This window comes from Pedobacter sp. AK013 (assembly GCF_014205835.1).
Lineage (GTDB): Bacteria > Bacteroidota > Bacteroidia > Sphingobacteriales > Sphingobacteriaceae > Pedobacter.
Window position 1 is genome coordinate 1 of record NZ_JACHCQ010000015.1, and the last position, 57,671, is coordinate 57,671.

The 57,671-nt window shown below is 37.2% G+C and carries 50 protein-coding genes (1 of these 50 running past the window's edge); 28 read left to right on the forward strand and 22 right to left on the reverse strand.

What is annotated here, in order from left to right; all coding sequences use genetic code 11:
- Positions 1-214: 214 nt before the first annotated feature.
- The gene (locus HDC90_RS11675; RefSeq protein ID WP_184466528.1) at positions 215-1,267 is read right to left on the reverse strand and encodes an HmuY family protein; all 1,053 of its coding nucleotides are present in this window, start codon (positions 1,265-1,267) and stop codon (positions 215-217) included.
- A 24-nt stretch (positions 1,268-1,291) separates the two neighbouring features.
- Complete coding sequence (locus tag HDC90_RS11680; protein ID WP_184466530.1) at positions 1,292-3,355, reverse strand: TonB-dependent siderophore receptor; 2,064 nt, start codon at positions 3,353-3,355, stop codon at positions 1,292-1,294.
- A gap of 102 nt (positions 3,356-3,457) precedes the next feature.
- Here HDC90_RS11680 and HDC90_RS11685 point away from each other — a divergent pair, with 102 nt between their 5' ends.
- Positions 3,458-4,396: a helix-turn-helix transcriptional regulator gene (locus HDC90_RS11685; RefSeq protein ID WP_184466532.1), complete on the forward strand. Its 939-nt coding sequence runs from the start codon at positions 3,458-3,460 to the stop codon at positions 4,394-4,396.
- 21 nt (positions 4,397-4,417) lie between these two features.
- Here the strand turns inward: HDC90_RS11685 and HDC90_RS11690 are convergent, their stop codons facing one another.
- The gene (locus HDC90_RS11690) at positions 4,418-5,434 is read right to left on the reverse strand and encodes a LacI family DNA-binding transcriptional regulator (protein WP_184466534.1); all 1,017 of its coding nucleotides are present in this window, start codon (positions 5,432-5,434) and stop codon (positions 4,418-4,420) included.
- A 561-nt stretch (positions 5,435-5,995) separates the two neighbouring features.
- Between HDC90_RS11690 and HDC90_RS11695 the strand changes: the two genes are divergently transcribed.
- From HDC90_RS11695 to HDC90_RS11730, 8 genes are all read left to right on the forward strand, one after another.
- Entirely contained in the window at positions 5,996-7,090 is a 1,095-nt protein-coding gene (locus tag HDC90_RS11695) for an MBL fold metallo-hydrolase (RefSeq protein WP_184466536.1), read from the forward strand.
- A 51-nt stretch (positions 7,091-7,141) separates the two neighbouring features.
- Positions 7,142-7,504, forward strand: coding sequence for a hypothetical protein (locus tag HDC90_RS11700; RefSeq protein WP_184466538.1), 363 nt, complete (start codon positions 7,142-7,144; stop codon positions 7,502-7,504).
- A gap of 56 nt (positions 7,505-7,560) precedes the next feature.
- The gene (locus HDC90_RS11705; protein WP_184466540.1) at positions 7,561-8,343 is read left to right on the forward strand and encodes a hypothetical protein; all 783 of its coding nucleotides are present in this window, start codon (positions 7,561-7,563) and stop codon (positions 8,341-8,343) included.
- Positions 8,343-9,272 (forward strand): tRNA (adenosine(37)-N6)-dimethylallyltransferase MiaA, encoded by a 930-nt coding sequence (miaA, locus tag HDC90_RS11710; RefSeq protein WP_184466541.1) that lies wholly within the window; start codon positions 8,343-8,345, stop codon positions 9,270-9,272. Before HDC90_RS11705 ends, miaA begins: the two co-directional genes overlap by 1 nt.
- Before the next feature lie 118 nt (positions 9,273-9,390).
- On the forward strand, positions 9,391-9,891 hold the full coding sequence (locus HDC90_RS11715; protein ID WP_184466543.1) for a hypothetical protein: 501 nt from the start codon (positions 9,391-9,393) through the stop codon (positions 9,889-9,891).
- A gap of 153 nt (positions 9,892-10,044) precedes the next feature.
- The gene (locus HDC90_RS11720; protein WP_184466545.1) at positions 10,045-10,596 is read left to right on the forward strand and encodes a hypothetical protein; all 552 of its coding nucleotides are present in this window, start codon (positions 10,045-10,047) and stop codon (positions 10,594-10,596) included.
- A gap of 95 nt (positions 10,597-10,691) precedes the next feature.
- Positions 10,692-11,222: a DUF3347 domain-containing protein gene (locus HDC90_RS11725; protein WP_184466547.1), complete on the forward strand. Its 531-nt coding sequence runs from the start codon at positions 10,692-10,694 to the stop codon at positions 11,220-11,222.
- A gap of 133 nt (positions 11,223-11,355) precedes the next feature.
- Entirely contained in the window at positions 11,356-12,645 is a 1,290-nt protein-coding gene (locus HDC90_RS11730) for a citrate synthase (RefSeq protein WP_184466548.1), read from the forward strand.
- Between the two features lie 133 nt (positions 12,646-12,778).
- On the opposite strand, the gene HDC90_RS11735 is transcribed toward HDC90_RS11730, so the two are convergent.
- The 5 genes from HDC90_RS11735 to HDC90_RS11755 form a co-directional block, all read right to left on the reverse strand.
- Positions 12,779-13,909 (reverse strand): DUF3667 domain-containing protein, encoded by a 1,131-nt coding sequence (locus HDC90_RS11735; protein ID WP_184466551.1) that lies wholly within the window; start codon positions 13,907-13,909, stop codon positions 12,779-12,781.
- A 17-nt stretch (positions 13,910-13,926) separates the two neighbouring features.
- Positions 13,927-15,306 carry a nucleoside permease gene (locus HDC90_RS11740; protein ID WP_184466552.1) on the reverse strand — a complete coding sequence of 460 codons (1,380 nt, stop codon included), beginning with the start codon at positions 15,304-15,306 and terminating at the stop codon, positions 13,927-13,929.
- 186 nt (positions 15,307-15,492) lie between these two features.
- Positions 15,493-16,107: a bifunctional nuclease family protein gene (locus tag HDC90_RS11745; RefSeq protein ID WP_029275168.1), complete on the reverse strand. Its 615-nt coding sequence runs from the start codon at positions 16,105-16,107 to the stop codon at positions 15,493-15,495.
- A gap of 75 nt (positions 16,108-16,182) precedes the next feature.
- Positions 16,183-17,151 (reverse strand): electron transfer flavoprotein subunit alpha/FixB family protein, encoded by a 969-nt coding sequence (locus HDC90_RS11750; protein WP_184466554.1) that lies wholly within the window; start codon positions 17,149-17,151, stop codon positions 16,183-16,185.
- A 96-nt stretch (positions 17,152-17,247) separates the two neighbouring features.
- Positions 17,248-17,985: an electron transfer flavoprotein subunit beta/FixA family protein gene (locus tag HDC90_RS11755; protein ID WP_184466556.1), complete on the reverse strand. Its 738-nt coding sequence runs from the start codon at positions 17,983-17,985 to the stop codon at positions 17,248-17,250.
- A gap of 131 nt (positions 17,986-18,116) precedes the next feature.
- Between HDC90_RS11755 and HDC90_RS11760 the strand changes: the two genes are divergently transcribed.
- From HDC90_RS11760 to HDC90_RS11770, 3 genes are all read left to right on the forward strand, one after another.
- Positions 18,117-18,452 (forward strand): tetratricopeptide repeat protein, encoded by a 336-nt coding sequence (locus tag HDC90_RS11760; RefSeq protein ID WP_184466558.1) that lies wholly within the window; start codon positions 18,117-18,119, stop codon positions 18,450-18,452.
- A gap of 36 nt (positions 18,453-18,488) precedes the next feature.
- Positions 18,489-19,706, forward strand: coding sequence for a chromate efflux transporter (gene chrA, locus HDC90_RS11765; protein ID WP_184466560.1), 1,218 nt, complete (start codon positions 18,489-18,491; stop codon positions 19,704-19,706).
- Between the two features lie 90 nt (positions 19,707-19,796).
- Positions 19,797-20,414 (forward strand): porin family protein, encoded by a 618-nt coding sequence (locus HDC90_RS11770; protein WP_184466562.1) that lies wholly within the window; start codon positions 19,797-19,799, stop codon positions 20,412-20,414.
- A 212-nt stretch (positions 20,415-20,626) separates the two neighbouring features.
- On the opposite strand, the gene dnaB is transcribed toward HDC90_RS11770, so the two are convergent.
- Positions 20,627-22,189 (reverse strand): replicative DNA helicase, encoded by a 1,563-nt coding sequence (dnaB, locus tag HDC90_RS11775; RefSeq protein WP_167294365.1) that lies wholly within the window; start codon positions 22,187-22,189, stop codon positions 20,627-20,629.
- Between the two features lie 200 nt (positions 22,190-22,389).
- Here dnaB and rlmB point away from each other — a divergent pair, with 200 nt between their 5' ends.
- Positions 22,390-23,157 carry a 23S rRNA (guanosine(2251)-2'-O)-methyltransferase RlmB gene (gene rlmB, locus HDC90_RS11780; protein ID WP_184466564.1) on the forward strand — a complete coding sequence of 256 codons (768 nt, stop codon included), beginning with the start codon at positions 22,390-22,392 and terminating at the stop codon, positions 23,155-23,157.
- A 155-nt stretch (positions 23,158-23,312) separates the two neighbouring features.
- Here the strand turns inward: rlmB and HDC90_RS11785 are convergent, their stop codons facing one another.
- Positions 23,313-24,404 carry a mannose-1-phosphate guanylyltransferase gene (locus tag HDC90_RS11785; protein WP_184466566.1) on the reverse strand — a complete coding sequence of 364 codons (1,092 nt, stop codon included), beginning with the start codon at positions 24,402-24,404 and terminating at the stop codon, positions 23,313-23,315.
- A 15-nt stretch (positions 24,405-24,419) separates the two neighbouring features.
- Positions 24,420-25,388, reverse strand: a complete 969-nt coding sequence (locus tag HDC90_RS11790) for an SIS domain-containing protein (protein WP_184466568.1) — start codon at positions 25,386-25,388, stop codon at positions 24,420-24,422.
- A gap of 91 nt (positions 25,389-25,479) precedes the next feature.
- On the opposite strand from HDC90_RS11790, the gene recQ reads away from it, so the two are divergent.
- The 5 genes from recQ (at position 25,480) to HDC90_RS11815 (ending at position 32,508) form a co-directional block, all read left to right on the forward strand.
- Positions 25,480-27,669, forward strand: a complete 2,190-nt coding sequence (gene recQ / locus HDC90_RS11795; protein ID WP_184466738.1) for a DNA helicase RecQ — start codon at positions 25,480-25,482, stop codon at positions 27,667-27,669.
- Positions 27,670-27,750: 81 nt separating this feature from the next.
- Positions 27,751-28,563 (forward strand): 3-deoxy-8-phosphooctulonate synthase, encoded by an 813-nt coding sequence (gene kdsA / locus HDC90_RS11800; protein ID WP_184466571.1) that lies wholly within the window; start codon positions 27,751-27,753, stop codon positions 28,561-28,563.
- A 215-nt stretch (positions 28,564-28,778) separates the two neighbouring features.
- A complete protein-coding gene (locus HDC90_RS11805) occupies positions 28,779-29,402 on the forward strand; it encodes a (2Fe-2S)-binding protein (protein ID WP_184466572.1) in 624 nt (207 codons plus the stop codon).
- Complete coding sequence (locus HDC90_RS11810) at positions 29,399-30,382, forward strand: xanthine dehydrogenase family protein subunit M (protein WP_184466574.1); 984 nt, start codon at positions 29,399-29,401, stop codon at positions 30,380-30,382. Before HDC90_RS11805 ends, HDC90_RS11810 begins: the two co-directional genes overlap by 4 nt.
- A 2-nt stretch (positions 30,383-30,384) precedes the next feature.
- Positions 30,385-32,508 (forward strand): xanthine dehydrogenase family protein molybdopterin-binding subunit, encoded by a 2,124-nt coding sequence (locus HDC90_RS11815; protein ID WP_184466576.1) that lies wholly within the window; start codon positions 30,385-30,387, stop codon positions 32,506-32,508.
- A gap of 231 nt (positions 32,509-32,739) precedes the next feature.
- Here the strand turns inward: HDC90_RS11815 and HDC90_RS11820 are convergent, their stop codons facing one another.
- The 4 genes from HDC90_RS11820 to HDC90_RS11835 all read right to left on the reverse strand — a co-directional run bounded on the left by HDC90_RS11820 (position 32,740) and on the right by HDC90_RS11835 (position 36,150).
- On the reverse strand, positions 32,740-34,353 hold the full coding sequence (locus tag HDC90_RS11820) for a S8 family peptidase (protein WP_184466578.1): 1,614 nt from the start codon (positions 34,351-34,353) through the stop codon (positions 32,740-32,742).
- A gap of 112 nt (positions 34,354-34,465) precedes the next feature.
- A complete protein-coding gene (locus HDC90_RS11825) occupies positions 34,466-35,062 on the reverse strand; it encodes a DUF4142 domain-containing protein (RefSeq protein WP_184466580.1) in 597 nt (198 codons plus the stop codon).
- A 56-nt stretch (positions 35,063-35,118) separates the two neighbouring features.
- The gene (locus HDC90_RS11830; RefSeq protein WP_184466582.1) at positions 35,119-35,565 is read right to left on the reverse strand and encodes a GNAT family N-acetyltransferase; all 447 of its coding nucleotides are present in this window, start codon (positions 35,563-35,565) and stop codon (positions 35,119-35,121) included.
- Between the two features lie 93 nt (positions 35,566-35,658).
- Entirely contained in the window at positions 35,659-36,150 is a 492-nt protein-coding gene (locus tag HDC90_RS11835) for a YajQ family cyclic di-GMP-binding protein (RefSeq protein ID WP_147228813.1), read from the reverse strand.
- Between the two features lie 76 nt (positions 36,151-36,226).
- Between HDC90_RS11835 and HDC90_RS11840 the strand changes: the two genes are divergently transcribed.
- From HDC90_RS11840 to HDC90_RS11850, 3 genes are all read left to right on the forward strand, one after another.
- Positions 36,227-36,856 carry a hypothetical protein gene (locus HDC90_RS11840; protein ID WP_184466584.1) on the forward strand — a complete coding sequence of 210 codons (630 nt, stop codon included), beginning with the start codon at positions 36,227-36,229 and terminating at the stop codon, positions 36,854-36,856.
- Positions 36,857-36,956: 100 nt separating this feature from the next.
- Entirely contained in the window at positions 36,957-39,017 is a 2,061-nt protein-coding gene (gene ppk1 / locus HDC90_RS11845; protein ID WP_184466586.1) for a polyphosphate kinase 1, read from the forward strand.
- Positions 39,017-39,898 carry an exopolyphosphatase gene (locus HDC90_RS11850; RefSeq protein ID WP_184466588.1) on the forward strand — a complete coding sequence of 294 codons (882 nt, stop codon included), beginning with the start codon at positions 39,017-39,019 and terminating at the stop codon, positions 39,896-39,898. Before ppk1 ends, HDC90_RS11850 begins: the two co-directional genes overlap by 1 nt.
- A 126-nt stretch (positions 39,899-40,024) precedes the next feature.
- On the opposite strand, the gene HDC90_RS11855 is transcribed toward HDC90_RS11850, so the two are convergent.
- The 5 genes from HDC90_RS11855 to HDC90_RS11875 all read right to left on the reverse strand — a co-directional run bounded on the left by HDC90_RS11855 (position 40,025) and on the right by HDC90_RS11875 (position 45,037).
- Positions 40,025-40,375: a DUF5655 domain-containing protein gene (locus tag HDC90_RS11855; RefSeq protein WP_184466590.1), complete on the reverse strand. Its 351-nt coding sequence runs from the start codon at positions 40,373-40,375 to the stop codon at positions 40,025-40,027.
- 7 nt (positions 40,376-40,382) lie between these two features.
- Positions 40,383-41,108, reverse strand: a complete 726-nt coding sequence (gene pgl / locus HDC90_RS11860) for a 6-phosphogluconolactonase (RefSeq protein ID WP_184466592.1) — start codon at positions 41,106-41,108, stop codon at positions 40,383-40,385.
- Positions 41,109-41,231: 123 nt separating this feature from the next.
- Positions 41,232-42,746 (reverse strand): glucose-6-phosphate dehydrogenase, encoded by a 1,515-nt coding sequence (gene zwf / locus HDC90_RS11865; protein WP_184466594.1) that lies wholly within the window; start codon positions 42,744-42,746, stop codon positions 41,232-41,234.
- 29 nt (positions 42,747-42,775) lie between these two features.
- Complete coding sequence (gndA, locus tag HDC90_RS11870; protein ID WP_184466596.1) at positions 42,776-44,191, reverse strand: NADP-dependent phosphogluconate dehydrogenase; 1,416 nt, start codon at positions 44,189-44,191, stop codon at positions 42,776-42,778.
- Between the two features lie 87 nt (positions 44,192-44,278).
- A complete protein-coding gene (locus HDC90_RS11875) occupies positions 44,279-45,037 on the reverse strand; it encodes an ROK family protein (RefSeq protein WP_184466598.1) in 759 nt (252 codons plus the stop codon).
- Positions 45,038-45,200: 163 nt separating this feature from the next.
- Here HDC90_RS11875 and HDC90_RS11880 point away from each other — a divergent pair, with 163 nt between their 5' ends.
- The 7 genes from HDC90_RS11880 (at position 45,201) to HDC90_RS11910 (ending at position 56,735) form a co-directional block, all read left to right on the forward strand.
- Positions 45,201-46,421 carry a sterol desaturase family protein gene (locus HDC90_RS11880; protein WP_184466600.1) on the forward strand — a complete coding sequence of 407 codons (1,221 nt, stop codon included), beginning with the start codon at positions 45,201-45,203 and terminating at the stop codon, positions 46,419-46,421.
- A 506-nt stretch (positions 46,422-46,927) separates the two neighbouring features.
- Positions 46,928-50,245, forward strand: a complete 3,318-nt coding sequence (locus HDC90_RS11885; RefSeq protein ID WP_255497619.1) for a SusC/RagA family TonB-linked outer membrane protein — start codon at positions 46,928-46,930, stop codon at positions 50,243-50,245.
- Positions 50,246-50,256: 11 nt separating this feature from the next.
- Positions 50,257-51,831, forward strand: coding sequence for a SusD/RagB family nutrient-binding outer membrane lipoprotein (locus tag HDC90_RS11890; protein ID WP_184466602.1), 1,575 nt, complete (start codon positions 50,257-50,259; stop codon positions 51,829-51,831).
- Between the two features lie 25 nt (positions 51,832-51,856).
- Positions 51,857-53,446, forward strand: coding sequence for a DUF5689 domain-containing protein (locus tag HDC90_RS11895; protein WP_184466604.1), 1,590 nt, complete (start codon positions 51,857-51,859; stop codon positions 53,444-53,446).
- A 71-nt stretch (positions 53,447-53,517) separates the two neighbouring features.
- Positions 53,518-54,927, forward strand: coding sequence for a calcineurin-like phosphoesterase family protein (locus HDC90_RS11900; RefSeq protein ID WP_184466606.1), 1,410 nt, complete (start codon positions 53,518-53,520; stop codon positions 54,925-54,927).
- A 185-nt stretch (positions 54,928-55,112) separates the two neighbouring features.
- On the forward strand, positions 55,113-56,012 hold the full coding sequence (locus HDC90_RS11905) for a glycerophosphodiester phosphodiesterase family protein (RefSeq protein WP_184466608.1): 900 nt from the start codon (positions 55,113-55,115) through the stop codon (positions 56,010-56,012).
- Positions 56,013-56,039: 27 nt separating this feature from the next.
- Positions 56,040-56,735, forward strand: a complete 696-nt coding sequence (locus HDC90_RS11910; protein ID WP_184466610.1) for a GDSL-type esterase/lipase family protein — start codon at positions 56,040-56,042, stop codon at positions 56,733-56,735.
- Positions 56,736-56,890: 155 nt separating this feature from the next.
- On the opposite strand, the gene bioD is transcribed toward HDC90_RS11910, so the two are convergent.
- Both bioD and HDC90_RS11920 read right to left on the reverse strand, forming a co-directional pair.
- Positions 56,891-57,499, reverse strand: a complete 609-nt coding sequence (bioD, locus tag HDC90_RS11915) for a dethiobiotin synthase (protein ID WP_184466612.1) — start codon at positions 57,497-57,499, stop codon at positions 56,891-56,893.
- A protein-coding gene (locus tag HDC90_RS11920; RefSeq protein ID WP_184466614.1) for a pyridoxal phosphate-dependent aminotransferase family protein crosses the window boundary here: on the reverse strand, positions 57,500-57,671 show its final stretch. Its footprint extends 950 nt past the window's final position; 172 of the gene's 1,122 nt are visible here — the last part of the coding sequence; the start codon falls outside the window, past its right edge — the gene reads right to left on this strand; it ends in the stop codon at positions 57,500-57,502.

Here is a 57,671-nt window from a genome sequence, read left to right on the forward strand (position 1 = left end):
GGGGACCTTAGAAATAGATTTTAAAACATAAACAACCTTAATTAGCCAATAAGCCTTATTTATCTTCAATAATCAATTTTAACCGGACAACAGTGCATTGCATTCAGCATGACAGCCGTTTAACATACCCCCCTAAAAAGATAAAGCTCCCCATCGCGGAGAGCCTATATCCAACTAACAAAACATATTTTTTCTAGGTAAGCTTTAGCCTACATTATCCTTTCTTAACCAATTTATATTCGATTACTGGTTTGCCACGTGTACCGCCGTCGCCAGCACCCATCGAAATAAATTTCAACTTGTAAACATTACCAGCTGCATCCTTGATTACATAAAAAGTTTTAAGCGTAACTCCTGTAGCCGGTTGAGTGCTTCTCCATGTTGAACCAATTATTGCTCTATCTGATTTAAAATCTACTGTACTGATGTTTGATTCTTTAAAATCTGAATAAGTAATAGTGTTTTCTGAAACAATACCAGCCACTACACCTCCTAAATTGTTAATGAAAATCAAATCAGAAAATGCATAAGGGAAAGTAGCAGTCCAATACATACTGTAAGTCCAAACAATATCCCAGCTAGCTTTTACGGGCTCAACAGAAACAGCAGTTCCTTTTATCAAAGCGGTAAATTGGAAGTTAGCGTCAGCATTTTTGGTAATATCTAAAGTCTTAAAAGTCGTTTCAGTAACCTTAGCATACTGCAAAGTATAACCTGTTGTACCTTTTCTAATTACCCTGATTTTATAAAGTTCATCGTTAGCTAAAACAGTTGCAGCACCACCTTTCCGGTTAATGATATAAACTTTGTTTTCAGCATCTGTAGCAGAAATAGCAGCAATAGCTGTTTTATTTAAAATATTGGATTCTCTACCATCGTCAATTATGGTAAAATTACCTTGTCCCTGACCAACTTTTAAAGCATTAGGATCAAAATCGGTAGTAGTTACAGCGTTTAAATCTGTTTTATTAATAACTAAAGCAGAAGCACCATTGGTTGAGTTTAATATCACTTTAAAATCTGCTCCCGAATAAAAACCTAAATCCCAACTATCTCTTTCAACAGCAGTTTGTTTATTAGCACTAAAATCTACATAAACGCTATTACCAGCGGCACTTCCTAGTTCAGCACCAACTAATCCATTAAGGGTTAAAATACTTCCATCAGAAGGCGGCACCACTACTATTGGCTTTTCTGTATCTTTTTTACATGCTGTAAAGGTTACCGCTAAAAAAGCGATCGCAATCATTGAGTTTAATTTATTCATCTTTATTATTATGTTATTTTGATATTAAAGTTTATCCCAGCTATAGCTCAGCCCTAATACATAAGAACGACCATAACTGTAAGGTACGGTACTGCCTCCTGTGCTATGCGCGCCCCCGCTGGCGCTCGAACTATTGGTAAGTTGTGTTACATTAAACAGGTTTTTAACACCTGCATTGATGGTTAAAGATTTGAGCAGGTTTTTGTTGAACATTAAATCTGCGGTGTGGAACGCACCGATTTTTACCAGTTTTGCCGTAGCATTGTTCGTTAACTGATAACTTGGTAAACTGCCGGTATATTTATAAAACAGGCTGATGCTTCCATTAAGCTTGCTAAAAGTGTAGGTAATGTTCGAGTTCAGCTCTGTAGCCCAAACAAATTCTGGCGTTTCCAGGTTGGCGTTTTCACTTAAGTCGTTATATCTCCCGATGTATGATGCTCCAAGTGTAGCCTGAAGATTTTTAAAGATTAACGTGTTTTCCAATGTACCACCGGTTGTTTTGTATTTAGAAATATTGATTAATGTGGTAATGGTTGGATTTATTGGATCGAAACCAAATTCGATCCTGTTTTTAAATAGATTGTAGAATCCAGATAGGGTAGAACGGAACTGAAAATCACTAAGCTGTACACCTGCCCAAGCCAGTGAACCATTAAAACTGTTCGATTCTTCTGCCTTTAAATTGGGATTACCTAAAATGTTATGACTGGCATCAACGAAATCATAATACAATTCTCTTAACGCAGGAGATCGGAAACCTTTGGCATAAGCTATACGCAGATCTAGGTCTTTGGTTAAGATCAACTTCGCATTTAATGATGGAATTACAGGAGGTGCATCGTAAACAGAATTTTTAATCACCCTTAAACCTGGTCTGATATTTATCAAATCCCCTAATTTAATTTCTGCTGTAACAAAAGTTGCATAATCATTAATTACTGGCGCTCCTTTAATTCTTTGCCCGTTGGCCGCATCTCTGCTGTATTCAACACCAGGTTGAAAGGAAATCGATTTACTATGGATATATATGGCTGTAGCCCTAAAGTTAGTTGCGTTAAATTTTGCGACATCCTGTTCTCCCGCACCACCTGATAATTCTTCAGTATTATTGGTAAAGTCATGGATTACTGTTCTGGTTGCACGATCGAGCTTGATAAAACCCGCAACGGCAGCCAGTTGTAGTTTATTGCTGATTTTATATTCTGATTGAAGCTGTTGGGTATATCGGTGTGTGGTATAAGTTTGTAGTAATCCTTTATAAGTATTCGGATTTAAACCAGACCGCACATCAATATCTTCTTTCAGTCCATCTAAACGATACCAGATACTGAAATTATGATGCCGGTAGCCTATTTTGGTATTAGCCAAATATTGCTCTTTTGGTTTCCACCGATTGGTAACCTCGGCAACTTCTTGTATGGTAGCCGTTTTGCTTCCTAAATTCCAGCCACCAAAATCGTTGTGGCTAAAACCTACCAGCACACTCCAATTGCTGTTTTTCCAGTTGGCAGTAATATTCTGCATATGGTTACCCTTGCCCGATAAAGCTTCATATTCGTTACCAGCTGTTTCTTCCTGTACCCTTGCAGATAGATTTAGCAATTCCCTACCAGGTTTTTTGGTGATAATATTAATTACACCTGCCAATGCATCAGCTCCATATATTACAGACATTGGTCCTTCTACAATCTCAATCCGGTCAATCGTATTAATGTCTATCTGATTTAAACTTTCGCGGGTATCTGATCTATCTACCATAGGTACGCCATCTAAAAGTATTTTTACATTTCTACCCGTCATCCCCATTAATTGAATATCAGTAGTACCCAATGTTAAATCGTTGCTAAAACGGAAACCCAATTCGGTATTTAAAACCTGCTGTACATTGGTTGCGGCTCTTAACTTAATCCGATCTGCACTTATTGTTCTTACATTGTATACCGAATTTCTTAAAGTTTGCAGACCATACTGCCCCGTAATTACCACATCTTTTAAATCATTTGCCTTTGCAGTATCAACTTTAAACACTTGGGCTACAGCAACAAATCCATAAATTGATAAGACAATTGATAAATATATTTTCATTTATTTAGACTAATTATAAATAATTATGCAAATTTGTATATAATCACAAAAAAAAGATAACGTTAAACGGATAATTAATACCGCCAAACGGATTAAATGAATATGGAAATTAAACTCTCAACCTATCCAACAGGAAATATTGTTTATAAGAATACCTATCCTGATAATTTTGATGGCATTAATGATGTAAACGAAGCTGTGTTAACATTTGAAAAGGATGGTATAAAATACCATATAAAGGAAAAGTGGTTTAGTGGGATCCATATTGGCATTACCGAGATCCATCCGCATAAAGAAGAGCGTTTTTGCTTTGAATCTTCTCAACAACATATTGGCTTTTTATTTTGTCTGAACGGCGCGATTAATTATGGTAACGATCATCAACAACAAGATACTTTTTTATCGCTCATTAAAAACGAGCAAGACTTTAATATAGGCAGGGTTAATTCGATCAGATTTAATGTAACAACAAAAACCAGATACCTTTATATACAGTTTACATCAGATTATTTTCGCCAGGTAACCGGAGGAAAACCCGATAATGATATTAAATCTGAAATCCCAAAATCCATCAATCCAGAAATCGGATTGATATTGCAGCAAATTATTTCCCCTAAGTACGAGGGTAGGGTAAAGCGCCTGTTTCTGGAAGCCAGGATATTTGAGCTGATTATTGCTTATATTAATCAAAAAGCAGATAAACAAACACGCCTTTTAAAAAAGGAAGATGTAGAAAAAATTCTTTTGGCCAAACAATTGGTTGAGTACGATTTACAAAATCCAAATTCATTAATCGAGTTATCGCGTAGGGTTGGAATTAATGATTATAAGCTTAAAAGAGGTTTTAAGGCGCTAATTGGGCATACTGTATTTGGGTACCTCTATAAGATCAGGATGGAGAAAGCCCATTATTTTCTATCCAGGGAAAAGAAAACTGTAAACGAGGTTTCTTTTCTTGTAGGCTATAAAAACGCACAACACTTTATTACTGCCTTTAAAAAGCATTATAATATTTTACCAGGAAGTTTAAACAAAAGCTAGAAATTCAGCGCAAACGTTTGTTTATTCTTTTACATCGTTTATAATCAAATCAGACTCTACAATGGTGTTGTAATAGGCCTGGTTCTCAGAATTAGGACTATGAATAAGATCTAACAAGATGTTGGCCGCTTTTTGTCCCTGCAAATACGGATATTGCTCTACTGAAGCTACAGGCGAATTATCTAAGTAACTGATAATAGGCAGGTTCGCATAACTCACTACATCAAAATCGTTAATTACATTCAGCTTTTTGAAGTATTTAATCAGGAAGAGTGCTACATAATCATTAAAGGCTACAATCGCTGTGGGTTTCCGCTTGTGATTTAAAAATTGATTGGCTACGTCGATAGTACCTTCCTCAGTTAGGTCACAGTTCACCACCAACGATGGATCAAATTTTAAGCGATTAAACGTAATCGCTTGCATATAGCCATCCTTGCGTTCCTCACTGGCGTATAAGGTACTTGGTCCATTAATCATCCCAATACTTCTATGTCCTTTTTTCAAAAGATAGTTCACCGCCTTAATTGTTGCGCTCTCTAAGCTACACGCTACATAATGCACGTTTTTAAACGGAGGTATCCGATCAAAAAATACTACAGGTATATTAAATGAATTAAGTTTTTCGAAATGATCAAACTTTGAAGTGTCTTTACTGATTGATACTAATAAGCCATCAACACGTTGATTTTTCATTTTTTCAACGAGCTTTACTTCCTGGTCATAATTATCGTGCGACTGAGCAAAGATAACTGTATAATTTTTCTTAATCGCCTCATCTTCAATGGCAGAAATAGCGATAGAGAAAAAGTGTTCTGATAACTCAGGTAAAATTACACCAATAGTATATGTTTTCCCTTTTTGAAAAAGAATTGCCGCATTATTAGGCTCATAGTTTAGAGACTTAGCCAGCTGCTTAATTTTTTCCCTAGTTACCGCTCCAATGCTCGGATGATCGTGCAATCCCCTAGAAACACTGGATGGAGAAATGTTTAAGATTCTGGCTATTTCTTTGATGGTTGTTGGTTTCGACTGCATTCTGAGTGCTAAACTACATTAAATTTCTTCAATATGTAATAATACAAAATTAATCAAACGTTTGCGTTGTTTTTTTTTCTCATTTCTTTCCTCCGCTATATAAATATCAATACTTTCGGAAAAGTTAAAGGCCATACGTTTTAAAAAATAATAATAGAAAATTTATATATATAAAGCAATTTTAGCGCTTAAAAAACAAAATTGACCTACAATTATAAAAGCACACCCAATGATTAACAAAAGTACCCCCTCGATTTGGGGGTATTTAAACAAAAAAACGAGAAGTGTTCGTACCACTCCTCGCTAAATTGGGTTTATTCCTGCACGCAAGAAACAATAAGTTATCTAAGCTATATGTTAACCCTTTTCAAAGGTATAAAATTTACGCGTGTTATAAATAGAGTAGTGTCTTATTCTAATTATTATAAAGTTTTTATACCGATACTTTACCAGTTAAGGCATTGATATTAAATCCGTAAGAAGTAATCCATGCGTCATATATCTCACTCCAGCGTCTTTTTTAAAATCATATTCCTACTTTGGTTTTATTAATTTTTAAAAATGATAGCCGTATACATTTTACTTTTTGTTTTAATCGCCTTCTTCGTTGTAACAAACCTCCCCGTTTTTGGTCGTTTGCCAAAGGGGCAGCGATTGGAGAAAATCCATCATTTGGCCAATTATCGTGATGGTGCACTACAAAATCAGTCGATAACGTTAATGCAACCTGAAGGTGTTAGCCTTTTTAAGGTTTTAAATGCATTTCTCTTTGAAAAACACCCTAATAAGGCTCCAGATAAAGCGCTTCCTTTTATTGCACCTAACTTAAACGGAAAACCTAAAAGCGATGCTCCCGAAATTATCTGGTTTGGGCATTCTTCTTATTTAATTAAAGTAGGGGGCTTAAGGATTCTGGTTGATCCAGTTTTTAGCAAAACTCCCTCTCCATTTTCATTCATTGGAAGTAAGGCTTTTTTGGGCACTGACCTCGTAAAAGCAGAAGAATTTAGAAATATCGATATCCTGATCATCACACACGATCATTATGATCACCTCGATTACCAGAGTATTTTAAAAATCGCACCTGAAGTTAAGACTATTGTTACTTCGCAAGGGGTTGGTGAGCATCTGGAAAGATGGGGAATTAGTATCGAAAAGATTACTGAATTAGGCTGGGATGAATCGGTTGATTTATTTAATGATATGAGAATCACGGCTGTTCCGGCAAGACATTTTACCGGACGAAAATTTAAACGGAATCAAACCCTTTGGTCGGCCTTTATATTAAAAGCGGCAAACTGCCAACTATTTTTAGGAGGCGATTCTGGTTATGATACACACTTTGCTAAAATAGGTGAGGAGTTCGGTCCTTTCGATATAGCCTTGCTCGAGTGCGGGCAGTACAATGCTTATTGGCCTTACATCCACATGTTTCCCGAAGAAACGGTGCAGGCCGCAATCGATTTAAAAGCAAAAATTTTGATGCCAGTGCATTGGGGCAAGTTTAGCTTAGCCATGCACCCCTGGAATGAGCCAGCTAAAAGGGTGGTTGTAGCTGCAGCAGCAAAACAGCTTCCTCTGGTTACCCCAAAATTGGGTGAAACAATAATTTTAAACGAATATTTGCCAACAGAAAACTGGTGGCTTGAAGAATAAAACTAAACAATAATTGTACTATGGTGTTTAATTCTAAAATCAAATACAATTATGAAAACTGATCTTGTTGAAATTTTTCAGACCATTAGAGCCGGAATACAGCCCTACGCCACCCGTGGATATACGGTACACGAAAATTCGGAGAATGGCTATGATCTTTATAGTGAAAAAAATATTGAAGTAAACGGCAAAAAAGTGACCGAACGCTTTTTTACCGGCGTTTATATTAATGGTGATGCCGTAGAAGTCAAAATCAATACAGATGAATTTTCTACAACAAATCATAATTTAAGTGATTTTGGCAAAAATAAAGCAGGCTTGAAAATCTCAGTACTTGATGATCCCAAATTAAAAGAAATTGAAACTTTGATAGAAATTATCCATACTAACTTTAAAGAAAAAGAATGGATTTAACAATCTGATGGTTAAATTTGCAGCAGATAATTTATTCTGAATAACCCTTCTACTGATTGAACAATTTAATTTCTGACTGTAACTGGCATCATCAATTAAGTTTAATACTTGCTAATAACAAAATTGGGTATGTTTTTTTTATAGAGGATGAATTTAGTCTAATACGGATCGAACATCAATTGATCATTCATCTGGTAAGTTTAAAAAATAAATTTACTCCACGAGATCTCATTCAATTGCAAGAAAAACACTATCAGGAAGGTACTAAACTTATTCACCTCTGGGAAGATCTTTGGCAATCAAAACCTGAGCAGGTTTTAGGAAGAATAAAATCTCTGATTGGTAAAAATATCCGTATCCATGGTAGAAAAACCAAAGTATTCAGAATTACTAAACCAGTTTCTGATTCTTTTTTAACTGAAAATCACTTACAGGGATCAGTAAGTAGCCGTTATAAAATTGGTTTATTTGAAAAAGATGAACTCTTGGCTGTTGCTACTTTTTCGGCGCTGCGCAAAATGAATCATACAGAAAACTATAAATCGGCAGAATTGATCAGGTTTGCGGTTAAGGCAGGTTATTCCATTACAGGAGGCTTAAGTAAACTGATTTCCTTTTTTGCTGAAACCTATAAACCTAATGACCTGATGACTTACGCAGATCGTGACTGGTCAGCAGGAGAGGCCTATATCAAATTAGGCTTTAAACAGACTGCAGTTTTAGAACCTCAGGTTTACCTGCTGGATGAAAATCTAAATCGACAGCTTAAAAAGGATAATCAGCTTTTAGCAACGGAAGTGTTTAATACCGGAAGTCTAAAATTTATTCTCAAATTTTAATGGATCAGCGTAATCTCATCATCATTTTAGGGGCAACTGCCTCTGGCAAAACCAAGCTTGCCGTAAGCATAGCCGATGCCTTAAATGGAGAAATTATTAGTGCAGATAGCCGTCAGATATTTAAACGAATGGATATTGGTACCGGTAAAGATTTGCAAGAATATTATATTAATTCAAGAAAAATTACTCACCATTTAATTGATATTTTAGAACCTGGTGAACGTTATCATGTAGATGCTTTTAAAAATGACTTCTATCAAGCCTTTGAATCTGTAACGAAAAAAAACAAAATACCTATCCTGTGTGGTGGAACAGGGATGTATATCCATAGTCTTTTGCAAAATCAAACTTTAACAGCTGTTCCAGTAAACCAACAATTAAGAGATCAGCTCAACCCATTGTCGAAAGAAGAGTTGATTTCAAAATTACAGCATGGTAAAAACCAAAATATGGATCATGTTGATCTTTCCTCTAAAAAGAGATTAATCCGCGCATTAGAAATAACTGATTATTTGAGACATAATACCCTGGAAGTTGTTGAAAGGCCCGAAATTAAACCGATTATCTTTGGATTGAAGAATGAAACAGAAGTGACCCGAGCTAAAATTCTAACAAGATTGAACGAAAGATTCAAGGCAGGTTTAATTGAGGAGGTAGAACAATTAATTAAAGAAGGTATTGGCAAAGAAATGTTGGTTTTCTATGGACTGGAATATAAATTCATTGTTAATTACCTGGATGGCTTATTAACTTTTGAAGAATTAAAGCTAAGACTGGGCATTGCTATTTGCCAATATGCGAAACGACAAAGTACCTTTTTCAGGAAAATGGAAAAGGACAATATTGAGATTATTTGGCTCGATGCATCAGCACCTTCAAACGTACTAAAACAGCTGGTAATTGAAAAAGTTTTAGCTAACGGAAATTAACTTTTATTGGTCATCTTAATGTTGGTTTATGGCCTAAATAGTATCAAAAATGCCCTTTTGGCACAACCTTTGTACTTGTTATAACATATTAATTTAACTCAAAAACAATATCTTAAGCATGAAAACAATTACAAAAATCATTGCTACTTCAGCAGCTGTCGTGGCTTTATTCTTTAGTACAAATGCTAACGCGCAATCTCGAAATTTAGGTATAGGATTAAATGTAGGTGCAGGAACTACAACAGGTTTAGGTTTGGTTATTGGTGGTGACATCAGGTACCAGTTTAATGTTGATAAACAACTATCTATCCCTGTAACAGCTGGTTATAACAACTTTTCAAGAAAAGATTCATACGGGGGAGGTAGTTTTGGAATTATTCCAGTAAAAGCTGGTGCTAAATATTTCTTTAATGATTCAGGTTCTGGTGCTTATGGATTAGCAGAACTTGGTGCTGGTTTTGGAACTGAAAAAGGTTCTGGTACTTCATTCGTTTATTCACCAGCAATTGGTTATGCGTGGCCTAGTGGTTTAGATGTAGCAGCAAAATATGAAGGTTACTCTAATAATGGTAGCATAGGTTTTGCAGGTATTCGTTTAGCTTACGGATTTAGCTTGTAAACTTAAACCACAGATAATATTGAAAGCCCCGATTTTGATCGGGGCTTTTTTATTTCATAATATTCTGAAAAAAATGAAAATTTAAAAATCCATAACCGATATTTTAACGTAAGTACATTCAAACCCTTAATTGATAACTTAAAATATCTAAGAATGAAAACAATTACTAAACTTTTTGCAACGACATTAACGGCCTTTGCGCTTTTAACCACAACGAATTTAAAAGCCCAAACGACAGGAGCCACCGAGTCTACAACAACAGGAAGCGGAATGGCATTTAAAATTGGTGCAGGTGTAAATTACGGAATATTTCCAGATAGATCTGAAATGGACTACGGTTATGGTGCAGATGTAAAACTTCAGTACGATTTAAGTCCGTTTGTAGCAGTAACAGCTTCTGGTGGCTATACCCGCTTAAAATGGAAAGGCAGCCCACTTAAATTCGAATTTATCCCTTTATTAGGCGGTGTTAGGGTATTCCCGATTGAAAGAATGTACCTGGCTACTGAACTTGGCTCTGGTTTAGCCATTAAAGAGGGTGCCAATATGAACTTTATCTATACCGGTGGTTTAGGTTACGAATGGAAAAACGGTCTTGATTTAGGTGTGAAATACGAAGGTTATGTAAACAATAGTGCTTCTGATCTTTACTTCATGAAAACCGGACAATTTAACTTGAGATTGGCTTATAATTTTAAATTATAATTAAAACATCATATAATTTAAAGTCCCGATGAAAATCGGGACTTTTTTATTTATTTACCATTTAAATTGCTATTTTGAGCCGAAAACCAAATACTATGAAAAGAATATTCGGAATAGCAATACTTGCCACATTAATGGCCTGTAATCAGGCTGATAAAAAATCTACAGAAACTAAAGATTCAACAAAAATCGATTCAGCATCGGTGAAAAATGAGATTTCTATAAAAGATAAGCAGAAATCCGAAATCTTTAGCCAATATGTAGATTTAAAAAATGCACTGGTAAAATCAGATTCAGCAAGTGCACAAAAATCTGCTGCACAGTTGCAAATGAGTTTGGCTGCTTATAAAGGTTGTGAGCCTACCTCAGCTGTTGCGGGCAAAATCGCTGCAAGCAATATCCTCGTTTCGCAAAGAAAAGATTTCACGGTCTTAAGTGCCGATTTGATCGCTTTACTTAAAAATGCAGAAATAGAAAAAGGCACAATTTATGTTCAGCATTGCCCGATGGCTAATAAAGGAGATGGAGGTGACTGGTTATCAGCCGAAAAGGAAATTAAAAACCCTTATTACGGCAAAGAAATGTTAACCTGTGGAAGAGTTGCCGAAGAAATTAAAGCAAAATAAGATTTCAGATCCTGTCTAATTAAGCACGATTGTTACGTCATTTTGACTAATTATTCATATTAATTTAACAGATTTGTTATGCATGTATATTAATTTTATATAATTTAGAAAGCTATAAACACAATACAATAATATGTCAGATATTGCAGAGATAAAAGTTGATGGTAAGACAGTTGAATTGCCAGTAATTACAGGAACAGAGGATGAAAAGGCCATTGATATTTCGAAATTAAGAGATCTTACGGGCTTCGTAACTTTAGATACTGGTTTTAAAAATACTGGTTCTACAAAAAGCAAGATCACTTTTTTAGATGGTGAAAAGGGCATTTTAAAATATAGGGGATATTCTATTGAAGAGCTTGCTGCAAAATCGAGTTTTTTAGAAGTGATTTATCTGATTATTTATGGTGATCTTCCAACGCAGGCTCAATTAGAAGGCTTACAGGCCGAAATCAGCAAACATACACTCATCCATGAGGATATGAAGAAATTTTTTGATGGTTATCCATCAAAATCTCACCCAATGGGTCAATTAGGCTCCCTGATCTTCTCATTATCTACATTCTATCCAGAGTGCTTAAAACCAAATCAAACGGCAGAAGAACAAAATTTAACCATTATTAAACTTTTGGCTAAATTCCCAACCATTGTTTCTTTCGTTTATAAAAAATCGTTAGGTCATCCACTTATTTATCCAAAAAATAAATATGATTATGTGACCAATTTTCTTTGGATGACATTTGGACAACGTACAGAAGATTATGATGTAAACCCGATTGTTGTTAATGCCATGAATAAATTGCTAATTCTGCATGCAGATCATGAGCAAAACTGTTCGGCATCTACAGTTCGTATAGTAGGTTCTTCTGATTGTAATTTATATGCTTCAATTGCTGCAGGTATTGCTGCACTTTGGGGTCCATTGCATGGTGGTGCCAACCAGGCTGTGATCGATATGTTAGAATTGATTAAAGCTGACGGTGGTGATACAGAGAAGTGGATTGCTAAAGCGAAAGATAAAAACGATCCGTTCCGTATGATGGGTTTTGGGCATAGGGTTTATAAAAACTTCGATCCAAGAGCTAAAATTATCAAAAAAGCTTGTGATGATATCTTAGAAAATCTGGGTATTGATGATCCGATTTTAGAAATTGCTAAGAAATTAGAGGAAGCAGCTTTAACTGATCAATACTTCATCGATCGCAAGTTATATCCAAATGTAGATTTTTATTCAGGTATTATTTACCGCGCTTTAGGTTTCCCATCCGAAATGTTTACCGTCCTATTTGCGTTGGGCCGCTTACCAGGATGGATTGCACAATGGAAAGAAATGCATGAAAACAAAGAACCAATCGGCCGTCCACGTCAGATTTATGTTGGCGAAACCGACAGAGAATTTGTTGAGCTTAAAGACAGAAAATAGTTAGTCTTTAATATATAAAAAAACCACCCGATAATATTCGGGTGGTTTTTTTATGGGATTTATTTTATCCACTACCAATCTCCTAGAGCAAAGTGTAACGTAGTCGAGATATCTGTCGAGATAATTTGATTTATTACGTAGCTACGTAATAAATCAAATTAACCATAATAAATTCTGAGACATTAAACGCAATCCAGAAGAGTACAAAGATCCAGAACATTTTAAAGATAATGCTACCGGTTTTACGTTGATAGAAAACTTTTAACGCACTAAACATGTACCAACAAATCCAAACCAGCACAGCCAGCTCAATTGTTTTAGTAATCACGTAGGTATTTTGAAAAACATGCTTTATCAATGGAGCCGTAAAAATCTGCACGATAAAATAAGCTGTCATACCATGGATGGTAAATATCAGGTGATTCAAATAGTAAATATGATTCTTCCTGAAATTCCACATGATAAAAAGTGCCAGTAAAGGCATCAATAAAAAGTATTGTTTTGGCCTGTTGTGTTCTAAAGTCTCATGAATCACTTCCGATTTTTCGCCAAGACTGATTGCTCTCTTTTTCAACAGCTTTTCGTACCAGCTATCTTGTTCGGCTGAAGGAAGTTTTTGCTGACGCGCTAAATAGGACGCATAGGTACTATCGTTCCTTTCGATATGGATATCACTGTAATTATCAATAATATCTTCAAGCGAATCTGATTTAAGCGTTAGGTTTTCCGCTTTTATCCTATTCAGTTCAATTTCCTGATCTTTAAAGCCCAGTTTTTTAAATTCTTTAGTCTTTATCGCATTATCCAAAGATTTTACTGTCTTTTTAATAATGGCATTGTTTTCAGGCATTCCTGCAAGCTTAAGCGCTTTGCTTACACTATCCGTTACATTCTGGTTCTTTTTCTTTTCAACCGTGATGCCATCGTCATTATGTTTATCCTTCGTAACATGTTTGGGCGAATAAACAACCAAAAAATAAACAATGGAGACAAAAATGTACATGCTTACAGGATTGATGTACCTGGCTCTTTTACCAGCTAAATAATCGAGCGTAACCTTTCCGGGCTTTGTTAAAAGAGGAGAGAGGGTTTGAAAGAATTTATTATCGAAGTGAAAGTAATGTGCAATACTGTGACTGATAAAAGCCCAGAAACTTTCTTTTAATTCTAAATTTGGCTGACCACAATCACTACAATAATGTTTCTCAACATGAGCACCACAGTTTAGGCAGTTGTGTTCTTTTCTATACTTACCAGCTGACATAAGAGGTTATTCGGAAATTATAAATGGTTAATGGCTTCTACTTCGGCACGAGTATGTTTATGCTTAAATATCACAACAAAAACAATTGCAATAATGAGTACATAAATGGTAAAGGTTAACCATATGTTATGCCAGTCTTTTACATCCAGCGCCCTGCTCAGATCTCCATTAGGAAATACCTCAATTCCTTTATTTTTAAGGAATTTAAGCAGATGTACATTATCTTCCTCACTTTTAACGTATTTGGAAAGCGAACCAATAGTATGGTAGTAAGTGGTAAAGAAATGGCTAATCATCCAGCCAGAAACCAAACTGCCAAACACGGCACCAAAGCCATTGGTCATCATCATAAATAAACCCTGCGCAGAAGAACGGATTTTTGGAGTAGTTGATGTTTCTACAAACAGCGATCCAGATATGTTAAAGAAATCGAATGCCATGCCATAAACAACGCATGAAGTGATGATCATCCATAAGTTGGTTGATGGATCGCCATAAGCGAATAAACCAAAACGCAGTACCCAGGCGAACATTGCAATTGCAATTACCCATTTAATTCCAAATCTTTTCAAAAAGAAGGGAATAGCCAGGATAAAAAGTGTTTCTGATACCTGCGAAATCGATAAAATAATGGTAGAATATTTAATTACAAATGATTCTGCAAAAACAGGAAATAATTTAAATTCATCTAAAAAAACATCACCATAAGCATTGGTTAGCTGTAAGGCCGCACCTAAAAACATGGAGAAGATAAAAAACAGCGCCATTTTGTAATCGGCAAAAAGCTTAAAGGATTCGAGTCCGAGCTTTTGTGCAAATGTTTTCTTATCGCTGATTAAGTTTAGGGGCTTACAGGCCGGTAATGTAAAAGAGTATACCCCCAATAACAACGCACTTATACCTGCAATATAGAATTGGTTGGCACTGGCTTTATTACCTGTTAAATTGGTAATCCACATGGCAGCAATAAAACCGATAGTACCCCACACCCTAATGGGTGGGAAGTCTTTTATTACATCAAAATTACCGTTCTTTAAAGTAGTATAACTAATAGAATTGCTAAGTGCTATTGTTGGCATGTAAAAGCACATGGCTACCAGCATTACCCAAAAAAAACTATGTGGACTTTCTACTTGAGGTAAATAAAACATAGTAGCTGCGTAAAGGATATGTAAGATAGCATAAAGCTTCTCTGCATTGATCCATTTATCGGCAATGATACCTGTAATGGTTGGCATAAATAGCGATGCAATGCCCATTGTAGAGAAAATTATCCCAAAATCTGCGCCATCCCATTGTTTGGTTCCGAACCAATAATTTGCAATTGTAATTAACCACGCAGCCCATACAAAAAATTGCATGAAACTCATTATAGTTAAGCGAAACTTAACGTTCATAATAATAGTTTAGTTTGAGTTATTGAAAGTAAAACTTGAATATAGAACTATTTTGAATGATAATCCAAAATGAACCTAAATTATTTTAAATAATTTGGTTCATCTTAGAATTTAGCTTTTATAGAAGGGGATTTGAGAAAAATTTAGACAATTTTTGGTTGGATAAACATTTAAAATGTAATAATACTAAGATGTTCCGCGTTTATTCAATTCATCTCTTAATCTTGCTGCCTTTTCATAGGCCTCTTCAGCAATAGCTTCCTGTAATTTTTGTTGAAGTTCTTCTAAGGTAAGATCGCCAAAACCTTGTTGCTGGGTTGAAGTAGGCAAGCTATCTGCTTCGGGCTCTTTTGCAATAGAATCCATATTTTCAAGAAAAAGAAAATCATTACCTTCTATCACAATACCTGCAGAAGCCAAAATAAATTCGTAAGTATAAATCATAGCATTAAACCGAACAGCTAAAGCAATAGCATCTGATGTTCTGGCATCAACTTCGTGCGTATTTTTACCATCGCTACAGATCAATTTAGCATAAAACACACCGTCAACCAGATTGTATATAATAATTTCCTGAATATTGATATGAAAAGTATCAGCCATTGATTTGAATAAATCATGTGTTAATGGCCTACTAGGAGTCATTTTCTCAATTTCTATCGCAATGGCCTGTGCCTCAAATGCACCAATAATAATCGGTAAGCGACGGCGTCCATTTACTTCTCCTAAAACAAGGGCATAAGCACCAGATTGAGTCTGGCTGTAAGATAAACCTACAATATCTAATTTAACTTTTTTCATATTTGCAGATGTCATGTTGAGCTTGTCGAAACATTTAGCTAAATCCTTCGACAGGCTCAGGATGACAAGAATGAATTATCCCTTATGTGCTTTTAATGCTTCAATTAATTTTGGTACAACCTCAAAAGCGTCGCCAACAATGCCATAATCGGCCACTTTAAAGAAAGGAGCTTCTGGATCTTTATTGATTACAACAATCACTTTTGATGAACTCACACCCGCCAAATGCTGGATAGCCCCAGAAATACCGATAGCAATATAAAGGTTAGGGCTAATGGCAATACCTGTCTGGCCAACGTGTTCTGAGTGTGGTCTCCAGTCTGCATCTGATACTGGTTTAGAACAGGCTGTAGCTGCACCCAACAAACCAGCTAATTCTTCGATCATCCCCCAGTTTTCTGGTCCTTTTAACCCCCTGCCGGCAGAAACTACCAATTCTGCATCAGGTAATGAAACTTTATCAGTTGCCCTTACAATTTCTTTAATAACGGTTCCTAAATCTGATTGTTTAATATCTGCAGCAAAGGTTTCTATTGCAGCATCTGTAGCATTTTCTTTAACTCCAAATGCATTCGGATTTAAGGCGATTACTTTATTAGCGGATGTTAACTCGGTAATGGCAAATGCTTTACCAGAAAAGGCAGTTTTCTTAACCGAAAATTTACCATCGGTGCTCGGTAATTCTACCGCACCATCAGCTAAACCAGCTTTAAGTTTTACTGCAATACGCGGTGCTAAACCTTTACCGGAGAAAGAGTTAGACAAAACTATAATGTTGGCTCCTTCTTTTTCTGCAGCGGCAGCAATAACGCTCGCATAAGCCTGATTTACAAATGTTTTTAATTGGTCGGCATTTACATTTAATACCTTTGATGCACCATATTTACCTAATTCTTTTAATTCACTATCGGCAACATCGCCAATAGAAATTGCGGTTAAATTAGTTGATTGTTGATCGGCAATGGCTTTGGCATAAGATACGGCTTCAAAAACAGATTTCTTAAATTTTCCCTCAGCTTGTTCTACATATACTAATACTGACATATATTTTTATTCCCTGAATTCCCTTATATGGGAATTTTATGTTAAATTAATTCTATTAATTATCTCTTTATTTGGCAACTGATTGCTAGCTGCCAGTTAAATTACTTTGGCTTCGCTATGAAGTAAACTGATTAACGATTCTGTTTGATCGGCAGGAATTAACTTAACCGTTCCACGAGGAGCAGGAGTTTCATATTTGGTTACTTTGGTTACCTCTTCTACAGCAACAGCATCGACCACTGTTAATGGTTTAGTTCTGGCGCTCATGATACCGCGCATATTCGGTATTTTGGGTTCTGCTACACCTTCTGCACAACTTGCAATAAACTTACCAGAAACGGTTAAAACTTCTTTACCACCTTCAATTTCCCGTTCAATTGTCGCTGTATCGCCATCAATAGCCAATTTTTTAATGATAGATACTGAAGGGATATCTAAAAATTCGCCAACCATAGCAGCCACCTGGTTACCGTTGTAATCGATAGACTCGCGACCAGTTAAAATAATATTAAAATCTTTGTCTTTTGCATATTCTGCAATCTGTTTTGCCACGAAATAAGCATCTCTTGGTGCCGCATTAATCCTAATTGCATCATCTGCACCAATTGCAAGTGCCTTTCTGATCGTTGGATCGTTAGCTGCTTCGCCAACGTTGATCACAGTTACTGTTCCTTTTCCGCCTTCGGTTAATTCAATGGCACGTGATAAAGCGATTTCATCGTATGGATTAACAATATATTGCACTCCCGACGTATTGAATTCGGTATTATCATTAGTAAAAGTTATTTTTGTCGTTGTGTCTGGCACGTTACTGATACAAACTAATATTTTCATATGTTAATAGTGGTTTTTATTACTATGAACGATCTGGAACTAAAATTGTTTAACTGTTGATCGGTTCATATATGATATCATTATTATATAAGGTCTTTCTGCAAATTTAATTAAAAAAGCAAGGAATTAAAATGTCATCCACCCGATTAAGCAAGTTATTAGAATTTTTAGAAAGCGATCCTAACGATCCATTTATACTATATGCCTTAGCCACAGAGTATAATGCGCAAAATGATAAAGAAAAGGCTTATTCTTTTTACCTTCAGTTAACTGATAAACATCCTGATTATGTAGGTACTTATTATCATTTAGGCAAGTTATTAGAAAAAGACGATCAAAAAGAGAAAGCAATCGAAATTTATCAAAAGGGGATGCAGATAGCGCGTAACAAAAGAGACATGCATGCTTTTTCTGAATTACAGGGCGCATATAATACCGCAGCCGGATTAGATTATGAAGACGATTAGTTCAGTTAACGGTTATCAATTTTCAGTTTTGAACTAATGCAAACAAAACCTATAGCTGCAAAAAAACAGTGGTTATTTATTAGAAACGTAATCTTTTTTACATTTACTTCGTTTGGAGGTGCGCAGGCACACCTGGCGCTGTTACTTAAGTACTTTGTTCAGAGCACTAAATTTATTTCTGAGGAAGAACTTTTAGAGTTAAATGCACTGGCACAGGTACTCCCAGGGCCAGCATCTACACAAACCCTGGTTGGGATAGCCTGGAAGGTTGGAAAACTTAAACTGGCCATTATTACTTTCCTGATCTGGATATTACCCACAGCAACCATAATGACCTTTGCGGCAATCAGTTATGCTTTGCTAGATCAAAAACAAAAGTTTAACGATATTTTAGAATATATCCAGCCAATTGCACTAGGCATTGTAGCCTATGGCGCATGGAAACTTGGTAAAAAGGTTTTATCCTCGCAAGTTTCGATATTCCTGGCTACCGCTTCAGTTATTGCTACATTGGTTTTAAGAAATGCTTATGTATTTCCATTATCAATATTGATTGGCGGAATGATTTCTTCGGCCATCGAAACACCAAAAGAAGAAACAGAGTTAAGGGTTAAACTTTTTTCAAATATCAATCCTAAAAAACTGGTTTACTTTTTAGGCGCTTTGCTCTTGTTTGCATTGGTAGGCGCAATTATAAACAGAACTTCACCTTTTAGTTTACCTATTCGCTTACTCGAAAACTTTTACCGTAATGGAATATTGGTTTTTGGAGGAGGGCAGGTGCTTGTTCCTTTAATGTTTACCGAATTTGTAGAGATGAAACATTATCTGCCTGCCTCAGGATTTTTATCTGGTTTTGCACTACAGCAAGCCTTACCTGGTCCAACATTTTCTTTTACCAGCTATTTGGGCGCACTAAGCATGAAGAATTTTGGATACGGATTATGGGGTCAAATTTTAGGTGGATTGATCGGAGTAATTGGCATTAACTTACCTGGACTAATCCTCGTTTTATTTATTGTACCGTTTTGGGATGATTTAAAAAAAATCTCCAGGATCCGTCATAGCCTTTCCGGAATCAATGCTGTTAGCGTTGGATTTATTATTGCTGCTTTTGTGCTTCTTTTAATACCAATAGGCTTTAACTGGATATTTTTTGGGATTATGATCGCTACATTCCTGCTGCTTAACTTCACCAAAATAAGCCCACCTATTATCGTATTGGCAGGTATTCTTATCGGATACATGTTTTAATCGTTCATACTATTTTCAAATCGGTTGTTGATTTTTCAATAACCTGGTTTTTAGTTTTATCTTCGCCAAAATTTAAAATCAGATAAAATTATGAAGAAACTATTAACGCTTTTATTATTCGCCGGCTTAGGCATGACCAGTCAGGCACAAGAGAAAAACAGCCTTGAATTAGGAATACATGCCGGCTATAATCTGGCTACAGTATCTACAAGTAACCAAACGAACAGCGATTACAGAAATGGCTTTAACCTTACAGCGGTTGGAGATTATTTCTTTTCAGACAGATGGAGCATAAAAGCAAAGATCGGGTACGATCAAAAAGGCTGGGACAATGGTTATTTAACCAATTTGGATAATGGGCAAAGTTTTGCTACCGATTACCATATCAATTACCTCACCATTCCGGTAATGGCGAACTGGCATTTTGGTAAGAAAAGAAACTGGTATTTAAACTTTGGTCCGTATTTTGGCATTTTATTGAATGCAAGCGAAACAAGATTTAATACAGACTTAAAGAATTTTATCCACAATAGGGATATCGGCCTAGATTTAGGCATTGGCGTTAAATTACCAGTAGCCAATAAAGTAAAGGTATTGTTAGAGCTTGATGGACAATCAGGTATTACTGATGTATTTAAACAAAACCAGGGTTATCAGATTAGAACAAACAGATCGAGTTTTAATGCAGGTTTACTTTTCGATTTGTAGAAAAGAATTAATGTATAAAATCCCTTGTGTCTTTATAAAAGCACAGGGGATTTTTTATTAAATTTAATGCTAAAAATGAAAATAGTTTGATCACTAAATCCATTACAGATTAATAATGGATTAAGAAAACGGTCATCATCTGCATGGAAGGAAATAATCTTTGAACCGTGTTAAAAGATTTCTCGACTACACTGTAGTCCGATCAAAGATGATTAAAATGGTGGATCATCATCATTATAATCGTCCATTTTTGAGGGACGGATAATTACGTTGCTCTGTTTTTCAAAATCCTGTGATGGGTACATTCCAGCTGAAGGATCAGCAGCAAATGAATTTGGCGGAGCATTAAAATCATCTTCCAGATCCTGGAATTTCACAAACTTACCTACGAATTTAAGTGGTACAATTCCGGTTTCACCGTTACGGTGTTTTGCAATAATTACCTCGCCAATACCGGCCTGCGATCTCCCTTGCTCATCCTCGGTAATACCATAATATTCAGGACGATACAAAAACAGAACCATATCTGCATCCTGCTCAATTGAACCAGACTCACGTAAATCGGATAACATAGGACGTTTCCCCTGTAAACCTGGTCTGCTCTCTACTGCACGACTTAACTGTGATAATGCCAGCACCGGAACATCTAGTTCTTTTGCAACAGATTTTAGTGCCCTCGAAATACTACCAATTTCCTGCTCACGGTTACCACCACCTTTTCCTTCGCCTTTACCATGCATTAACTGCAAGTAATCAACAATTACCAATTGAATATCGTATTGTGATTTTAATCTTCGGCATTTTGCCCTGAACTCAAAAATATTCAGCGCAGGTGTATCATCAATTAATAAGGGAGCTTCGGTTAAGCGGCCAATTTTGCTGTGTAACTGCTGCCATTCCCATTCCTGTAAATTTCCTTTCCTGATTTTTTCCTGCTCAATTTCTGCTTCTCCAGAAATTAAACGATTCACCAGCTGAACTGACGACATCTCTAGCGAGAATACTACTGTTGGTTTTGCAAAATCGACTGTGGCATTTCTCGCACAGGTTAGTACGAAAGCCGTTTTACCCATCGCCGGACGTGCAGCAATAATTACTAAATCTTGCTTTTGCCAACCACCAGTTATTCTATCTAAGCCTGTAAAACCTGTTGGCACACCTGTTAAACCATCGGTTTTGGTACGGAGTTCTTCAAGTGTAGCTAATGATTGTTTGATAATATCGTCCATTTTCTGTGTATCTCTACGCAGGTTATTTTGGGCAATTTCGAAAAGTCCTTTTTCAGCCTGATCCAGGAGATCGAAAATATCAGTGGTATCTTCGTAGGCATTTGTAATGATTTCGGTAGAGATTCTGATCAGCTCACGTTGAATGTATTTCTGAGAAATAATACGGGCATGAAACTCAATATTTGCTGCAGAAGCAACACGGTTGGTTAAACTCGTAATATAATATGCACCGCCAACTATTTCTAGAGAACCTAAAGTCCGCAGTTCTGCAGTTACAGTTAAAATATCAACCGGGCGAGATTTTTGAAATAAAATATGAATCGCTTCAAAAATTTTCTGGTGGGCAATGTTATAAAAAACCTCTGGTTTTAAAACATCAATTACAGCAGAAAGTGCATCTTTTTCGAGCATTAATGCCCCAAGAACTGCTTCCTCAAGATCTAACGCCTGAGGAGGGATTTTCCCTTGTGAACTTATGGTATTACTTAACCTGCTTTTTCTAGCAGTCATACTGTTCTTTCCGCCTTGTTCATTATCGATACTCATTCAACAAAAGTAATTAAATTTTGATGTGGTTGCTCGAATTAGTTACTAGCTGTTTGTTAACAAATTGAAGCATAAACAGATTAAATTTTATTGGATTTATGAGGCCATAAAAATTTTTAAACAATTAAATGTTAATAAGGAGTACATTGTTTAAGGCGAAAACATTTTATTTGAATACTTTTGCCTAACAATTTAAAAACATGGATAATTTTAGAAGACCGCAGCGCGCAAAAGAGAATAATGAGTTTGTATTTGGTATCAGAGCTGTAATAGAAGCCATTAAAGCAGGAAGAGACATTGAAACCATTTACCAGCAACGCGGTCTGGGCGGCGATCTTTTTTTAGAATTAAAAGCCCTGCTAAGAGATACTTTGATCCCTTTAAACTCGGTTCCGATTGAAAAGCTGAACCGCATGTCGCAGAAAAACCATCAAGGTGTAATTGCTGTAATTTCACCAATTACCTATCAAAATATTGAAGATATTATTCCTGCTGTTTTCGAAAAGGGCGAAGTTCCATTAATTTTGGTTTTAGATAGCGTAACAGATGTGCGTAATATGGGTGCAATTGCGCGTACAGCAGCTTGTGTAGGTGTTCATGCTATTGTTGTTCCGTTAAAAAATGCGGCGCAGATCAATGCAGATGCCATTAAAACATCAGCAGGTGCATTATTCAGCATTCCGATTTGCCGACATGCCAACCTGCACAAAACCTGTTTATTTCTACAGGAAAGTGGCCTTCAGATTGTAGCTTGTACCGAAAAAACCAGTGATTTTATTTATGCGCCAGATTATACCATGCCTACAGCAATTGTAATGGGCTCAGAAGATGAAGGAATTTCTAACGATCTTTTAAGAGTGGCCGATCATTTAGCTAAAATACCAATGGCTGGTAAAATAGAATCGTTAAATGTTTCGGTAGCTGCTGGCGTAATTTTATACGAAGCAGTTAGACAGAGAACGGTTTAGAGCAGAAAAGAGAAGACGGGCGATTGAATTAAGCTACACCTTCCACAATTCGTCATCCTGAACTTATTTCAGGATCTATAGCGCATAACTTATTGGAAAAAACATAAAATGGATGATGATAAACGATGTTACATCATCCATTTTACATCATAACTTTATATAAACTTGTTACCAAATCTGGATTTAACCTCCGCAACAAACTCTTTAACCCTTTGTTCTTCGTTTCTTGGGCAGACCATAAGCATGTTATTGTTTTCAACTACAATGTAATCGTGCAGCCCTTGTAAGATAACCAGTTTATCTTTCGGAACATTTACCATACAGTTCGAAGAATCGAACATCAATACCTGCTCTGAAGGAATAACGGCATTACCTACGTAATCTTTCTCGGCCATTTCATAAATGGAGGCCCAGGTTCCTAAGTCAGACCAGCCGAAATCAGCCGGAAGCACATAAACATTCTCTGCTTTTTCCATAATACCAAAATCAATTGAAATATTGGTACATTGAAAATAGGCATTATTAATAAATTCCTTTTCGCCAGCTTTATTCAATTCAGATCTTCCAATATTAAATATTTCGTACATATCTGGAAGGTGTTTCTCGAAGGCACTTAAAATCGCTTTGGCTGACCAAATAAATATCCCGGCATTCCACAAGAAATCGCCGCTCTGCAAAAATGATTTTGCCAATTCTAAGTTCGGCTTTTCGGTAAAAGTTTTAACTTTATGCAGATCGGTATCTGTATTGAGCACGTAATCTGTATGCTGAATATAACCATAACCTGTATCGGGGCGGTTTGGTTTAATACCCAAAGTAATTAAACAATCATTTTTCGAAGCAGCCTCTAAAGATTGTTCAATAGATGCTACAAATCCATCAATATTGGCAATGGTATGATCAGAAGGTGCAACCACAATCGTTGCATTAGGATTTAACTCGGCTATTTTTAAACTTCCGTAAGCAATACAGGGTGCTGTATTTCTCATTAAAGGTTCAGCCAAAATCTGGTTATCTGTTAATAGTGGTAATTGAGCTTTAATTAAATCTGAATAAATTTCGTTGGTAACGATAAATATATTTTCAGGAGGACAGATATTTAGAAATCTTTCGTAAGTACTTTGAATCAGGGTTTTTCCAACACCGAAAAAATCGATAAACTGTTTTGGATATTCTGTTCTACTTACTGGCCAAAAGCGACTTCCGACGCCACCGGCCATAATTAATGCATAATAATCTTTATTCATTTTTTATTTTAAAAATTACACTATGCCTTCGTTAAGGAGATCGTGTAAATGGATAATGCCAAAGTAAGTATTTTGTTCTAGAACTAGCAACTGTGTAATGTTATTTTGCTTAATAATATCTAAAGCATCAACTGCTAAAGCGTCAAATTGTACGCTCTTTGGTGTTCTGCCCATGATATCTTCAGCTTTTAAGTTTGCAATAGAATTGTTATTTTCTAACATCCGCCTAATATCACCATCAGTAATAATGCCTAGCACCTTCTCGTCGTTATCCACAACAACAACAGCGCCCAAACGGTTTTTACTAATTTCTATCAGCACATCTTTAACTGGGGCGGATGGATGGATAGCAGGTTTTTCGTTAGATAGAGCAAGATCGCGGGCTTTTAGATATAATTTTTTGCCTAATGATCCTCCTGGATGATACTTTGCAAAATCTGATTCATTAAAATCTCTACATTCTAATAAACAAATAGCTAAGGCATCGCCTAATGCTAACTGCGCCGTTGTACTGGTAGTAGGTGCCAAATTGTGCGGACAGGCTTCTTTTTCGAAAGAAGTATTCAAAATCAGATCCGCTTGTTCCGCTAAAAAAGAATTCAACTCACCAACCATTCCGATTAGAAGATTGCCCGATGTTTTTAACAAAGGAGTAAGCACTTTTATTTCGGGTGTATTTCCACTTTTAGAAAGGCAGATTACAATATCGTCTACCTGTATCATACCCAGATCGCCATGAATAGCATCAGCAGCATGCATAAAAATAGCGGGTGTACCAGTTGAATTAAAAGTAGCCACCATTTTTTGTGCAATGATTGCACTCTTTCCTATACCCGTAACAATTACCCTTCCTTTGCCATGTAAAATGCTTGATACGACTTTTTCAAAATCGTTATTAATATTCTTAGCAACATTTAATATTGCTGCTGCTTCAAGCTCTAATGTGCTTACAGCTGATTGGATTATTGATTTTTTACTTTTCAAAGAGAAAATAATTGTTTGTTAATACTTGAAATTCTTGTAAAATTATGTTATTTTGGATACAAAAATAGCATCGCATATTTTATTACACAAAATGGACGTGAAAAAGTCGTTATTTGATAACCTACAAAATTTCTTCGGGTTTGATAATTTCAAGGGTGATCAGGAGTCGATCATTACCAATATTTTAGAGGGCAATAACACATTTGTTATTATGCCTACAGGCGGAGGGAAGTCTATTTGCTATCAGTTACCTGCTTTAATGAGCGAAGGAACGGCAATTGTAATCTCTCCTCTAATCGCATTGATGAAAAACCAGGTAGACCAATTAAGGGCTTTTGGTGGAAATGACAGTATTGCTCACTTTCTTAATTCATCCTTAAACAAATCTGAAATTACTCAAGTTAAATCTGACCTCTTAAGCGGGCAGACTAAATTATTATATGTTGCGCCCGAATCTCTGGCGAAGCAGGATAATATTGAATTTTTAAATCTGATCAAGATTTCTTTCGTTGCCGTTGATGAAGCGCATTGTATCTCTGAATGGGGGCACGATTTCAGACCAGAATACCGTAAGATTAAACAGGTTATTGCAGGACTGGGGAATAACATTCCAATTATTGCACTAACCGCAACTGCTACACCAAAAGTGCAGCAGGATATTATGAAGAATCTGGGTATGACGGAGGCAACATTATTCAAATCATCATTTAATAGGCCGAACTTATTTTACGAGATCCGCCCTAAAAGAGACATTACCAAAGAGATTATTAAATACATCAAGTCTAATCCAGGTAAATCAGGCATTATCTACTGCCTCAGCCGTAAAAAAGTAGAAGAAGTTGCCGAAGCTCTGAACCTCAACGGAATCAGCGCTTTGCCTTATCATGCTGGTTTAGATCCAAAAGTGCGGGCCGAAACGCAGGATAAATTTTTGATGGAAGATGCTGAGGTGATCGTTGCAACCATCGCCTTTGGTATGGGGATCGACAAACCCGATGTCCGCTTTGTAATTCACCACGACGTGCCTAAAAGTATGGAGGGTTACTACCAAGAAACGGGTAGAGCCGGACGTGATGGTGGCGAAGGTGTATGCATTGCTTTCTACTCTCAAAAAGATGTAGATAAGCTGGCCAAGTTTATGAAAGATAAACCGGTTTCTGAAAGAGAAATTGGTACACAGATATTAAAGGAGGTGATTGATTATGCCGAATCTGGCGTTTGCCGCCGTAAGCAGATTCTTCACTATTTTGGCGAGAACTTTAACGAAACAGGCTGTAACTGCATGTGCGATAACTGCAAAAAACCTAAAAAACAGTTTGATGCCGAAAGTCAGTTGTCTACCTTATTAAAGTTTATTGAAAAATCTGGAGAGAAATTCGACGATGCGCATTTACTAAACGTTTTCTTAGGCTTAGAAACAGCGCAAACCATTGCCTACGAACATAGTAAGGTTCCAGAATTTGGAATTGGTAAAGAAGAAGGTGAATTGGTGTGGAAATCGATTATCCGCCAGGCTGTTTTAAACAATTACCTTTTTAAGGATATCGATAATTATGGTTTATTAAAGCTAACTAAGCAAGGAAGAGATTTTATTGTTAATCCTTATAGTCTTAAATTTATACTAAATGAACCCATAGAGAACGGTGCTGACGACGATGATGATGACGTAAAACAAGGTACAGGTGCTTTAGATACTCATCTTTTATCATTGCTTAAAGAACTACGTAAAAAAATTGCAAAACAGAAAAGCGTTCCGCCATTCGTGGTTTTCCAAGATCCATCCTTAGAGGAAATGTGTACCCATTATCCGATCACAGTGGAAGAGCTTCGCCAAATTTCTGGTGTAGGCTCGGGTAAAGCAATGAAATTCGGGACACCTTTTATCGAATTGATCAAAAAGTATGTCGAGGATAACGATATCGAACGTCCAATTGATCTGATTATTAAAACGCAGGCCAATAAGTCACAGATGAAAGTTTCGATCATTCAAAATATCGATAGACAAATTGGTTTGGAAGATATTGCCGATTCGAAAGGCATTACTTATGAAGAAATTCTGAAAGAGGTAGAATCAATTGTAAATTCTGGTACTAAACTTAACCTGAACTATTTCATTGATGAAGTGATTGATGATGATAGACAGGATGAGGTTTTTGATTATTTCAGAGCAGCCGAAAGCGATTCTATAGATGAAGCGCTTAATGAACTTGGCGAAACCGATTATACCCGTGAGGAAATTCAATTGATGCGGATTAAATTCATGTCAGAACTAGGAAACTAAAAACCAGATTGGAGATAGGAGACATTAAATTTGAGGAAACTCATATCCAATATCTTATATCTCAAATCTCACATCTCAAAAATGATAAACTACTTAGATAAATTAAAAAATACAGATTCAGGAAATTTCTTTTTAATGGCTGGTCCATGTGCTATTGAAGGCGAGGATATTGCCATGAGAATTGCCGAAAAGATTATTACGATTACCGATAAACTGCAGATTCCATATATATTTAAAGGTTCGTACCGTAAAGCTAATAGAAGCAAAGGAAGTTCTTTTACAGGCATTGGCGATGAAAAAGCTTTACGCATTTTAGAAAGGATTGGTAGAGAATTCGGTGTACCAACTGTTACGGATATACATGAAAGTGCTGAGGCTGCAATGGCTGCTGCATACGTAGATGTGCTGCAAATTCCTGCATTTTTATGCCGCCAAACCGATTTGTTAATTGCTGCTGCAGAAACCGGAAAAGTAGTTAACGTTAAAAAAGGGCAATTCCTTTCTGCAGGTTCAATGAAATTTGCTGTAGAAAAAGTAAAAGAAGCGGGTAACAATAAAGTAATCTTAACAGATAGAGGCAATACATTCGGTTACCAGGATTTGATTGTTGATTATCGTGGATTACCTGAGATGCAGAGTTTTGGGGTTCCTGTAGTGATGGATTGTACACATTCGTTGCAACAACCCAATCAAAGTAGTGGTGTAACAGGCGGTAAACCAGAGCTGATTTCAACCATTGCCAAAGCGGCAATTGCGGTAGGTGCAGATGGTTTATTTATCGAAACGCATCCCGATCCTGCAAATGCAAAATCGGATGGTGCCAATATGCTACATTTAGACTTGTTAGAAGAAACCTTAACAAAACTGATCCGGATAAGACAGGCGATATTATAATACACAAGATCGAAACAATACCTGAAGTAATTGGGTTGTATGTTTGTTAATGTTAGCGCCCAGGTGTAACTTTTCCTTTACTACCAATTTTGAGGGGGTTAGCCTTACTTTTTTATATTAAATTTAGAGATAGAAATATGTTTGAAGCGTAGTTTTATCAAAGAATTTGTAAAAACGATAGCTCTGGGCATACATCGGTATTTAAATATCCAATTATGAAATCTTCCGATCAGAAACCGAACCAAGGCGATAGCAGGCGAGATTTCCTCAAAAAAAGCTCAGTAATTACTGCCATTGCATTAACACCTGGCGTTGCAGTTAAAGCAGCTGAAAGCAATGCGGACGAACGTTTTGCCGAACTTTTTGAGAAAATCCCCTTAAAGCTTACGGTAAATAACAAAGCTTATCAAACAACAGTAGAGCCACGAGTAACACTTTTGGATTATCTGCGTGAAGAATTACACTTAACAGGTACTAAAAAAGGATGTGACCATGGCCAATGTGGCGCCTGTACCGTTCATGTTGATGGGCAAAGAATAAATTCTTGCCTCAGTTTGGCGGTAATGAATGAAGGAAAGAAAATCACTACGATTGAAGGTTTGGCGGATGGTAATACTTTACATCCCATGCAGGCTTCATTCGTTAAGCACGATGGTTTTCAGTGCGGTTATTGTACGCCCGGTCAGATCATGTCGGCCGTAGCCTGTGTACGGGAAGGACATGCTAATTCGAGGGATGAGATAAGCGAATACATGAGTGGAAATATCTGTAGATGTGGCGCTTATCCAAATATAGTTGATGCAATTATTGAAGTGAAGGAAGGAGGTCAAACCATATGATTAACTTTCAATACCTCAGAACAACCACAGCCAAATCAGCAATTGCTTTATTGGTAAAAGATAAAAATGCAAAATTCCTTGCAGGCGGTACAAACTTAATTGATCTGATGAAAAGAGGGGTTACTGCACCTGAAAAACTCATCGATATCAACCACGTTCCGTTAAAACAGATCGAACAGATTGGAAATAAAATCCATATTGGCGCTTTGGCTTCCAATTCTGCGGTTGCAGATCATCCGCTGATTAAAGAAAAACTACCACTCCTTTCATGGGCTTTACAGGCAGGAGCATCTGCGCAGCTAAGAAATGTAGCTACCGTTGGCGGTAACATGATGCAGCGTACACGTTGTGGGTATTTCTACGATATCGAAATGCCGTGTAATAAACGTCAACCTGGAACGGGATGTGGGGCCATTGAAGGTTTTAACCGGATGCATGCTATTTTCGGAACTTCAGAGCAATGTATTGCCGTTCACCCCAGCGATATGTGTGTAGCTTTAGTTGCTTTAGATGCTGAAGTTGTATTAGCCAACGCCAAAGGAGAACGCAAAATATCATTTAAAGACTTTCATCGCTTAGCAGGAGATACACCGCAGTTAGACAATAACTTAAAGGTTGATGAAATGATTATTCGTTTAGAAATCCCTGTAAATAATCTGGCTAAAAATTACCATTATCTTAAAGTTAGAGATAGGGCTTCTTATGCTTTCGCGCTCGTATCGGTAGCAGCTGCGCTTGAGATCAGCAATAATAAAATTATTGATGTTAGATTAGCGATGGGTGGAGTAGCACATAAACCTTGGCGTTTAACTGCATCTGAGAATTTTCTAAAAGGAAAAGAAGCTATCTTATCGAATTTTGAGCAGGCCGCGCAATTGGCCATGCAGGATGCAAAAGGATTTGGAGGAAATGACTTCAAACTAAAACTGGCACCCAATACGATTATTGAAGCATTAAATCTTGCAAAATCAAAAGCCTAGTTATGGAAAAGCGCATGTTAAAAGACGATAATGATCGTGTAGATGGAATTTTGAAGGTTACCGGACAGGCTAAATATTTCGCTGAATATGAATTACCTGGTTTAACTTATGGTGTTTTGGTAACCAGTACTATTACCAAAGGTAGAATTACCGCACTAAATACCAAAGATGCAGAAAAAGCTCCAGGGGTAATTGCTGTGATTTCGCACCTGAATAAGCCATCTGCCACTGCTTACGAGCAGGAAGGTGGCCCACAGATGAAGATTTTTTACACCGACAGGATTTTTTATAACGGACAACCAATAGCAATTGTGGTGGCTAATACTTTTGAAAGAGCAACTTATGCCGCCTCATTGGTTAAAGCCACATACGCTAAAGAAGAATTTAATACCGATTTTGAAAAAGCGTTAAAAGACCCTAAGGCTAAAAAGCTCCAGGGGCAGGCTGATTATAAACGTGGTGAGGAAAATGCTTATAAAAACGCGGAAGTAAAGCTCGAAGAAAGATACTTTCTACCGATTGAAACACATAACCCCATGGAACTTCATGGGATTATTGCCGATTGGCGGCCAAATAACCAGCTTACCGTTTACGCCAAAACACAAGGGGTAAAAGCTACCCAAGGTACTATTGCAAATGTTTTTAAAATTCCGATGGAAAATATCCAAGTGAATTCGGAGTTTGTGGGGGGTGGCTTTGGCATGGCATTACGAACGTGGCCGCTTGAAATTGCAACGGTAATGGCTTCTAAACACATTGGTAAACCTGTAAAAGTGGTTATTACCAGGATGAAGATGTTTACCATGGTAGGCAATCGCCCGGCAGCGATACAAACTATTGGTTTGGGCGCAAATAAAGATGGTAAATTAACAGGCATTACGCATAGGGCTTATGGCGAAACTTCAACTTACGAGAACTTTACGGAAGGCGTGGTTAACATGGCGAAATTTATGTACCAATGCGATAACGTAAATACCTCTTATGCCATTGTACCTGTTGATCTTGGTGTACCGATATGGATGCGCGGACCAGGTGAAGCAACCGGAGCTTTTGCGCTCGAAAGTGCAATAGACGAGATGGCGCATGCTTTGGGTATGGATCCATTGGATTTTAGAATTAAAAATGATCCTGAAACCGATCAGCAGAAAAATAAACCATTTTCGAGCAAGAATATTAAAGAAGCCTATAAAATCGGGGCGGAGAAAATAGGATGGAACAACAGGAAAAATGAACCGGGTAGTTTGGTAGAAGGACCATGGCAAACAGGTTACGGAGTGAGTGTTGGTGTGTTTAACGCCAATAGAGGTAAGGCCAGCGTGAAAGGCACTTTAAAAGCTGATGGATCGCTTCTTTTACAAAGTGCAACCAGTGATATTGGCCCCGGAACAGGAACTGGTATGACTTTAATTGCCAATAGATTAATGAAGATTCCAGTAAATAAAATTACTTTCGAATTGGGCGATTCTTCCTTACCACCAGCACCAAGTCAGGGTGGCTCAGCTACATTATCTACTGTAGGCTCGGCCGTAAACGATGTTTGTGTAGCGTTAAAATCTGCAATTGCAGAGCTGGCAGCAAATTCAAATATGGATGCTACGGCTAATTTTGTTGATGTTTTAAAAAAGAACAATCTTCCACAAATAGAAATAACCAAAGAGAGCCAGGGCGGGAAAGAAAAAGATAATTACTCCATGTACTCTTTCTCCATCCATTTTGTGCAGGTAAAGGTTCATTCGCTAACGGGTGTAGTAAAAGTGAGTAAAATTGTTTCTGTGGGAGATTCAGGTACTATTGTTAGTCCGAAAACAGCCCGAAGCCAGATGCTTGGAGGTGCAGTTGGTGGAATAGGAATGGCCTTAACAGAAGAATCAATAATCGATCACCGCTATGGACGATACATTAATAACAACTTTGCCGACTACCACGTTCCCGTAAATGCGGATGTACCAGAGATCGATGTTAATTTCATTAATAAACCCGATCCCTACATTAATCCGATGGGAGCAAAAGGCATGGGCGAAATTGCCTTAATCGGTTTTTCTGCGGCAGTAGCCAATGCCGTTTTTAATGCTACTGGAAAAAGAATCAGGACATTACCGATTACACCAGATAAAATATTGGCGTAATCATTCATTGAATACCTGAGAAGAGGTTGTAATATGGGTTGCTTTTAGCCAATTGAAACGCCGTTAAAACATTTAAAAGAGGTTCTTCGACAAGCTCTCCGTAGGAGTCCTTTGGACAGAATGACAATTATAATAGTATAGCTTATTCTCCAAATACCCAAAACAAAAAATGCGTCCCAATTTTATAATAGGACGCATTTTTATTTGTTGCTCGGAACAACAAAACAATAATTATTTAGCTACAGCTTTACCCGAGTAAGTTGCCGCTAATTTTAATGCATTATAAGCATTCACAATACCACCACTTATACAAAGATCAGAGAAAGGAACAGAAATTTTTTCTGCGCCAGGTTCTTCACTTTTAGCGTATTCTACATTATGATTAACCTTCGTTACCGATTTAACAATAATTTCTTTCACCTGAGCAGCAGATAATTTTGGGTAATAAGAGCGGATTAATCCGGCTAAACCAGCTACAACAGGAGATGCCATACTGGTTCCATCTAAGTTTTTGTATTTAGAACCAGGCACTGTTGAATAAATTTTAACTCCTGGGGCAAAAACATCTACCTGCGTTTTGCCGTAATTAGAAAAACTGGCTTTAAGTGTTTCATCATCTTTAGAACCAGACGCACCAACGGTTATCCATGAGGCAATGGTTTTTTCATCTAAATCTTTATGATTAGGAAAATTATTTTCCACATCAATATTTTTGTTTTCGTTACCTGCAGCCTGAACGATCAGGACATCTTTAGATGCTGCATATTTCATTGCTTCGTTAACAACGGATTTATCCCAGCTATAAGCTTTACCAAAACTCATATTAATTACTTTGGCTCCATTATCAACCGCATAACGGATTCCGTTTGCCACATCTTTATCTCTTTCATCACCATTTGGTGTACAACGAACACCCATAATAGCCACATTATCGGCCACACCTAAAATACCAAGTTTGTTGGTCCTATCCGCTGCAATAATACCTGCTACGTGCGTACCGTGCATAGCATCAGGACCTGCAACGTCATTATTACCATAAAATTTCTCGTTAACATTGTTCGGATCATCACCAACAATAGCGCGCGGATCATAATCGAGATTTAAATTGTAATTAACCTGTCGGTTATAATAATCAAATCCTTCCGTAATCTGCTCTTCATAAAAATCTTTAAAGTTATTTTTTCCTAATTCCCCAATTACAACGCCTTGTACCCGGGCATCAACATCGGTAACTGGTTTAAAATTTTTAAAGTCTTCAATAGTTGGATTTTGTTTGCCAATTTTTTTTACCACTGCATCTAATGCGGCTTTGAAACCCATTAAACCTGCAAGATTTTCTTTGGCTTCTGCCAGTTGTTTTTCTAAATCAGCTCTCTCTGCTTTAAATACGGCAAAGTCCTTTTTATCTTTTTCTGCAACATTTGCATCGGTAGTATTGGCAAAACGGTCTTGATCACGACGAACTAAGCGTGTTAACTCTAGCGTTTCAAAATTGATAGATTCTTTTGGCCCACCAATAAAGTTCCAGCCATTGATATCGTCGATATAGCCGTTTTTATCATCATCTTTTCCATTTCCAGCTATTTCTTTGGTATTTACCCACATTATCCGTTTTAAATCTTCATGAGTGGCTTCTACGCCGCCGTCATTAACGGCAACGATAACCTTAACAGATTTTTTTCCCTTTAAAAGCTCTTTGTATGCTTTTTCGGTACTGATGCCGAATGTACTATCGGTTTTAAGATCAAGGTTTTGCCAATTCATTTTTTGTGCATTGGCTAAAGTTGGTACTGCACTAATGAGCGCAACACTTAAAAGCGCACTAAAAATTCTACTCCTATTCATTGATGTATTTTTGTATTTAACGGCGAAAATTAATTTTAATTTCTTTAATAAGAAGAAATTGTATCAAAAATAATGTTTTTCACACATTTTGATCGCTAAGCAAAACTTGCCATTATTTCACATCAACAACAATCTTTTTGGCTGTTTCATTGTGCAATTCGATTACCTTCAAAGTATTACTTGCCCAGGTCTTTATGGCCTGATCACGATTTTGTATACCGATTTTAAACAATGCAATTGTTTTTTCATGATCGGTAACCATCATATCCATATAATGTTTATCAAATGCTGCGCCTGTCATTTTTTTCATCCCATCCAAATGGATCTGCTCATCAGCAGGCAAGACATCTGGAGTAATCACTTTCTTTTTTATAGCCAACGCTTTTAACTCTGTATTGGCTTTGGTATGGTCAGCAAGCATTTTAGCTGCGAAATCTTTCACTTCGGCGCTTTTTGCATTTTTAGCTGCAATCTTAGCAGCTTCAACTTCCATTATACCACCAACAGCTGCCTTTCTTAAAAAAGTTGCACCCGCCTCATCAATACCCGACTCGGTACTCTCGGAACCGACAATGTGGTTACCGTTTACCATGGTAGTATCGCCAGAAACGCTGTCTTTTGTAGTGGCCGATTTTTTATCAGCCGTTTGACAAGATTGAAAAGAAAGCGCTAAAGCAATAACGGGGAAGAATAAAAATATCTTTTTCATGTTTTCTCTATGCTTTACATTAAAAACAAGAGTGCTGGAAAAAGTTTTTTTTTAATCTATTCCGAATCTTGGGTGTAGATATTAGGAATCACTATTCCCATTTGATTTTCAGGGTTTTGTATAGGCGAAAAACCAAATTGTGCATACAAGCCATGTGCATCCAAGGTAGCTAGTTGATAACGCCTAAGACCTTGTAAATCTGGATGAAAAATCATAAAAGACATTAGTTTCTTCGACAAGCCTAAACCACGGTAGCTTTCTTTAATATAAACATCGCAAAGCCATGCAAATGTAGCTTTATCTGTTACCCAACGTGCAAAGCCCACTTGTTCCTGGTCTTTATAAATACCAAAACAAAGCGAATTTTCTATAGAACGTTTTACAGTAGCGAGCGGAATACCTTTGGCCCAATACGATTCGGCACTTAAATAATGATGTATGGCTTCGAAATTTAAAAGCTCTTTTTTATCAGAGAATATAAATCCGTTTTCGCTGATTTCCATAGTTGATATTGGTTAATTGTTTAAATTGGTTAATCGGTTAATTGTGAAGAATGATCTAACAATTAACCGATTTCAACAGTTTAACCGATTAAGCTAATTACGCATATTAATAAACTGCAATGGCTGATCAAAATCTTCATTTCTACATAGGCTGATCACAGCCTGTAAATCATCAATTTTCTTTGCGGTAACCCGAACCTGATCATCCATAATGGAAGGTTGAACTTTTAATCCGCTAGCTTTTATTTTCGCCACTACTTTTTTCGCTGCTTCTTTATCTAATCCTTCTTTAATACTGATTTCTTTTCTGATCATGTTGCCAGAGGCCTGATGTTCATCGCCAAAATTTAAACTTTTCGGATCTAAATTCTGTTTCATCATCCGTGAGATGATGGAACCTTCTATAGCTTTCAGGCGCATATCGTCTTCAGTAACAATAGTTACTACATTTGTTTTTTTATCCAGATCGATCGTACTTTTCGAACCATTAAAATCGAATCGGTTAAGGATTTCTTTTTTAGCATTGTTAATGGCGTTGTCTAACGTTTGTGCATCAACTTTACTTACAATATCAAAAGAAGGCATGGTTTTAGCTTTAAAGTAAAAAAATAAGTAGATTTAATAGAAATTAATCCATCTTCACAAAAAAACGAAAAATAATATGAAAACCACTAAACCGAAGTCTCAAAAAAAGATTACAAAGAAAGAAGCTAAAAAACAACTGGAGCAATCTATCACGGATAAGTTCTTAGATGTGATTAAAAGTTTAGGTCATGATGTATCAGAAATTAGTACGGAGGTGGGTAAGGCGAGTAAACGGGTGGCTAAAAAATTAACCAAGAAATTTACCATCGTTAAAGCTGATGTGGGACAAAAAATTGATGATTTGCTACAGTCATCAAAAGAAAAGGCAAAAGCAGCTAAAAAACCAGTTGACAAAGCCGTGGCTAAGTCTGAAAAATCTGCCCAAAAAGTGGTTAAAAAAGCGGTTGCAAAAGCTAAGCCAGTAGTGCAAAGCATTAAAGTTGCGGCTATAGAAACAGAAGAAAAAGCAGAAAAAGTATTGGCAAAACCAGTTGCCAAGGCAAAAGAAGCAGTAAAGGAAGCCACTACAGTTGTTAAAAAAGCGGCAACCACGGCAAGTAAAGTACCTGCAAAGGCTGCTACAACGGTTAAAAAGGCTGTAGCTCCGGCCGCTGCTCCTGCAAAAGCAGCAACAGTTGTTAAAAAAACAGTCGCTAAAGCTACGCCCGCAGTTAAGAAAGAAACGAAGACACCAACTAAAAAATAAATTTGTTAACGTTAATATGCAAATGAATTAACAGCAATTTAACAAATTAATGTGCAGTTTTGAGCATCCCTGTTTTGGCAGGGATTTTTTATTTTTTTAAATGAGCAATAAGAAGATTCCATTTTTTAACCGCGAAATCAGTTGGCTTTACTTTAACGAACGTGTACTGCAAGAAGCTGCCGACGAAACAGTTCCGCTGATTGAACGGATTAAATTTCTATCTATATTTTCTTCAAATTTAGAAGAGTTTTATCGGGTAAGGGTAGCCACCATGACCAGGTTAACCAATCTGAACGATAAGGCAAAAGCGCTTTTGGGATTTAATCCAAAGAAAATCTTGAATGAGATTAAAAATATTGTTGTAAAGCAGGAAAGAAAATTCGACCAGCTTTTTCAGGCTACTTTAATAAACGAACTTGCTCAAAACAGGATTTTTATTTTAAATGATACGCAACTGAATGTAAGCAGGGGCGAGTTTGTTAAAAATCATTTCAGGGATAAGATTTTATCTAATCTGGTTCCGATTATGCTGGATATGGATAAACCCTTTCCAGAACTGAAAGACCGATACCTTTACTTTTTTGTTAAACTTTCTAAAAAGGATACAAAAGTTAAAGAGAAATATGCACTTATTGAAATCCCGCCTAATTTACCACGTTTTTTAGTTCTGCCCGAAACAAACGATCTAAAATTTATAATTTTAGCCGAAGATATCATTAGGTATTGTTTAGACGATATATTTTATGTTTTTACATACGATAATTTAGAAGCTTATTCGATCCAGTTAACCCGGGATGCCGAATTGGATATTGATAAAAATATTAATGATAAGTTTATTGATGATTTAAAAAACAGTTTAGAGAAGCGCAAAAAAGGGAAACCAATGCGTTTACTTTACGATTCGGCCATGCCCTTGAACATGCTTACTGTGCTGGTGAATAAACTTAAGTTGGAAGCTGAAAGTTTAATTCCGGGTAACCGTTACCATAAATTTGGCGATTTTATTGCCTTCCCAAATGTGGGTAAAAAGGAATTGGAATATGCACCTAATGTACCGCTAAAGGTTCACGATTTGCATAGAACCCAAAGCATGTTTAATAAAGTTGCTGAGCGAGATTATTTGGTGAATTTACCCTACCAATCGTACGATTACATTATTTTGTTCTTGCGTGAGGCTGCAATTGATCCGAAAGTAACTGAAATACAGATTACCTTATATCGGTTAGCCGAAAACTCGAAAGTAATTAATGCCTTAATTAACGCGGCCAAAAATGGTAAAGCTGTTTCTGTTTTATTAGAGCTTAAAGCCCGTTTTGACGAACAGGCCAATATTTACTGGACCACTCGCTTAATGGAAGAAGGGGTTAAAGTAAATTACGGTTTAACCGATTATAAAGTACACTCTAAAATTTGCCTGGTTAAGCGGATTGAAAAAGATAAACCTGTATACTATGCAAACTTAGCAACAGGAAACTTTAATGAGAAAACTGCAGGTTTATACTGCGACCATAGTATTTTCACCGCCAAGAAAGAAATCACCAACGATCTGGTAAAGCTTTTTGATGCGTTAAGCAAACGTACTGTAACCAAGGGTTTCAAGCACCTGATTGTTTCGCCATTGGAGAGCCGCTCAAAACTGGTTAATTTTATCAACCGTGAAATTAGAAATGCCAAACAGGGCAAGCTTGCCTACATCATGTTAAAGGTAAACAGCTTAGCGGATGAAGGCATTATTGCCAAACTTTACGATGCAAGCAATGCTGGGGTTAAAATTCAGCTGATTATCCGCGGTATCTGCTGTTTGGTTCCCGGTGTAAAGGGTTTTAGTGAAAATATTACCGCCATAAGTATTATCGATAAATTTTTGGAGCATGCCAGGGTCTACATCTTTGGTAATAACGGTAAAAATGATATGTATTTATCATCTGCCGATTTAATGAGCAGAAATTTCGAACACCGAGTAGAAGTAGGTTTTCCCGTCCTTGATCATGATGTTAAACAGGAGATACAAGACATTATCGACCTACAACTACAGGATAATACCAAATCGAGGCAAATTAACGCCTTAAACAATAATAAATATCATAAAAACAGATTAAGTAAAAAAATAAGGGCACAGGTAGATATTTATAACTATTTAAAAACCAAACATCAATCATAATGTTAAGATACGCAGCTATAGATATCGGTTCGAATGCGGTGAGGTTACTCATTGCCGACATTAGCAAACAAGACGGAAAATATAAATACAAAAAGAATACCCTGATACGCGTGCCGCTCCGATTGGGAGATGATGCATTCTTAGATCAATATATTTCTGAAAAAAAATCTGCAGATCTGGTTAAAACTATGACCGCTTTTAAAAACCTGATGGATGTTTATCATGTTTCGGAATATTTAGCTTGTGCAACCTCTGCCATGCGCGAGGCCCATAATGGAGAAGACATTGTTAAGCTGATTAAAAAGGAAGCTGACATTACCTTAGAGATTATTGAAGGGCAGCGGGAGGCAAATATTATTTATGCCAACCATATAGAAGAAGAGTTAGACGAAAATAAAAATTATCTGTACATTGATGTTGGAGGAGGTAGTACCGAATTGTCTGTTTTTGTAAAGGGGGCTCCAGAAGCATCAAGATCCTTCAATATTGGTACAATCAGGATGCTCGACAACCAGGATAAAGAAGAAACCTGGGAAGAGATGAAAGATTGGGTAAAAGAGCATACAAAAGCCTATAAACATTTAGCTGGCATAGGTACAGGCGGCAATATCAATAAACTTTTCCGTATGTCGGATGAGAAAGAAAATGCACCTTTATCGTTGCAGAAACTAAATTCGATGTATAATAAATTAACCAGTTATTCATTGAAAGAAAGGATTAATACACTGGGCTTAAACCCCGATCGGGCAGATGTAATTATCCCTGCTTGTGAGATTTATTTAACCTTAATGAAGTGGACCGGTATAAAACAGATTTATGTACCAAAAGTGGGAATGGCTGATGGGATTATTAAATTGTTGATAGAGGAGAAGCTGGATTAAATCACGCTACTTTCATGATAGTTTTCTCCGTTCGCTGCGCTGCAGTTGAAATGACGAATTTGGCGTTGGATGGAAGTATCCCACAGCCCGGTGCCGTTACTAGTAAACTTTGCGGTTAAAAATGCATCAGGTCATCGCCATTTTCAAAAAACCTTTCACCTCGTCATTAATATCCTCCCTGAAATAAATCCTCAAATGGTGGTTAAATTGATTCGTTCCTGGTACTTGCGCAATCTTAGTGAAACAAAGATTGTCTTCATATGGTTGGTTGAAAGGAATAACCACATGAATAAAATTTTTACCCAATTGCGTAATATATGCGAACCCTGTTTTTGATTCAATTGCAATCATAGATTTTGTGGGCCGCAGATTAATTTCTCCAAGCTGGGATAATTGATCAATAAAAAAACGGAATAACCCTAAGGTGTATTCCGTTTTTCCGTTTAAAAAGTCTGATAAATGTTTATCTTCAGACATCATCATCTTAATCTTCCAGTAATTTTGTTGCAGCCTCATCTGTAAACCAGGTTAATTTCCCATCAATAGGATCGATTAACTGAGAAGGATACAAATCGACATTTTTTTCCGTATCGCCAATGACATGTTTCAGCGCTTCAGCTTTATTCTCTCCAAACACCAAAAAGGCAACATTATCTGCTTTATTAATTAATGGTGCAGTAAAGCTAATCCGGTAAGTATCCAGTTTTTCTACATAAACTGCTCCTACATTTACTTCTTCATCTTTAACCAAAGTAGTGTGCGGAAAAATAGAGGCAGTATGTGCATCATCTCCCATACCCAAAAGGATTAGATCGAAAACGATGTCTTCGCCATTAAAATGCTTATCTATTGCTTTTTTATATTCAATAGCCGCTTTTTCTGGTGCCAAAGTAGTATCTACGTAAAAAATGTGATCTTCTTTGATGCCTAGCGGATCTAAAATCGTTTTTTTAGCCATTAGTCCGTTGTAATTATCATCATTAGCTGGAACGTTACGTTCATCGCCAAAGAAGAAATATACCTTTTCCCAATCAATTCTGTGCTGACCTTCGGTAGCAAGAAAATGGTATAGCACTTTAGGAGAACTACCACCTGTAAGTACGAAGTTAAAACGGTCGTTTTCTTCGATAGACATTTCCGCAATCTTGATTACATAATCTGCCAGATCCTGGTTTAGCTCTTCTAATGTTTTATATATGAGTAGATTCATTCTGTCAATAATAAAATTCGTCATGCTGAATTTATTTCAGCATCTATCTTGATAAGACCCTGAAATAAATTACCTTCGGTGAGCTCGCTAAAGCTCGGTTCAGGGTGATGACTGGGTAAAAATTTATTCCTTATTCTTTAACGGTAAGTTAAACCAGTGGAAACCATCTCTCGCAATAAGTGCTTCAGCCTCTTCTGGTCCCCAGCTATCGGCAGGGTAGTTAGGGAAATTGATTGATTTTTTGCTTTCCCATGTATTTAAAATTGGCATAACCAACTCCCATGCTGCTTCTACCTGATCGCCGCGCATAAACAAGGTCTGATCACCCATCATAGCATCCAGTAATAAGGTTTCGTATGCTTCAGGTGTATCTCCCTCATAAGTTCCTTTATAATCGAACACCATATCAACAGGATTTAAAACCATGTCTAATCCAGGTCTTTTGGCCTGTACCTGCATGCGGATACTCATTTCTGGCTGTATGCTGATAACTAACCTGTTCTGTTGCCAGTTTTCGGTTACACCAGACGAGAAAATCTGATGTGGAACATCTCTAAACTGAATGGTAATTAATGATGAAGTTTGGTTTAAGCGTTTTCCTGTCCTTAAATAGAAAGGAATACCTTGCCACCTCCAGTTATCGATATGGAATTTAACTGCAGCAAAAGTTTCGGTATTAGAATGTGCATCAACACCTTTTTCCTGGCGGTATCCAGGAACTTCCTTGCCTTCAACCCAACCTTTACTGTATTGACCACGAACGGTATGAAAACGGATATCTTCTGCAGAGAAAGGACGCATCGCTCTTAAAACCTCAACTTTACGGTTTCTGATTTCATCGGCATCAAAATTAATTGGCGCTTCCATTCCAACTAAACAAAGTAATTGCAAGAGGTGATTCTGGATCATATCTCTCAATGCACCAGAACCTTCATAGTAACCTCCACGGTCGCCCACACCTAACTGCTCGGTTACCGAAATTTGAACGTGGTCTATATAAGACCTGTTCCATAATGGTTCGAACAATGCATTGGCAAAACGGAAAGCCATCATGTTTTGTACGGTTTCTTTACCTAAATAATGATCAATACGATAGATCTGTTTTTCGGTAAAAATGGTGCTCAACAATGTATTCAGCTCTTTTGCCGATTCTAAATCATGACCGAAAGGCTTCTCAATAACGATACGGCTATTGTCTTCGTCTTGCGTAAGTTTATATTTCTGCAAACATTCAGCAATAATCGGGAAGAAATTAGGTGCAACTGCCAAGTAAAAAATTACCTGTGTACCCGCTCCAAATTCTTTTTGATATTTTTCTACAGCTGCTTTTAGGTTTTCGAAAGTTTTTGGCTGGGCAAAATCGGTAGGACAGTAGTTCATCGTCTTTGCAAAATCGTCCCATTTATCTTTTTTTACTTTTCCGCTACGCGAAAACTGATTTACGGCATCTTCCAGAGCAACTTTATAACTATCGTCGGTAAACTCGGTTCTACCTGTACCAATAACGGCAAATTTATTTGGCATGTAACCCTCTATAAATAAGTTGTATAGGGCAGGTGCTAACTTTCTTTTGTTTAAATCACCTGTTCCACCAAATATGACAAAAATGGTAGGGTTTAATGCAGTTTTGGTTTTCATTTTATCTTGTTGTTCGTGAATCAAATAGGTTATGATAATTTATTCCAATCAGCATGGAAAATACCTTCTTTATCTATGCGCTCAAAAGTGTGTGCACCAAAGAAATCTCTTTGTGCCTGGATAAGGTTGGAAGGCATACGCCCTGTGGTAATGGTATCGAAATAGGTTAGGGTAGATGCAAAAGCAGGGATACCTAAACCCGAAGCGATAGATGCACAGATGGTTTTACGTGTGCCTGCCAAAGTGCTTTTAATGATGTTCTGAATACCTGCATCGCCAAATAAATGCTCCAACGAATGGTTTTTCTCGTAGGCCTGGTAAATATTTTCTAAAAATTTAGCCCTGATGATACAGCCACCACGCCAGATTTTGGCAATTTCCTGCAGTTGCAGATCGTATTTATATTCTTTCGAGGCTTGAACCAATAGATGCATACCCTGTGCATAAGCACTAATCATCGAGAAGTAAAATGCATCTTCCAGTTCATCAACGGTGATGTCGATTTTGGCATCTTTTTTACCAAAAGCCTCTTCTAAAGAAACCCTTAGGGCTTTAAATTTAGATAAATCGCGGTTGGAAACAGCTTCGTTAATGGTTGGTACCGGTAACTGAAGTTCCATCGAAACCTCTGATGTCCATTTTCCTGTGCCTTTTGATCGTGCTTCGTCTTTAATCTGATCTAAAAGATCATTTTGTGTTTCAGTATCTTTAAACAGGAAGATTTCGGCTGTAATTTCCAATAAGAAAGATTGCAGTCTACCTTCGTTCCATTTTTTGAATACTTTATATATGTCGTTGTTAGAATAACCTAAGCCATTTTTAAGGATACCGTAAACTTCAGCAATAAGCTCCATAATGGCATATTCGATACCATTATGCACCATTTTAACGAAGTGACCAGAAGCGCCTGGACCAATATAAGTTACACATGGATCGGTGCCTACTTTTGCGGCTACAGCATCGAAAACATCTTTTACCACATTGTAAGCTTGTTTATCGCCACCCGGCATCATACTAGGGCCAAAACGTGCACCTTCTTCGCCGCCCGAAATGCCCATTCCGAAGAAATGCAATCCGTCTTTTTCTAACTCATCTACACGGCGGTTCGTATCGGTAAAGTGAGAGTTACCGCTATCGATAATGATATCGCCTTTGCTTAAAAGAGGTTTTAATTCTGCAATAACACTATCTACAATTGGTCCGGCAGGTACTAGCAAAATCAGTGTACGGGGTGTTTGTAAACTTGCAATAAAGCTTTCAATATCATCAAACCCTTCTAAATTATGCTTTTTGCCTTCTTCTTCAAGCTTTGAGATCATCTTGCGGTCCTTGTCGTAACCGGTTACCGAGAAACCTTTATCAGCCATATTCAATAATAGGTTGCGGCCCATAGTGCCTAAACCGATCATTCCCAATTTATATTTTTTCGAATCGTTACTTGCCATTTTTTATTTTTTAGAATGCACCCAAAATTAGGGTTTACAAATTAATATTGCAGCTATTGTTGTTAAAAGATTGTAATAAAAGACCAATTATTTTTTAGGTTCAACCGTAAAGATGTTATACTTATCGGCCAATTTCCAAAGCTTGGCACCGCCTTTAATTCCATCCCGGTTGGTTACGATCCTGATATTGTCTTCGAGTTTAAAATCGATCTGTTTCGAATTACCACCTCCTATATATAAAGTATCGTAGTTAAAAACCGTTTTATAGATTTCGATTACTTTTTTAAGTCTTTTGTTCCAGCGTTCGGCGCCGATTTTTTCGAAAGCCTTATTGCCGATATAATCATCATAGTCTTCTTCTTTATTGATCGGGAAATGCGCCAGTTCGAGATGGGGCAGTAATTCTCCATCAAATAATAAAGCCGTTCCAAAACCTGTACCTACCGTAAAAACAATTTCAAAGCCTTTGCCTTCAACCACACCCAGTCCCTGTTGGTCGGCATCATTTACCAAACGGACTGATTTACCTAACTCGTTGGCTACGCGCTGGGCAAGATCAACATCTGTCCATTTATTTTTAGCCAGATTGGGAGCAGTTTTAACAATACCGTTTTTAACGTAACCAGGAAAACCGATCGACACACGATTATAACTGATGGGGAAGGGCTTAATCAATTCAACAATACCAGAAAGAATGTCTTTAGGGGTAGCTTCAGGTGGGGTTTTGCTTTTTAAATATTCGGTAAGCATATTTCCACTTTCATCCAAAAGAACCGTTTTTATACTTGTACCGCCAATATCAATCGATAATATATTGTTGTGTTCAGCTTTTTTCTTTGTAGCCATAATGGTGTATTTATAATTTCTAAGTTCTACAAATAAATTAAAACGGCAAATAATAAATCAAAATCGAAGTAATTTAGGTGTAATAATATATTCTATAAAATCTATGTATTTAATAGAATATATTTAAGTTTGTTCCGTTAAACTTAAAAAGACCTAAATTGTTATGACGGTGAATTACCTTGCTTTTGCTATTCCAGCATTTTTTATTTTTGTATTTATTGAATTTAAGATTGCTCAGCACCAAAAGAAGGCGAAAATTTTTAAATACGAGAGTACAGTTGCAAATTTTAGTGTAGGTATTGCCGAAAGGTTATTGAATTTATTCATTGCTGCTAGTTTTTACCAGGTTTACGATTGGGTGTATGTGCACTATGCTATTTTCGATATTTCTGCTAAATGGTATGTGTGGATATTACTATTGCTCTCAACCGATCTTGTTTGGTACTGGTACCACAGGCTAGGCCACGAAATTAACTTTTTGTGGGCTGCACACATCGTTCATCACCAGAGCGAAGAATTTAATTTATCTGCAGCTGCAAGAATTACAACTATCCAAGCTATTTTCCGTAATGTGTTTTGGTGCGTATTACCACTAATTGGTTTTCATCCTAATATGATCATTACCATACTGTTGGCCCATGGTGCCTATTCTTTTTTTACACATACGCAATTAATCGGCAAACTGGGCTGGTTGGAAAACATATTCATTACGCCTTCTTTACATGGCGTTCATCATGCTTCTGACGAAAAATACCTGGATAAAAACTACGGCGATGTTTTTGTTTTTTGGGATAAACTATTCGGTACTTTCCAGGCTGAAGAAGAAGCACCTAAATACGGCTTAACTCATCCTATTAAAAGCTACAGTTTCCTTTGGCAGCATTTTCATTACTATTTAGAAATAGGAGAGGCATACAGGCGTGCAAATGGATTTAAGGCCAAGTGGGATGCTGTTTTTGGTAGTCCTGCTTTAATGGATCAGAATATCAGGCCGATTTTAGAAGAACGTTACTTTCAACATAAAAAACAGGATCTCGCTAAACCTAAGTTTAAAACCTATTTAAACATACAGTTAATCGGGGTCGTTGTAATGCTTACAGGCACTACTTTATTTTACAGCGCTTTAACACCATTCAATAAAGCCGCAATACTTATTTTTATCTTGGTTACATTAATCAACATCGGAGCACTTTTGGAGCAGAGAAGGTGGATTTATTATTTAGAATGCTTTAGGCTGATTTTAATTTTCGCGTTCTTTTTCTACACCTTTAATCTGGTAGAATTTTTAATATTTCCGGTTATTATCTTAATAGCACTCGAACGGACATTCTCTTTACGTAAACTTTACATGAAGCATGTATTTGAGTACGCAAAGGCAGGTTAGTTATGTTTCTTTATCTTTCGGTTTTGACTGACATATAAATGTTACAAGCCGATGTTTCGTTTTGTTGCTCTATTACTTCTCTTGAAGATAGGCCTTGTAATAAAATTATTACGCGATGCCGTTGGGCTGATAATTTATTTTATTATTGGCTTATTTTTCCTCAATAAATAGCACCAAATCCTTTATTAGCTTTGCTTAGGCATAATTTAATTATTCCATTATTCTTACGATCATCAATATTTTTGTCTGTTTAAACATTCAATTTAAAAATATTTCTTGTTGATTTGTTTTATTGTTTTTAGTTTCGATTTGTTTTGTTAATTTTAATTAACGAAATATATAGTAAGCTAAATTAAATAAATCGCAACCAAATGGGGTTGCTTTTCAATACGTTAATGCTTGCTTAATATATTTTTAACATAAACAGGCTTACTTTGCCCGCAAATCCGGACAAAATAAATCGAACATTATGAACCCCATTACTAACCGGATATACTATAATAATTATGATCAAAAATTTTACTCAACAGATTTCGTGGCATCAGTGCGTTCTGCATCTAAAGAAAAGCAGTCCCGATAATCATCAAAAACCAGGCAGTACTTTTTTTAAGCGTAAACTAAAACGCTTTAGTATTTTGGTTTGTGCAATAATGATACAGCTGGTTTGTATTAATGAAAGTTTTGCACAAGCTACGGCACAAAATATTGTAATTAAAGGTACCGTTTTAGATGATCAGGACGGACAGATATTAATTGGAACAACCATAACGGATAATAATAAAAAGTTTTTGGGCGTAACCAATGAGAAGGGAAATTATACCATCACTATTGCTAAGGGAACAACTGTTTTTTATAACATGGTTGGTTATACTGCTGTTAAAAAAGTATTTAATAATAATGAAAATAATGTTGTTGTCCGTTTAAAATCTTCAACTAGCCAGTTAAACGAAGTAGTGGTTACGGCTTTAGGTATTAAAAGGGAAGAAAAAGCATTGGGTTATGCCGTAACCAAGATTGATAGTAATCAATTAACAGATGCGGTTTCTACAAACTGGACGGATGCTCTTTCGGGTAAGGTTGCAGGTCTAAACCTGATCAGATCGAACAGCGGTCCGGCGGGCTCCAATAAAATTATTTTAAGGGGCGAAAATAACCTTACAGGTGATAATGAGGCCTTAATCGTCCTTGATGGAGTAGTGATCAATAACAGCGGTGGCAGGCGAACAGCAAATAGTTCGGACGGCGTTTATGGTACTGGAAGTGACAACATGCCTGCCGATTACGGGAGTTCTATCAACGATATCAACCCAGAAGATATTGAAAGTGTAACTGTATTAAAAGGACCTGGAGCAGCCGCTTTATATGGACAGCGCGGGGCAAATGGAGCGATTATTATCACTACTAAATCAGGTAGTTCCAAGCATAAAAAAGTAAATATTAAATTTACGTCCAATGGGTCTTTTGAAGAAGTTAACCGTTGGCCTGATATGCAATACGAATATGGCCAGGGTTTAGATGGGGCTGCTTATTACTCGTACGGAACAAGTGCCGATGGCGCCAGTACAAGTGGAACCAGCTCTGCCTATGGGCCACGTTTTGATGGGCAGATGTTTTTTCAATACGATCCGGAAACCCAAACGGCAGGTAAAACCAGAACACCGTGGGTACCTTATAAAAACCAGATCAGGGATTTCTTTAGCACTGGCGAGAATTTAACGAACTCTTTAAGTTTGGATGGGCGCTATAAAAATACTACTGCGCGTTTTTCGATCACCAACCAGAACAATACCTGGATTGTTCCTAAAACAGGTATCGAACGTACTACAATCACTTTATCTACCAATACCGATGTAACTTCTAAGCTGAAGATTACTACTAAAATAAACTATGGCAACAGGTTTAGCGATAACTTACCAGGTGCTGGTTATGGTAACCAATCGTTAATGTACTGGTTCATTTTTTGGCAGCCAAATGCCAGTTTAGATTGGATCAAGAATTACTGGGCAATTGGCAAAGAAAATTTATCGATCAAATATCCATTTAGTTCTTTTCCCGAAAACCCTTATGCAGTTGTAAATGAATTTATAAACAGAACAGGTCGTAATAATGTTACTGCAAATATCCAGGCCAGTTATCAATTCAATAAAGAATTGAGCCTGCTACTTAGATCAAGTATCGATTATTCAGAAGAAAGGCGTGCTCAGGAACGTCCGTATGATGCGGGAAGTCGTTTGCCTCAAGGTTCGGTCCGTAAACAACATATTAATGCACAGGAAACCAATATCGATTTCTTGTTAAGGTATGATAAAAAGATTACCAAAGATTTCAGCATCAATGCCACATTGGGTGGAAGTGAGTTAAGGAATAAATATAATAAATCAGATCTGCGTGCAGATGGTCTTGCCATTCCGAATATATATGAGCTTACCAACAACCTATATCCTTTAATTTCTATTCCTGACACCAGCAGGTATCGGATCAATAGTTTTTATGGGGTTTTATCTACCAACTATAAAAATTACTGGTACGTAGAGCTTACCGGACGTAAAGACTGGAGCAGTGTATTGGCTACAGCCACCAGAACAGATAATGTTGGATTCTTCTACCCGGCAATCAGTACAAGCTTTGTGCTTTCAGAATTCTTTAAATTGCCTAAGGCGGTCAGTTTCGCTAAATTAAGAGCTTCAGTTTCGCAGGTGGGCAGCGGTGGCACCACACCTTATCGTACTGCTTATACCTATTCGTTAGCAGCTAACGGTACTTATCCAGACAGCTCATTGGTAAACCCGACTATTTTACCGAACGAAAATTTAAAACCACTTAAAACCACTACTTATGAGGTAGGTACTGAGGTGAGTTTATTTAAAGGCAGGTTAGGTTTTGATGTTGCCGTTTATGCCGGAAATACCAAAAATCAGATTTTAACAAGAATTGTAGACCGCTCTTCTGGATATAACCAGGCTTTGATCAATGCTGGCCAGGTAAACAATACTGGTGTAGAGGTGGCTTTAAACGGCACACCGATTGTTACAAAGGGTGGTTTTAAGTGGACCATGAATGCTACTTTTGCCTCAAACTCCAATGTAATTAAAGCATTGTCTGATAGTTCGATCATCCTTCGCACCGGCCCGGTAGCAGGTGGCCAGATTGTGGCCAAAGTTGGTGGCAGTATGGGCGATTTATATGGTAGGGGCTATGTCCGCGATCCACAAGGGAATGTGGTTTACGATGCTGCAACAGGTTTTGCAAAAATTACCAATGACGTGGTTTATCTTGGCAATACCATGCCTAAATATAAATTCAGTATCGGAAGTACTTTTGCTTACAAAAACCTGAGCTTAGGTGTATTGTTTGATGCCCAGGTAGGTGCGGTTGCACACTCTTTACTGAACTACAAAATGGTTGAACAAGGAAAATTAACCAGTACATTACCAGGCAGATACAACGGAATAGTGGGTAATGGTGTGGTACAACTAGCTAATGGCTCGTACGTTCCAAATACTACTGTCGCATATGATATTGATGAATATTACCGCTCACACATGGGGGCAGATAATGCAGAGGGTAGTACCTTCAGTACCGATTTTATTAAATTCAGGGAAGCATCACTAAATTATAAATTCAATCCACGTTTTCTTAGAAGGCTAGGTCTTTCAACAGCAACTTTTGGAGTTTATGGACGTAACCTTTTCATCTGGTCCCCATGGCCAATGTTCGATCCGGAATTTGGAACACTCAGCGGTTCTGATATTGTTACCGGGTTCGAAATCGGTCAGTTTCCATCAACCAGAACATTTGGTTTCAATTTATCAATTGGCATATAATCTTTTAAAACATGAAAAAGAATCTATATAAAATTATTGCAGCTCTGGTGGTGTCGGCAACTACACTTTCCTCATGTGATAAAAACTTTCAGGAAATTAACACTGATCCGATCAATATCCTATCAACCACGCCTGATAAATTATTGGCTCCGGCATTGGTGAACACACTGAGTGCCGGCATGAACCGTAACCGGAACTTTAACAATGAACTGATGCAGGTAACGGTTAATATCAGTGATGGCGACGGAACCGTATTCAGGTACGAATACAGAAGCACTTTCTCTGATTATTTATGGAATGCCTGGTATGTTCAGCTAACCAACTTTAAAGATATTTATAAATTGGCTGGTAAACCAGGCAGGGAAAACAAGTCATACCAGGGGATTTCATTGGTTTGCCAATCATGGGTTTATTCCATGTTATCAGACACTTATGGCGACATTCCCTATTTCCAGGCCAATCAGGGCAGTACAGGGGTTTTAGAGCCTGCTTTCGATAAACAGCAGGACATTTACCTCGATATGTTTAAAAAACTCGAAGAAGCCAATACGCTATTAAAAGCAGGGACTGCGATTACGCCATCAAGCGATCCGGTGTTTAAAGGTGATATTGCTAAATGGCGTAAGTTTTGTAATTCTCTATATTTAAGACTGTTGTTAAGGGTGTCTGGTAAATCAGAAGTTTCGGCACAGGCAATTGCCAAGATAAAGGAAATTGTGGATACCAATCCCGCCAACTATCCAATTATGGCTACCAACAATGAATCTGCCACTTTAAATTGGACGGGTTTAACCGGAACAGATCCTTTTGTTAATCCTTATGTAAATGGTGTAAGGGTTCAGGATTTTAGAGCGCCCGCGATAGGAAGCTTTTTTATTGATCACTTAAGAGACTGGGCTGATCCTCGGATAGATATTTCTACCGCTAATGGATACGCCAATAACGGGATCAACAGATTGGGCATTTCGCAAGGTAGTAGCGGTGGCTTTAAAGGTGTTCCTAGTGGTTACGAAATCGGGGCTGGCATTGTAAAAGAATCTTATTTTTATTCTTATGATCAAACCAGTTCTAATGTTGCAATAGGTGCAAGATCATTACAACAATCGCCACTTACAGGCATTTTGATGAATTATGCCGAACTTCAGTTTATTTTGGCTGAGGCTGCCTTAAAAGGATATATCAACGGTTCTGCCGAAAACTATTATAATACGGGAATTGCCGCTTCGATCAATTATTGGGTTCCTTCGTTCCCAACTTCTACTTCTTCATTGGTTTTTAAAGATTATATCATCAATGCCGATATAGATTGGAACAATACTTTATCTACCGATGGTAAAATGGAACAAATTCATATTCAAAAATACTATGCATTGTTTTTGGTTGATATGCAGCAATGGTTTGAATACCGCCGTACAGGTCACCCGATCCTTCCAAAAGGTGCCGGACTTAGAAATGGCGGGATAATGCCGGCCAGAATGGCTTATCCGGTTTATGTACAGTCTGCAAATCCTACAAACTACCAAAAAGCAATAGCTGCACAGGGAGCAGATGTAATTTCTACGCAAGTGTGGTGGCAAAGACCATAGTTAAAGAACCATTAAAATGATTAAAATGAAAAAGATAATATTGTATAGCATTGTTTTACTAGCTGTTCCATTATTATGGTCCGGTTGTAAAAAGTCAAATTACCCTGGCGGAACCATTAGCGCGTACATTCCACTGTTCGATTTAAGAAGTTTATACAAGGGATCAGATGTTACATTAAATATCGATAACATGTTCGGTTCTACGAGCATCAGTGCCGTAGTAGTATCCGATCATTCGGGTAAAAACCTACCAGCGGGCTTGCTTATTGTACAGGATAAACGCCGCTTAGGCGAACTTAGAGGGATCGCTATTCCAATAGGTGCTGATGCAGCAAAATATGTTCCCGGCGACTCTGTTACTATAAATGTAGAAGGAGGGGTTTTAAAAAGAATAGATGGAATTCTTCAGATCACTAATATACCTTCCAGTAAAATTGAGAAAAAGGCATCAAATGTTCCTATCCCACCTAACCGCGTACCTAGTAGCTTTATTTTGGCAAATCCGGAGAAATACGAAAGTACACTTGTGGTTATAGTTAAGGGTGGATTTGATCCACTTCCTCAGCCTACTGATGTTTTGCAAGGTGATAAAATGGTAAATGATGGATTTGATAATATTACCCTGCATACTGAGGTCAATGCTACTTTTGCGAATAAAACTTTACCCATCAGTGCCAACTTTTATGGCATTATTTTGAATACGGTAACTACTGACGGTCAATTAAAACCTCAGCACCGCCTGCGTACTGCATCTGATATTGCTGTACTAAGTTCTACAATCGAAATTCCTTCAGCAATTATTACCGGTTGGATTGCCGATCCTATGGGAACTGATGCCAATAATGAATATATCCAATTTTTGGCTACCAGAGATATTAATTTTACCACAACTCCATTTTCTGTAGTCTCTTCTAATAATGCTGGTGCTTCAACACCTCAAATTTACCCAACAAACGGCTGGGCTCTGGGTGATTTAAGAACTTATAAATTTAACCTCACGAGCGGGACGGTTTCCAAAGGGCAGTATTTTTATGTTGGAGGTGCAAATAAACTAATCAACAGTACTGGTTCTACCAGCATTGCTTCATCTAAGTGGATCAGATCATTTAATTATTCCACCACAAATGGAGATGGCTTTGGCACTAAAACAAGTAATTTGTTGGCCAATAGTGGTAATGCTTATGGTATAGCCATTTTTGAAGGAACTACAGTTGATGCATCTACCAAGCCGATTGATGTTGTCTTCGTATCCACTGGTGGACAACTTTATCAGGCTGGCCCGCCAGAAGTAGGTTTCCGTATTGCCAATACTGATTTTTACGATATTGTTAACCCAATTACACTGGCACAACAACCATTTTACCGAGCAGGAACAAATACCTTGAATTTTGCTTATCATCCAAATGCAGTAGCAGACCAAGGTTACTACTATAAATTGGGTGGTATATACAGCGTAACCTTAGGTAAATGGGTTAAGGCTCGTGCTGCAAATTACCTGCAGCTGAGTAAAACTTCTACTATTTCGGCAATAGAGCAGGATCACTTCATAAAATCTGTAGATGCTTCTGGGAATACGGTTAAAACAGATACTATAACAGTCACCAAAATTAAGTAGTAAAACTGACCACAAGGACAGCCTCAGGTTTTCTTTGTGGTTTAATACATCATCCCTTTGTTTCCATTAACATGAATAGAAGATCCTTTATACAAAAGTCAGCTTTATTGACCACAACCTTATTTGTTAGTTTAAAATCCTTTCCATCATCATTATTCTCTGTTGATGGTCTGGTGAGCGGAACGGTAACCAGCAAGGGAAAAGCCGTTGCTGGTGTGGTTATTTCTGATGGTTACAGCGTGGTGCAAACCAATAAAAACGGCAACTACGAAATTAAACTTCACGAATTGGCCCGTTTTGTTTGGATTAGCACGCCTTCGGGTTATGAATTTAAAACCGAAAGCAGCATTGCACGTCATTATTATAAACCAGATACTGCCGGAAAGTTAAATTTCGACTTAAAACCACTTAAACAAAGTGATGAGAAACACAACTTTATTATTTGGGCAGACCCTCAGGTGAAAAATAAAAAAGATGTAGCGCAAATGATGGAGACTTCGGTACCAGACACCCGAGAGGTAGTTAGAAAAATGGGGAAAACCCCTGTTCATGGTATCGGTGTAGGTGATTTAGTTTGGGATAATTTTGATCTTTTTCCTGCGTATGATGAAGCCATTGCTAAAATCGGGATTCCGTTTTTCCAGGCATTAGGAAACCATGATCAGGATTACAGGCAAGGTGGTGATGATACTTCTGACCGGACTTTTCAAGCGCATTATGGCCCAACTTATTATTCCTTTAACAGGGGTAAGGCACATTATGTAGTTTTAGATGATGTACGCTATTTAGGTGTAGAAAGAACATATGACGGTTACATTACCCCGACCCAGTTAGAATGGTTGGCTAAAGACCTCCAACTGGTGCCGAAAGACGCTTTGCTGATTATCTGCCTTCATATTCCGGTGCACAACTCCGTTAAAAATAAAGGTGATTTTTATGCCGTAATAAAAGATTTTAAAAATATTCATATCATGTCTGGCCATACACATTTTAATAAAAATGTAATCAAAAACGGCATCTACGAACATAACCATGGTACCGTTTGCGGTGGCTGGTGGACAGGCCCGATCTGCGAAGATGGCACGCCCCGTGGTTATGGCGTTTATGAAGTAGATGGAACCAATTTAAAATGGTACTACAAATCAACCGGAAGAGACCGTAAAGAGCAGCTTGATATTTATGTAGATACCTTAACCAATCAAAAAAGATTAATTGCCAATGTTTGGAATTACGACCCTGAATGGAAGGTCGAATATTTCCTCGATGGTAAACCAATGGGCATATTGGCACAACAAGATGGTTATGATCCTTTAGCCATTAAATTATACAAAGGTGATAAACTTCCAAACCCGAGGCCATTTGTAGAGCCAAGATCGACAGATCATTTGTTTATGGCACATTTCGAACCATCTGTTAAAAAGGTAAAGGTTGTTGCCACCGATCGCTTCGGAGAAAAATTTGAGGTGGAAATTAATGCGTAATTATCTTATATCTGTGTCGTGCTGTCGGATGTTACCATCCGACAAATGTTAATTCAAAAATATCAGTCCTACCAGATTTTACCATCTGGCTAAATCTTTAAAAGTCTCTATCTAAAATTAAATTTATAATACATTAACAGCGCCAGATGGCAACATCTGGCGCCACTATAAAATCCCTTCTAAATATGAAACTTAATACAACAGCAATTTTTATTTTCTTATCTGCATTTGCAGGTAAATCATTTAGCCAGGAAGTTAAATTTCCGGCATTCAGTGCAGAAGCACATCGTGGCGGGAGAGGACTTATGCCCGAAAATACTATTTTGGCCATGTTAAATGCCATGAAAATAGAAGGAATTACCACTTTGGAAATGGATACCCACATCTCTAAAGATGGCAAAGTAGTGGTAACACATGATGATTATCTGAGTCCTGCGTTTATGCTTACCCCAGAAGGAAAAGACATTCCTGCAACAGATGCCAAGAAATATCCGATTTTTGGAATGAACTACGCTGATATTAAACAGTTTGATTTGGGTACCAAATATTATGACTTATTTCCTCAGCAGAAGAAAGAAAAAACATATCTTCCGCTACTTTCCGATCTGATTGATGCCGTTCAGCACGATATTAAAACCAATAAACGCAAACAGTTTTTCTATAACATCGAAACTAAATGCAGCGAGAGTGGTGATGGTATTACCAATCCTAAACCCGATGTGTTTGTTAAGCTTTTAATGGATGTGATCATCAAGAAAAAAATTGCGGATTTTGTAGTGATCCAATCTTTCGATAAAAGGACCATCCAGATTATCCATGAAAAGTACCCAAAAATGAAAACTTCATTTTTGGTTGCCAACAAAAAAACATATGAAGAAAATATTGCCGATTTAGGTTTTAAGCCATTTATTTTAAGCCCGGTTTGGCAAATGGTAAACGAGGAACTGATTAAAAAAGCGCATGCAGACGGTGTAAAAATCATTCCTTGGACTGCCAATACCTTAGCTGATATCCAGAAATTAAAGACCTTAAATGTTGATGGTATTATTTCTGATTATCCTGATATTTTAGTTCAGGCAAAATAGTATTTTCGACTTTGTAAAAAATAGAAAATGAAAGCACTTTTAAATAAGTTACTCGTAATTGCTGTTGTATTTACCTTAAGTTTCACTGCAGCTTCGGCTCAGGTGGTTAAATGGGACAGCACCTACCGCCCGGGGAAATATGTTGAGCAGGTGGCTAAATTTAAAGCCGATCCAAAATCTAAAAAAGATATTGTTTTTTTAGGTAACAGCATTACTGCCGGAACAGATTGGGCTAAACTTTTAGATCTCCCACAAGCAAAAAACAGAGGGATTTCTGGTGATATTACTTTTGGCGTTTTAGAGCGTTTGCAAGATGTGATTGATGGTAAACCGGCAAAAGTATTTATCCTAATTGGCATAAACGATATCTCCAGGAATATTCCAGATAGTGTGATCTTAAGGAACTATAAAACAATGATTGCCAGAATTAGAAAAGGGTCGAAGAGAACAAAAATATATTTTAATACACTTTTGCCTGTAAATGCAGCCTTCGAAAAGTTTAAAAACCATTATGGTAAAGATGAACACATCCTTTGGTTAAATGATGAAATCAGAAAATTTAATGCTAAAAATGTAACCGTTATCGATCTGTATCCAAATTTTACCGATCAGGACAAACATTTAAAAGCAGAACTTACTAAAGACGGTTTACATCTTATTCCTGCCGGATACCAGGTTTGGGCCGATTTTCTTAAAAAGTCTGGCTATTTAACAGACCATTAATAGTTGCAGAAACCTTAGGTTTCTAAACCTGGTTGACGCGGTAGCTTCCGATTTTCTTCAAATCGGAACTACAAGCAAAAAACAGGACGAAACTTTAAAAGAAGTACGACAACTGCTTTCTAAAAAAAAGGACTTTAACTGGCTTATAGGCTTTGTTAAATAAAAAGATTTTGTCCGGCTGCCTCCACTATTTCTCTATCAATATTTTTTAAGCTAGGTACACTACCTAGCTTTTTTATTTTGGTATATTGAAGAATATATCTTTCAGTTTCCGTATTCTCATCGCCATTAAAAATGATTCCTTTAATAGGAATTTCGTACTGTTTAAGCAGGTTGACCGACAATAATGTATGGTTAATACTTCCTAAATAATTTTGTGAAACCAATATTACCTCAACCTCCAACTTTTTGATCAGATCAATAATCAGTTCTTTTTCGTTTAAAGGCACCATTAAACCGCCAGCCCCTTCAATAATTAAATTATTATTTGTTAAAGGTATACTGATTTTGTTGAGGTCGATCTCAATACCATCTAATCTCGCCGATAAATGCGGCGAAAGGGGTTGTGTTAATCTATAGCTTTCCGGGTGGATAACCGTTTGTGTGTTGCTAATTAAACTATCGATTGTGATACTATCGCTTGTATCTAAATCTCCCGATTGGATCGGCTTCCAATAATCGGCCTTTAATTTTTCTGTTAAAACGGCACTGATCAATGTTTTTCCAATACCTGTTCCAATACCCGTGATAAAATATTTAGTCATTTAATGTAATTCTTTAAGATGATTAGCCAACGAAATAATTTCTTCGTCGGTATTAAAGGCATGAAGGCAAATCCTGAGCCTTTCTTTACCTAGCGCAACCGTGGGGCTTAATATCGCCCGTACATCAAAACCTTTGCTTTGCAAGTTAGCAGCGGCAAATTTGGTTGCTTCG

What these genes read in the sequence shown, in the direction of transcription:
- HDC90_RS11850 (WP_184466588.1), top strand. Translation starts at nt 39,017, where the DNA reads ATGTTAAGATACGCAGCTATAGATATCGGTTCGAATGCGGTGAGGTTA.
- HDC90_RS11685 (WP_184466532.1), top strand. Translation starts at nt 3,458, where the DNA reads ATGGAAATTAAACTCTCAACCTATCCAACAGGAAATATTGTTTATAAG.
- HDC90_RS11715 (WP_184466543.1), top strand. Translation starts at nt 9,391, where the DNA reads ATGAAAACAATTACAAAAATCATTGCTACTTCAGCAGCTGTCGTGGCT.
- HDC90_RS11740 (WP_184466552.1), bottom strand. Translation starts at nt 15,306, where the DNA reads ATGAACGTTAAGTTTCGCTTAACTATAATGAGTTTCATGCAATTTTTT.
- HDC90_RS11810 (WP_184466574.1), top strand. Translation starts at nt 29,399, where the DNA reads ATGATTAACTTTCAATACCTCAGAACAACCACAGCCAAATCAGCAATT.
- HDC90_RS11695 (WP_184466536.1), top strand. Translation starts at nt 5,996, where the DNA reads ATGATAGCCGTATACATTTTACTTTTTGTTTTAATCGCCTTCTTCGTT.
- gndA (WP_184466596.1), bottom strand. Translation starts at nt 44,191, where the DNA reads ATGGCAAGTAACGATTCGAAAAAATATAAATTGGGAATGATCGGTTTA.
- zwf (WP_184466594.1), bottom strand. Translation starts at nt 42,746, where the DNA reads ATGAAAACCAAAACTGCATTAAACCCTACCATTTTTGTCATATTTGGT.
- HDC90_RS11675 (WP_184466528.1), bottom strand. Translation starts at nt 1,267, where the DNA reads ATGAATAAATTAAACTCAATGATTGCGATCGCTTTTTTAGCGGTAACC.
- HDC90_RS11750 (WP_184466554.1), bottom strand. Translation starts at nt 17,151, where the DNA reads ATGTCAGTATTAGTATATGTAGAACAAGCTGAGGGAAAATTTAAGAAA.
- recQ (WP_184466738.1), top strand. Translation starts at nt 25,480, where the DNA reads ATGGACGTGAAAAAGTCGTTATTTGATAACCTACAAAATTTCTTCGGG.
- HDC90_RS11700 (WP_184466538.1), top strand. Translation starts at nt 7,142, where the DNA reads ATGAAAACTGATCTTGTTGAAATTTTTCAGACCATTAGAGCCGGAATA.
- HDC90_RS11820 (WP_184466578.1), bottom strand. Translation starts at nt 34,353, where the DNA reads ATGAATAGGAGTAGAATTTTTAGTGCGCTTTTAAGTGTTGCGCTCATT.
- HDC90_RS11720 (WP_184466545.1), top strand. Translation starts at nt 10,045, where the DNA reads ATGAAAACAATTACTAAACTTTTTGCAACGACATTAACGGCCTTTGCG.
- HDC90_RS11760 (WP_184466558.1), top strand. Translation starts at nt 18,117, where the DNA reads ATGTCATCCACCCGATTAAGCAAGTTATTAGAATTTTTAGAAAGCGAT.
- HDC90_RS11890 (WP_184466602.1), top strand. Translation starts at nt 50,257, where the DNA reads ATGAAAAAGAATCTATATAAAATTATTGCAGCTCTGGTGGTGTCGGCA.
- HDC90_RS11830 (WP_184466582.1), bottom strand. Translation starts at nt 35,565, where the DNA reads ATGGAAATCAGCGAAAACGGATTTATATTCTCTGATAAAAAAGAGCTT.
- ppk1 (WP_184466586.1), top strand. Translation starts at nt 36,957, where the DNA reads ATGAGCAATAAGAAGATTCCATTTTTTAACCGCGAAATCAGTTGGCTT.
- HDC90_RS11735 (WP_184466551.1), bottom strand. Translation starts at nt 13,909, where the DNA reads ATGTCAGCTGGTAAGTATAGAAAAGAACACAACTGCCTAAACTGTGGT.
- HDC90_RS11875 (WP_184466598.1), bottom strand. Translation starts at nt 45,037, where the DNA reads ATGGCTACAAAGAAAAAAGCTGAACACAACAATATATTATCGATTGAT.
- HDC90_RS11885 (WP_255497619.1), top strand. Translation starts at nt 46,928, where the DNA reads ATGATCAAAAATTTTACTCAACAGATTTCGTGGCATCAGTGCGTTCTG.
- HDC90_RS11725 (WP_184466547.1), top strand. Translation starts at nt 10,692, where the DNA reads ATGAAAAGAATATTCGGAATAGCAATACTTGCCACATTAATGGCCTGT.
- HDC90_RS11880 (WP_184466600.1), top strand. Translation starts at nt 45,201, where the DNA reads ATGACGGTGAATTACCTTGCTTTTGCTATTCCAGCATTTTTTATTTTT.
- HDC90_RS11840 (WP_184466584.1), top strand. Translation starts at nt 36,227, where the DNA reads ATGAAAACCACTAAACCGAAGTCTCAAAAAAAGATTACAAAGAAAGAA.
- dnaB (WP_167294365.1), bottom strand. Translation starts at nt 22,189, where the DNA reads ATGAGTATCGATAATGAACAAGGCGGAAAGAACAGTATGACTGCTAGA.
- rlmB (WP_184466564.1), top strand. Translation starts at nt 22,390, where the DNA reads ATGGATAATTTTAGAAGACCGCAGCGCGCAAAAGAGAATAATGAGTTT.
- HDC90_RS11690 (WP_184466534.1), bottom strand. Translation starts at nt 5,434, where the DNA reads ATGCAGTCGAAACCAACAACCATCAAAGAAATAGCCAGAATCTTAAAC.
- HDC90_RS11680 (WP_184466530.1), bottom strand. Translation starts at nt 3,355, where the DNA reads ATGAAAATATATTTATCAATTGTCTTATCAATTTATGGATTTGTTGCT.
- HDC90_RS11835 (WP_147228813.1), bottom strand. Translation starts at nt 36,150, where the DNA reads ATGCCTTCTTTTGATATTGTAAGTAAAGTTGATGCACAAACGTTAGAC.
- HDC90_RS11805 (WP_184466572.1), top strand. Translation starts at nt 28,779, where the DNA reads ATGAAATCTTCCGATCAGAAACCGAACCAAGGCGATAGCAGGCGAGAT.
- pgl (WP_184466592.1), bottom strand. Translation starts at nt 41,108, where the DNA reads ATGAATCTACTCATATATAAAACATTAGAAGAGCTAAACCAGGATCTG.
- HDC90_RS11905 (WP_184466608.1), top strand. Translation starts at nt 55,113, where the DNA reads ATGAAACTTAATACAACAGCAATTTTTATTTTCTTATCTGCATTTGCA.
- HDC90_RS11745 (WP_029275168.1), bottom strand. Translation starts at nt 16,107, where the DNA reads ATGAAAAAAGTTAAATTAGATATTGTAGGTTTATCTTACAGCCAGACT.
- HDC90_RS11815 (WP_184466576.1), top strand. Translation starts at nt 30,385, where the DNA reads ATGGAAAAGCGCATGTTAAAAGACGATAATGATCGTGTAGATGGAATT.
- HDC90_RS11785 (WP_184466566.1), bottom strand. Translation starts at nt 24,404, where the DNA reads ATGAATAAAGATTATTATGCATTAATTATGGCCGGTGGCGTCGGAAGT.
- HDC90_RS11755 (WP_184466556.1), bottom strand. Translation starts at nt 17,985, where the DNA reads ATGAAAATATTAGTTTGTATCAGTAACGTGCCAGACACAACGACAAAA.
- HDC90_RS11730 (WP_184466548.1), top strand. Translation starts at nt 11,356, where the DNA reads ATGTCAGATATTGCAGAGATAAAAGTTGATGGTAAGACAGTTGAATTG.
- kdsA (WP_184466571.1), top strand. Translation starts at nt 27,751, where the DNA reads ATGATAAACTACTTAGATAAATTAAAAAATACAGATTCAGGAAATTTC.
- HDC90_RS11770 (WP_184466562.1), top strand. Translation starts at nt 19,797, where the DNA reads ATGAAGAAACTATTAACGCTTTTATTATTCGCCGGCTTAGGCATGACC.
- HDC90_RS11855 (WP_184466590.1), bottom strand. Translation starts at nt 40,375, where the DNA reads ATGTCTGAAGATAAACATTTATCAGACTTTTTAAACGGAAAAACGGAA.
- HDC90_RS11900 (WP_184466606.1), top strand. Translation starts at nt 53,518, where the DNA reads ATGAATAGAAGATCCTTTATACAAAAGTCAGCTTTATTGACCACAACC.
- HDC90_RS11825 (WP_184466580.1), bottom strand. Translation starts at nt 35,062, where the DNA reads ATGAAAAAGATATTTTTATTCTTCCCCGTTATTGCTTTAGCGCTTTCT.
- chrA (WP_184466560.1), top strand. Translation starts at nt 18,489, where the DNA reads ATGCAAACAAAACCTATAGCTGCAAAAAAACAGTGGTTATTTATTAGA.
- miaA (WP_184466541.1), top strand. Translation starts at nt 8,343, where the DNA reads ATGGATCAGCGTAATCTCATCATCATTTTAGGGGCAACTGCCTCTGGC.
- HDC90_RS11910 (WP_184466610.1), top strand. Translation starts at nt 56,040, where the DNA reads ATGAAAGCACTTTTAAATAAGTTACTCGTAATTGCTGTTGTATTTACC.
- bioD (WP_184466612.1), bottom strand. Translation starts at nt 57,499, where the DNA reads ATGACTAAATATTTTATCACGGGTATTGGAACAGGTATTGGAAAAACA.
- HDC90_RS11895 (WP_184466604.1), top strand. Translation starts at nt 51,857, where the DNA reads ATGAAAAAGATAATATTGTATAGCATTGTTTTACTAGCTGTTCCATTA.